The organism is Vibrio clamense (assembly GCF_050337905.1).
Lineage (GTDB): Bacteria > Pseudomonadota > Gammaproteobacteria > Enterobacterales > Vibrionaceae > Vibrio > Vibrio cortegadensis.
On sequence record NZ_JAKJTJ010000018.1, the window covers coordinates 230,686 to 288,356 of the forward strand.

The 57,671-nt window shown below is 41.7% G+C and carries 46 protein-coding genes and 2 pseudogenes (2 of these 48 only partly in view); 26 read left to right on the forward strand and 22 right to left on the reverse strand.

Annotated elements, in window-relative coordinates; genetic code table 11:
- Both L4C39_RS01695 and L4C39_RS01700 read left to right on the forward strand, forming a co-directional pair.
- On the forward strand, positions 1 to 1,052 hold the 3' portion of the coding sequence (locus L4C39_RS01695; RefSeq protein ID WP_429744049.1) for an acetoacetate--CoA ligase. It extends 937 nt beyond the left edge of the window; only the last 1,052 of its 1,989 coding nucleotides appear in the window; its start codon lies off the left edge, out of view; its stop codon occupies positions 1,050 to 1,052.
- 124 nt (positions 1,053 to 1,176) lie between these two features.
- Positions 1,177 to 2,094 (forward strand): LysR family transcriptional regulator, encoded by a 918-nt coding sequence (locus L4C39_RS01700; RefSeq protein ID WP_136995257.1) that lies wholly within the window; start codon positions 1,177 to 1,179, stop codon positions 2,092 to 2,094.
- A 120-nt stretch (positions 2,095 to 2,214) separates the two neighbouring features.
- On the opposite strand, the gene tnaA is transcribed toward L4C39_RS01700, so the two are convergent.
- The 8 genes from tnaA to L4C39_RS01740 all read right to left on the reverse strand — a co-directional run bounded on the left by tnaA (position 2,215) and on the right by L4C39_RS01740 (position 11,791).
- Positions 2,215 to 3,684 (reverse strand): tryptophanase, encoded by a 1,470-nt coding sequence (gene tnaA / locus L4C39_RS01705; RefSeq protein ID WP_429744051.1) that lies wholly within the window; start codon positions 3,682 to 3,684, stop codon positions 2,215 to 2,217.
- Between the two features lie 719 nt (positions 3,685 to 4,403).
- Entirely contained in the window at positions 4,404 to 5,297 is an 894-nt protein-coding gene (locus L4C39_RS01710; RefSeq protein WP_429744053.1) for a YjjW family glycine radical enzyme activase, read from the reverse strand.
- Between the two features lie 23 nt (positions 5,298 to 5,320).
- On the reverse strand, positions 5,321 to 6,865 hold the full coding sequence (locus L4C39_RS01715; protein ID WP_429744055.1) for a YjjI family glycine radical enzyme: 1,545 nt from the start codon (positions 6,863 to 6,865) through the stop codon (positions 5,321 to 5,323).
- Positions 6,866 to 7,009: 144 nt separating this feature from the next.
- A complete protein-coding gene (locus tag L4C39_RS01720) occupies positions 7,010 to 8,386 on the reverse strand; it encodes a sensor histidine kinase (protein ID WP_113799810.1) in 1,377 nt (458 codons plus the stop codon).
- Positions 8,387 to 8,446: 60 nt separating this feature from the next.
- Positions 8,447 to 9,355: a response regulator transcription factor gene (locus L4C39_RS01725; protein WP_429744057.1), complete on the reverse strand. Its 909-nt coding sequence runs from the start codon at positions 9,353 to 9,355 to the stop codon at positions 8,447 to 8,449.
- A gap of 76 nt (positions 9,356 to 9,431) precedes the next feature.
- Positions 9,432 to 10,118 carry a spondin domain-containing protein gene (locus L4C39_RS01730; protein WP_017054626.1) on the reverse strand — a complete coding sequence of 229 codons (687 nt, stop codon included), beginning with the start codon at positions 10,116 to 10,118 and terminating at the stop codon, positions 9,432 to 9,434.
- A 10-nt stretch (positions 10,119 to 10,128) separates the two neighbouring features.
- Positions 10,129 to 10,794 carry a spondin domain-containing protein gene (locus L4C39_RS01735; protein ID WP_429744305.1) on the reverse strand — a complete coding sequence of 222 codons (666 nt, stop codon included), beginning with the start codon at positions 10,792 to 10,794 and terminating at the stop codon, positions 10,129 to 10,131.
- A 403-nt stretch (positions 10,795 to 11,197) separates the two neighbouring features.
- Positions 11,198 to 11,791, reverse strand: a complete 594-nt coding sequence (locus tag L4C39_RS01740; RefSeq protein WP_017054624.1) for a class I SAM-dependent DNA methyltransferase — start codon at positions 11,789 to 11,791, stop codon at positions 11,198 to 11,200.
- A 164-nt stretch (positions 11,792 to 11,955) separates the two neighbouring features.
- Between L4C39_RS01740 and L4C39_RS01745 the strand changes: the two genes are divergently transcribed.
- The gene (locus L4C39_RS01745) at positions 11,956 to 12,834 is read left to right on the forward strand and encodes a LysR family transcriptional regulator (RefSeq protein ID WP_017054623.1); all 879 of its coding nucleotides are present in this window, start codon (positions 11,956 to 11,958) and stop codon (positions 12,832 to 12,834) included.
- Positions 12,835 to 13,018: 184 nt separating this feature from the next.
- Positions 13,019 to 13,921 carry a cation diffusion facilitator family transporter gene (locus tag L4C39_RS01750; RefSeq protein ID WP_017054622.1) on the forward strand — a complete coding sequence of 301 codons (903 nt, stop codon included), beginning with the start codon at positions 13,019 to 13,021 and terminating at the stop codon, positions 13,919 to 13,921.
- A gap of 136 nt (positions 13,922 to 14,057) precedes the next feature.
- Here L4C39_RS01750 and yddG read toward each other — a convergent pair whose 3' ends face one another.
- Positions 14,058 to 14,960, reverse strand: a complete 903-nt coding sequence (gene yddG, locus L4C39_RS01755; RefSeq protein ID WP_371711440.1) for an aromatic amino acid DMT transporter YddG — start codon at positions 14,958 to 14,960, stop codon at positions 14,058 to 14,060.
- A gap of 200 nt (positions 14,961 to 15,160) precedes the next feature.
- On the opposite strand from yddG, the gene L4C39_RS01760 reads away from it, so the two are divergent.
- Positions 15,161 to 17,335, forward strand: a complete 2,175-nt coding sequence (locus L4C39_RS01760; RefSeq protein ID WP_371711441.1) for a diguanylate cyclase domain-containing protein — start codon at positions 15,161 to 15,163, stop codon at positions 17,333 to 17,335.
- 16 nt (positions 17,336 to 17,351) lie between these two features.
- Here the strand turns inward: L4C39_RS01760 and yjjG are convergent, their stop codons facing one another.
- The gene (yjjG, locus tag L4C39_RS01765; RefSeq protein WP_429744061.1) at positions 17,352 to 18,026 is read right to left on the reverse strand and encodes a pyrimidine 5'-nucleotidase; all 675 of its coding nucleotides are present in this window, start codon (positions 18,024 to 18,026) and stop codon (positions 17,352 to 17,354) included.
- A gap of 212 nt (positions 18,027 to 18,238) precedes the next feature.
- On the opposite strand from yjjG, the gene L4C39_RS01770 reads away from it, so the two are divergent.
- The 4 genes from L4C39_RS01770 to L4C39_RS01785 all read left to right on the forward strand — a co-directional run bounded on the left by L4C39_RS01770 (position 18,239) and on the right by L4C39_RS01785 (position 23,166).
- Positions 18,239 to 18,391, forward strand: coding sequence for a hypothetical protein (locus L4C39_RS01770; RefSeq protein WP_261889585.1), 153 nt, complete (start codon positions 18,239 to 18,241; stop codon positions 18,389 to 18,391).
- A gap of 332 nt (positions 18,392 to 18,723) precedes the next feature.
- Complete coding sequence (yiaY, locus tag L4C39_RS01775) at positions 18,724 to 19,872, forward strand: L-threonine dehydrogenase (protein ID WP_017054617.1); 1,149 nt, start codon at positions 18,724 to 18,726, stop codon at positions 19,870 to 19,872.
- 218 nt (positions 19,873 to 20,090) lie between these two features.
- Positions 20,091 to 21,338 carry an iron-containing alcohol dehydrogenase gene (locus L4C39_RS01780; RefSeq protein ID WP_429744064.1) on the forward strand — a complete coding sequence of 416 codons (1,248 nt, stop codon included), beginning with the start codon at positions 20,091 to 20,093 and terminating at the stop codon, positions 21,336 to 21,338.
- A gap of 133 nt (positions 21,339 to 21,471) precedes the next feature.
- Complete coding sequence (locus tag L4C39_RS01785; protein ID WP_429744066.1) at positions 21,472 to 23,166, forward strand: RluA family pseudouridine synthase; 1,695 nt, start codon at positions 21,472 to 21,474, stop codon at positions 23,164 to 23,166.
- A 53-nt stretch (positions 23,167 to 23,219) separates the two neighbouring features.
- Here L4C39_RS01785 and L4C39_RS01790 read toward each other — a convergent pair whose 3' ends face one another.
- Both L4C39_RS01790 and exaC read right to left on the reverse strand, forming a co-directional pair.
- Entirely contained in the window at positions 23,220 to 24,296 is a 1,077-nt protein-coding gene (locus L4C39_RS01790) for a threonine aldolase family protein (RefSeq protein WP_429744068.1), read from the reverse strand.
- Positions 24,297 to 24,511: 215 nt separating this feature from the next.
- Positions 24,512 to 26,032, reverse strand: coding sequence for an acetaldehyde dehydrogenase ExaC (gene exaC / locus L4C39_RS01795; protein WP_017054613.1), 1,521 nt, complete (start codon positions 26,030 to 26,032; stop codon positions 24,512 to 24,514).
- 278 nt (positions 26,033 to 26,310) lie between these two features.
- On the opposite strand from exaC, the pseudogene L4C39_RS01800 reads away from it, so the two are divergent.
- The 5 genes and pseudogenes from L4C39_RS01800 to L4C39_RS01820 form a co-directional block, all read left to right on the forward strand.
- Positions 26,311 to 27,918: pseudogene (locus tag L4C39_RS01800) on the forward strand (sigma-54-dependent Fis family transcriptional regulator); the annotation flags it as partial.
- 48 nt (positions 27,919 to 27,966) lie between these two features.
- Positions 27,967 to 28,110: pseudogene (locus L4C39_RS01805) on the forward strand (helix-turn-helix domain-containing protein); the annotation flags it as partial.
- A gap of 161 nt (positions 28,111 to 28,271) precedes the next feature.
- Positions 28,272 to 28,886 (forward strand): NAD(P)H-dependent oxidoreductase, encoded by a 615-nt coding sequence (locus L4C39_RS01810; protein WP_113799828.1) that lies wholly within the window; start codon positions 28,272 to 28,274, stop codon positions 28,884 to 28,886.
- A 3-nt stretch (positions 28,887 to 28,889) separates the two neighbouring features.
- A complete protein-coding gene (locus tag L4C39_RS01815) occupies positions 28,890 to 30,809 on the forward strand; it encodes a monovalent cation:proton antiporter-2 (CPA2) family protein (protein ID WP_429744070.1) in 1,920 nt (639 codons plus the stop codon).
- A gap of 164 nt (positions 30,810 to 30,973) precedes the next feature.
- Positions 30,974 to 32,314: an MATE family efflux transporter gene (locus L4C39_RS01820; protein ID WP_429744072.1), complete on the forward strand. Its 1,341-nt coding sequence runs from the start codon at positions 30,974 to 30,976 to the stop codon at positions 32,312 to 32,314.
- A 61-nt stretch (positions 32,315 to 32,375) separates the two neighbouring features.
- Here the strand turns inward: L4C39_RS01820 and L4C39_RS01825 are convergent, their stop codons facing one another.
- The 3 genes from L4C39_RS01825 to L4C39_RS01835 form a co-directional block, all read right to left on the reverse strand.
- Positions 32,376 to 33,920 carry a methyl-accepting chemotaxis protein gene (locus L4C39_RS01825; protein WP_429744074.1) on the reverse strand — a complete coding sequence of 515 codons (1,545 nt, stop codon included), beginning with the start codon at positions 33,918 to 33,920 and terminating at the stop codon, positions 32,376 to 32,378.
- A gap of 191 nt (positions 33,921 to 34,111) precedes the next feature.
- Positions 34,112 to 35,089 (reverse strand): Gfo/Idh/MocA family protein, encoded by a 978-nt coding sequence (locus L4C39_RS01830; protein ID WP_429744076.1) that lies wholly within the window; start codon positions 35,087 to 35,089, stop codon positions 34,112 to 34,114.
- Positions 35,090 to 35,238: 149 nt separating this feature from the next.
- Positions 35,239 to 36,870 (reverse strand): methyl-accepting chemotaxis protein, encoded by a 1,632-nt coding sequence (locus tag L4C39_RS01835; protein ID WP_113799838.1) that lies wholly within the window; start codon positions 36,868 to 36,870, stop codon positions 35,239 to 35,241.
- A gap of 999 nt (positions 36,871 to 37,869) precedes the next feature.
- On the opposite strand from L4C39_RS01835, the gene L4C39_RS01840 reads away from it, so the two are divergent.
- On the forward strand, positions 37,870 to 38,490 hold the full coding sequence (locus tag L4C39_RS01840) for a 3'-5' exonuclease (protein ID WP_136995950.1): 621 nt from the start codon (positions 37,870 to 37,872) through the stop codon (positions 38,488 to 38,490).
- Between the two features lie 90 nt (positions 38,491 to 38,580).
- Here the strand turns inward: L4C39_RS01840 and L4C39_RS01845 are convergent, their stop codons facing one another.
- Positions 38,581 to 39,384, reverse strand: a complete 804-nt coding sequence (locus L4C39_RS01845; protein WP_017054598.1) for a phospholipase A — start codon at positions 39,382 to 39,384, stop codon at positions 38,581 to 38,583.
- 117 nt (positions 39,385 to 39,501) lie between these two features.
- Positions 39,502 to 42,150, reverse strand: a complete 2,649-nt coding sequence (locus L4C39_RS01850) for a hybrid sensor histidine kinase/response regulator (RefSeq protein WP_429744078.1) — start codon at positions 42,148 to 42,150, stop codon at positions 39,502 to 39,504.
- Positions 42,151 to 42,262: 112 nt separating this feature from the next.
- Between L4C39_RS01850 and L4C39_RS01855 the strand changes: the two genes are divergently transcribed.
- The 4 genes from L4C39_RS01855 (at position 42,263) to L4C39_RS01870 (ending at position 45,981) form a co-directional block, all read left to right on the forward strand.
- Positions 42,263 to 42,703 carry a hypothetical protein gene (locus tag L4C39_RS01855; RefSeq protein WP_017054596.1) on the forward strand — a complete coding sequence of 147 codons (441 nt, stop codon included), beginning with the start codon at positions 42,263 to 42,265 and terminating at the stop codon, positions 42,701 to 42,703.
- Between the two features lie 2 nt (positions 42,704 to 42,705).
- Positions 42,706 to 43,749: a sulfate ABC transporter permease gene (locus L4C39_RS01860; RefSeq protein ID WP_371711454.1), complete on the forward strand. Its 1,044-nt coding sequence runs from the start codon at positions 42,706 to 42,708 to the stop codon at positions 43,747 to 43,749.
- 332 nt (positions 43,750 to 44,081) lie between these two features.
- A complete protein-coding gene (locus tag L4C39_RS01865) occupies positions 44,082 to 45,521 on the forward strand; it encodes a glyceraldehyde-3-phosphate dehydrogenase (RefSeq protein ID WP_171755798.1) in 1,440 nt (479 codons plus the stop codon).
- A gap of 244 nt (positions 45,522 to 45,765) precedes the next feature.
- Positions 45,766 to 45,981, forward strand: coding sequence for an FxsA family protein (locus L4C39_RS01870; protein WP_017054593.1), 216 nt, complete (start codon positions 45,766 to 45,768; stop codon positions 45,979 to 45,981).
- On the opposite strand, the gene L4C39_RS01875 is transcribed toward L4C39_RS01870, so the two are convergent.
- The 3 genes from L4C39_RS01875 to L4C39_RS01885 form a co-directional block, all read right to left on the reverse strand.
- Positions 45,978 to 46,592, reverse strand: a complete 615-nt coding sequence (locus tag L4C39_RS01875) for a LysE family translocator (protein WP_017054592.1) — start codon at positions 46,590 to 46,592, stop codon at positions 45,978 to 45,980. The two genes, L4C39_RS01870 and L4C39_RS01875, sit on opposite strands and share 4 nt — an antisense overlap.
- A gap of 73 nt (positions 46,593 to 46,665) precedes the next feature.
- Positions 46,666 to 47,595: a LysR family transcriptional regulator gene (locus L4C39_RS01880; protein WP_429744082.1), complete on the reverse strand. Its 930-nt coding sequence runs from the start codon at positions 47,593 to 47,595 to the stop codon at positions 46,666 to 46,668.
- A gap of 44 nt (positions 47,596 to 47,639) precedes the next feature.
- Positions 47,640 to 48,098, reverse strand: coding sequence for an Lrp/AsnC family transcriptional regulator (locus L4C39_RS01885; RefSeq protein WP_429744084.1), 459 nt, complete (start codon positions 48,096 to 48,098; stop codon positions 47,640 to 47,642).
- 301 nt (positions 48,099 to 48,399) lie between these two features.
- Here L4C39_RS01885 and yjeH point away from each other — a divergent pair, with 301 nt between their 5' ends.
- On the forward strand, positions 48,400 to 49,680 hold the full coding sequence (yjeH, locus tag L4C39_RS01890) for an L-methionine/branched-chain amino acid transporter (RefSeq protein WP_429744086.1): 1,281 nt from the start codon (positions 48,400 to 48,402) through the stop codon (positions 49,678 to 49,680).
- A gap of 48 nt (positions 49,681 to 49,728) precedes the next feature.
- Here the strand turns inward: yjeH and L4C39_RS01895 are convergent, their stop codons facing one another.
- Positions 49,729 to 50,739 carry an AraC family transcriptional regulator gene (locus L4C39_RS01895; RefSeq protein WP_017054588.1) on the reverse strand — a complete coding sequence of 337 codons (1,011 nt, stop codon included), beginning with the start codon at positions 50,737 to 50,739 and terminating at the stop codon, positions 49,729 to 49,731.
- 124 nt (positions 50,740 to 50,863) lie between these two features.
- On the opposite strand from L4C39_RS01895, the gene L4C39_RS01900 reads away from it, so the two are divergent.
- The 5 genes from L4C39_RS01900 to L4C39_RS01920 all read left to right on the forward strand — a co-directional run bounded on the left by L4C39_RS01900 (position 50,864) and on the right by L4C39_RS01920 (position 55,670).
- The gene (locus L4C39_RS01900) at positions 50,864 to 51,238 is read left to right on the forward strand and encodes a hypothetical protein (RefSeq protein ID WP_017054587.1); all 375 of its coding nucleotides are present in this window, start codon (positions 50,864 to 50,866) and stop codon (positions 51,236 to 51,238) included.
- Positions 51,232 to 52,455 carry an HlyD family secretion protein gene (locus tag L4C39_RS01905; protein ID WP_429744089.1) on the forward strand — a complete coding sequence of 408 codons (1,224 nt, stop codon included), beginning with the start codon at positions 51,232 to 51,234 and terminating at the stop codon, positions 52,453 to 52,455. The genes L4C39_RS01900 and L4C39_RS01905 overlap by 7 nt, the downstream gene beginning before the upstream one ends.
- A gap of 207 nt (positions 52,456 to 52,662) precedes the next feature.
- Positions 52,663 to 53,565: an AraC family transcriptional regulator gene (locus L4C39_RS01910; RefSeq protein ID WP_017054585.1), complete on the forward strand. Its 903-nt coding sequence runs from the start codon at positions 52,663 to 52,665 to the stop codon at positions 53,563 to 53,565.
- A gap of 622 nt (positions 53,566 to 54,187) precedes the next feature.
- Positions 54,188 to 54,400, forward strand: coding sequence for a transcription antiterminator/RNA stability regulator CspE (gene cspE, locus L4C39_RS01915; RefSeq protein WP_017054584.1), 213 nt, complete (start codon positions 54,188 to 54,190; stop codon positions 54,398 to 54,400).
- A 937-nt stretch (positions 54,401 to 55,337) separates the two neighbouring features.
- Positions 55,338 to 55,670 carry a PBPRA1643 family SWIM/SEC-C metal-binding motif protein gene (locus tag L4C39_RS01920; protein ID WP_017054583.1) on the forward strand — a complete coding sequence of 111 codons (333 nt, stop codon included), beginning with the start codon at positions 55,338 to 55,340 and terminating at the stop codon, positions 55,668 to 55,670.
- A gap of 121 nt (positions 55,671 to 55,791) precedes the next feature.
- Here L4C39_RS01920 and L4C39_RS01925 read toward each other — a convergent pair whose 3' ends face one another.
- Positions 55,792 to 56,112 carry a YkgJ family cysteine cluster protein gene (locus L4C39_RS01925; protein ID WP_017054582.1) on the reverse strand — a complete coding sequence of 107 codons (321 nt, stop codon included), beginning with the start codon at positions 56,110 to 56,112 and terminating at the stop codon, positions 55,792 to 55,794.
- 292 nt (positions 56,113 to 56,404) lie between these two features.
- Here L4C39_RS01925 and L4C39_RS01930 point away from each other — a divergent pair, with 292 nt between their 5' ends.
- On the forward strand, positions 56,405 to 57,671 hold the 5' portion of the coding sequence (locus L4C39_RS01930) for a sensor domain-containing diguanylate cyclase (protein WP_429744093.1). The gene runs 287 nt beyond the window's last position; 1,267 of the gene's 1,554 nt are visible here — the first part of the coding sequence; the start codon lies at positions 56,405 to 56,407; the stop codon falls past the right edge of the window.

The following is a 57,671-nucleotide window of genomic DNA, read 5'->3' on the forward strand; positions in this document are numbered from 1 at the left end:
ACTGCGATATTAAGCCTAGTGACCGCGTTTTTTATTACACAACTTGCGGCTGGATGATGTGGAACTGGCATGTTTCGACATTAGCAAGTGGAGCAACCTTAGTGATTTATGACGGCAGTCCAATGTACCCAACAGCAGATACGTTATGGGAACTGGCGGAGCACGCTGAAGTCAGTCTTTTTGGTACTTCAGCGAAGTATCTGGAAGCGTTACAAAAACAGAATATCAGCCCCCAATCGACTTATAATTTACACGCATTACGAACTCTCTGCTCAACAGGATCCGCCTTGTATCCTGAACAATTTGATTTCGTTTATTCTCATATCAAACAGGATATTCATTTAGCCTCCATTTCGGGAGGAACGGATATTTGTGGCTGCTTTGTATTAGGTAACCCAATATCTCCTGTTTATCGTGGAGAATGCCAAAATTCAGCGCTTGGCATGGACGTAAGGGTATTTTCAGATAGAGGCTTAGGCATTGAACAACAACGCGGTGAATTAGTGTGTTTGAACAGTTTTCCAAATCAGCCGATTGGCTTTTGGGGAGATGACGGTGAGCGCTACCACCAAGCGTATTGGGATAAATTTCCAAATATCTGGCACCATGGTGACGATGTAGTGCAAACCTCAACGCATGGCATGATTTTCTATGGACGCAGTGACACTACCTTAAATCCAGGAGGCGTGAGAATTGGCAGTGCTGAAATATATCAACAGGTCAATCAGCTTGATGCGCTAGAGGATTCCATTGCCATTGGAGAACAGTTTCAAGGCGATGAGCGAATCGTACTTTTTGTAAAACTGTGTGATGGATTCAGTCTGAATGATGATTTAAAACAGTTAATCGCTCAAACATTAAGAACCAAATGCTCCCCGCGCCATGTTCCTGCTATCGTTCACTCGATCAGCGACATTCCTAAAACCAAATCTGGGAAGCTGGTGGAATCAGCAGTTAAAAATATTGTGCATGGCATTCAGGTTAAAAATCTCAGCGCCATCGCCAACCCTGACGTTCTCGATGAAATTGCGGAACTGTATCCATTCACTTAACTCTTTCGCTGTATCGCTATAGCCGTATCGCTATAAATAACGTCATTATCTTGAGATTCATTTTATGATGCTCAATGATGACGTTATACTCCCCGAGTTCCCCCCTCTCCTATGAGAAAAATTGATGGATTACGTACACCTATCTCGGATTAGCTTGAAACACTTAACGGCATTACACATTATGCTCAATAGCCATAGTGTGACTCTCACTGCTGAACAACTATGTGTCAGCCCATCAAGCGTCAGTAAAACACTTTCTCAACTCCGATCACTGCTCAATGACGAGCTTTTCTATCGTGATGGGACTCAATTGATCCCAACACCGTTTGCTTTAAAAATTGGTCCAACCGTACATTCTATCTTAGCGAGCATGAACGGTTTGCTTCACCAAGAGCAGTTCAACCCCGCGACGTATAATGGTTCGTTTTGTCTCTCCATGCGTGAGAGTGCTTTCGAAATTTTCGCTCCGACGCTTGCTCAAATTGCAGCCAAAGATGCACCTCTTGCGCGTTTCAATATCCATTCGAAAGAACACTTGGGGTTTGATGCATTACTCAGTGGGCAGGTTGATTTTATTATTCTTCCGCATGACATTAGCCAACCTCCAACCAATGATAAAGATCTGGTGTGGGAACGAATATTAGATGATGAGATGGTTTGCATCATGCACCCAAGCCACCCGCTGAGTGATCAAACGCTCACGATTGAGTCCTATCTTGCGAATAAACATATTGGGATTTTGGATAAGGAACTCTCGATTCCCTACTTTGAGCAAAACCTTACACAGCAGCATCACTCAAGAGAGATTGCGATATCTGTGGCTGATTTTGGCTCAGCCGCCGTACTGTGCCACCACACTGATTTCCTATTTACCAGTTCAAAGTGTTGGGCTGAAAAGGCATTACAAGCCCGAGGTCTAGTGCAAAAATCATTGCCGTTTGATTACGGAAAAGTAGCTTATAGCTTGGTCTGGAATAAGCCCAACATGAACGATCAAGCCATGACTTGGCTGCGCACGCAATTACGTCAGTTTGCGGTGTGAGTATAAAAAAGCGCGACCTTGATGGCCGCGCTTTAACTGTATTTAAGCTATATTTGAACTAAATTTAGCTGTATTTAAACTGCATTTATCTACATTTAACTTACGTTTACAACGATGACATTATGCCTCAGCTAACTCGTTTTCTTCTTTGTTTACCGTAGGTTCAACCGGAACTTCAACTTCTTGTAGTCGAGCAGTGAAGTGGCGCAGAACCGCAGGCTCATAAATGAAATCTAACCCTTTTACATTCTTCGCATTCGCTTTCACTTTCTCAAACGCTTCAATAACAAAGTCCATGTGAGTTTGAGTGTATGTCGCACGAGGAATGGTCAAACGTAACAATTCAGCAGGACACGGATGCTGCTTACCTGTCGCAGGATCACGACCCAATAGCAACGACCCAATCTCAACGGCGCGAATACCAGCCACTTTGTATAACTCACACGCAAGGGCATGGGCAGGGAATTGCTCAGCAGGAATATGAGGTAGAAGTTTACCCGCATCCACAAATGCAGCGTGACCACCAGCTTGCTGACACACAATGCCTAGCGCTTCTAACCCATCGACCAAATATTGCACCTGACCAATGCGGTACTCTAACCAATCTTGGCGCATACCGTCATAAAGACCAACCGCAAGACGCTCCATAGCTCCGCCTTCAAGTCCACCGTATGTTGGGAAACCTTCTTGAACCACACATAGAGTTCGACATTCAGTGTACACATCCATCAATGATTCATCTTTAAAGCAAAGCAAACCACCCATTTGAACCATGGCGTCTTTCTTCGCTGACATCGCAAGACCATCAGCATATTTGTATGATTCACGAGTGATCTGTTCGATCGTCCAATCTTGATACCCCTCTTCACGCTGCTGGATGAAGAACGCATTTTCTGCGTATCGAGCGGAGTCCATGATCACGGGAATATCGTATTTTTGCGCAATCTCGTAGACCGCTTTAAGGTTTGCAATTGAAACAGGCTGACCACCCGCTGAGTTACAAGTGATAGTACTTACAATGTATGGAACATTCGCTGCACCTGCTTCGATGATCGCCTCTTCTAGTTTGATCAGGTCGAAGTTTCCTTTAAAGTCTGCGCTCACTGCGGTGTCGAATGCATCGTCAAGATAGACGTTTTTCGCCATGCAGCAGTTAATTTGTGTATGTCCTTGAGTGGTATCGAAGAAGTAGTTAGACAGAGCCACCATTTTACTGCGATCTAAGCCCTTTTCCATCTCGCGTTTTTTAATCAACACTGGAATATAGATTTGCTCAGCACCACGACCTTGATGAGTTGGAATGGTCATTTCGTAGCCGAAAATATCTTTCACAGCATTCGACAGAGCGTAGTAACTACGGCTGCCACTGTACGCTTCATCACCCATCAACATTGCCGCTTGCATACGCTGAGTGATGGATCCTGTACCGCTATCGGTTAACAGATCAATAAACACATCATCGCTATCAAGTAAAAACGGATTCATTCCTGCTTTAATAATAGCTTGCTCACGGTATTCACGAGTCGTACGTTTTACAGGCTCAACAACACGGATACGAAATGGTTCTGGTAAGTGCTTAAAGTTTTCCATAATAATGCCTTTTCATTCACTTGATGCTGACACACCAAATTAGTTCATCTATTAATTTCTCTATATATAGAGAATTGCGTTCCGACTATTACACGAGCATATTTTGTCTAATTTAAATGAATGACTCGTTTAATAATTCAAGAGAAAATGAGTAGAAACACAATATTTAAAGAGGGTTTCGTTTTACCGAAACGAATAACCAACATCACCACAGATCAATTCAATATAGATCAATCATACGAAAATAGTTTCAAGAAAGTGGTACAAATTGATGAGGTTATACTGCGCACATTGCGCTATATGGCGAGAGGCGCCAATGAACACACTCTATTCAGAAGAAAGGTGGAATGAAAGCTGATGATCCAGAGTATACCAAGCTAACATGGTTAGCCATGAGGTAGATTGCCACTTAAGGTACATATTCACTTGATGTTCCTATGTTGAAATCCAGAATGAAACGTTATACTCACTATATTGTAAGCCATGATTTGAGTATGCACACAAATAAAATAACTGTGAACTCTATAACCAATATTTAAGCCTTAAGAATAAAACTTGCCGACACGTTCACAAATACACGACAACACTATGAAACTAATATCTATCAACTTTTTTTAATGTCTAAAAATATTCTAATAATTTTTATATGAAGAACAACCACTTGATGAGTAATAAGATAAACTTGATTTTATGAATAGCGGAACACTTAAGAATAGTGCTTACATATAGACAGATGGAAGTTGAATGTCGCGCTTAACATACTGAATCAGCTCTTGATGGAACGTCATCATATCCTCCTCTCCACACTTTTCCCACTGTAAAGCCTCACCGATTACACCATGGTGCTGAAAGGCATTAAGACGCACTTTCACGCTTTCCGGCAGGCGATTTAAATAGTGACCAACACTTTCCACTTCACTTTGCAGATCCGTCTTTCCGGGAATGTACAGCAAGCGGACTTCATAGAGTTTTTCAACTTCTGCAAGGTAAGTCATCGACTGAAACACTCGATGATTATCTCTCCCAACAAGCCATTGGTGAGTCTCATTCTGCCACGCTTTCAAATCGATCATCGCGCCATCTAAGTATGGCTCAACCTTTTGCCATCCAGATAATGAAAGCGAACCATTACTATCAATAAAACAGCTTAAATGGTGTAACTCAGCATCCAGCTTTATCGCTTTAAAGAGATCGACAATAAAGCCTATTTGCAAGGTTGCTTCTCCACCAGAAACCGTAATACCACTTAAGAACACATGGTTTCTACGGATCAAATCAATCATCTGACTCACGGAGAAATGTTGTATTTTGGGGTTGGACTTATACTGGCAAACATCAATGCATTTATCACATTGCGTGCATTTTGATGGGTCCCACTTCACTTTTAGATCAACATCTAAAGACAGCGCATCGGATGGGCAGTGAGGAACGCAATCACCGCAATGGTTACAGTGATTAATGGTATGAGGGTTATGACACGATATACAATCGAAATTACACCCCTGCAAAAAAATGACAAGCCGGTTTCCCGGCCCATCGACACAAGAGAAGGTCAGCACACGGCTGACCTTCGCTTGTTTTTCTGTAGTACTTTTTATATTAACCCTAGCCATGAGTTGTTAGTATTTTTACAGAATTATTCGAAGCTTGGCGACATTTCGAAGCTCGCCACTCTTGGTTTACGTTCTAGAATCCCCGTATTTTTCGCCGCTTCCGCCCCTAAGAATGTCGTATTGGTTCTTGAGCCTTGCTCTGAGAATTTGGCGATGTCAGAAAGCTTAACCATATAGCCCGTTACGCGGATCAAATCATTCGATTCAACGTTAGCGGTAAACTCCCGATAACCAAGCTGCAGCGCCCCTTTACAAAGGTTAAACATCGCTTCTGGGTTAGATTTCACCGTCTGATCAATCGTTAAAATATCGCTGATTCCAGAAGTATAGTACTGATGGTGTTCTGCCGTCGCGCGTACATAACTCACAGGATCCGGTTCCGTTCCATATGGAATACGAACACCCGGAGTCACGCCATCATCTAAACTGATACCGCCTTGAGCGTGCAATAAAGCTTTTCCTTCCAAACCATATTTAACCGTAGTCGACTCAACGATCTCCGCCAGTTTTTTAGAAATTCTATGACCAAGTTGATTCGCTTCTTCATCTTGACCATATTGAGCTGTAATTCCCTCTTTCTCCACTAGGATATTGACCGCTTCAGCCATGCCATAAATGCCAAACATTGGCGCGAAGCGAGATTCATCAATTAAACCTTCTGTGGTTAAGAAGCCTTGAAAGAAGTTCGACTCTTCATGTAAAAAGCGACTACGCTCATCAATCAGATCGAACATCACTTTACAGAAGGAAGGCAACACTTGGTTTAAGAAATCCACACGATCATTCGATTTTAGTGCCACTTCTTTTAAATTCATACGAACCAGTGTGTTCGACCCACCCGCCAGTGGCAGTGAGTTATAGCAGCTTACGATACCGAACTTTTTATCACCATAAACATTCGCGTGGATTGGGTAGTTCGCGATATGAGGTTTACTGCATTCACAGATGTTACTTGCCGCTTGGCGCAATAGTGAATCAGGCGTCACCGCTGGGTCGTACATGAAAGTCAGGTTCGGAGCGATCTGTTTTAGCTCTGCATCCACACGTAAGATAGTACGGCAAATGATGTTATCACTTGGGCCAATATTCACATGCATAAACGCATCTGGCAGAGTGCGATCCAGCATGACCCAAAACAGTTTCAGTTTTTGGTAAATCTGCGCTTCAGTTAAATCACCAACATAAGGCAGCAACACATCATCGAGTTGACCAAGGTAAACAGGGATAGAAGTCACCGAAGGAACATGATGGTAAAGGATCGTGAGCAAATTCAGCGCTTCATCAAAATTGCTTGCCGCTTCAAGTTCTAAATGCTCAGAGCCTTGACGTAAGAATTTTGCGTAATCAGGTAACACGTAACGAGGTTTATAAGGAGCATGCCCTTCAAACATGTCACACAGAACACCGCTATCTAACGCTTCTTTTGCTGCATCTGAAATTGGCATATACGGTAAGCTCGCTTCCGCTTCTAAAGCAAGATATTGAGACTTTTGCTTTGGCGAAAGGTGTGCATCCGTAATGATCTCTTGGAATCTCTGTTGTGTGGTGTTAAATGCTTGCTGGCTCATGCTTAAATCCTATCGACTTAAAACCCTATGTTTAATATGGGAACACTGTAAGTCAGATAGTGTATTTCCACAAATGAAACATATAGAATTATCAATTTCCAAATTGGAAATAACAACCCCTTTATTTAAGCCTTATATTGAATTCTATAAACACAAAGGCAGACGAAATGATTGTTGATACATCCCCTTCGTCTGCACTGTGCTCAAAGCGCTGTGGTGCAGCATCAAAATTGATTTAATAATTTTAACTCCGATCCCGAGTGAACCACTCTCAGAATCATCTTCTGTTTGATTAATCAATGTGATGTAAAGTGAAGCATCCTTCTTAGCCACATCAACGTTAAGTTCAATAGCTGAACCTTCCGGGCTGTGGCGGATAGCATTTTCAAATAAATTTTCAAATAACCTTGAAAGCAATAATTTATCCCCTTCAATCGTTGGGTAAGATTTATCGTCAAACACCAATGTTAAGTGCTTTTTCGTTAACTCAATCTTTGTAGCTTCTACGACGTCTTCCACCAGTGAGGCTAGATTAATTGGCTCTTGATGATAACTCGGCATGAGGCGTTCTTGCTTTGCCATATTGAGTTGAGTTTGCAACTGTTCTGACAATTTAAGAGCATTTTTATAAGCCACATCGATCATAGGATCTGGCTGTTGCTGCTGGAGCCTCCAAGTCTCTAAATAACCTAACACGCTCGATAGCGGAGTTTTCAGGTCATGGCTTATTTGCATGAGTTGAGAGTGCTGCGCCGACGATTGAAATTCTAATTGTAAGAACTGCTGCTGAATGCGCTTTGCCGCCAATTGATAATGTTGAGCAATCGGTTTTAGCTCTGGGACTTGGTTGATAAAGTTAGGGCTTAAACGGAAATCTTTGTCTGCTTGTTGTTCTAAATCTTTTGTTACGACCTCAATAGGCTTGAGCAGGCTCATTTTCACTAACCAATAAGCGACAATACTGAACCCGACAATCGTGACAAAACCGAGCATTAACGCCCAAAAAAGTGGGGTTCTGGTTTCAGAGTTAATAAGACTGGTATGCTGCTCACTGCCAATAACCACATAGAGATAACCCACCGTTGAACCGAACTCTTTGATTGGAGCCACTGAAAACACTTTGTTTCCGCTCGGATTTCGAGGGTCATCCCCCAAAATCGGGTAAGGTTCCCCCGCAATAAACGCTTTGATGGGTTCAATAGAGATTTGCTTGCTCACGAATGCATCTTTAGGCGCAGCATGGCTGGTTACGTTTCCTGACGCATCAAGAAAATAGATCTCAAAATCAGGTCCAATTAGCATGAGGGTATGGAAAATAGATTTCAGTGCGACAGGGTTATAATCCGTTCCAATCATCAAAGGATTATCGTCTCGCATATGAGCAGCCAGATCTTTATGCAAACTCTGCTTGGTACGTAGCTCCACTTTTATCTGCTGATTTTGATACATCACAGTCATCGCAACGGACGATGCAAAAAACCAAATAAAGGTAAGCAACAGTAGACGGATTTTAAAACTCATGGCTCACCTTATCTTACTGGCCGTAAGCGGCACTGTTTATCTTTGAAATAGTACAAACCGTTAGTCCATACCATTTTGGAATTTGTACCCCACACCCCAAACCGTATGAATAAATCGCTGGTTGTTTGAGTGAGTTTCTAATTTGCTACGTAAGCGGTTCACGGTGCTACAAACCGTATGTTGATAGCCTTCATATTGAGTGTTCCAAACATGATCTAAAAGTTCGTCCTTGCTATAGACCCGCCCCGGTCGCTTCGCTAAAAAGTGCAGCAGTGAAAATTCAGTCGCCGTTAACGCCACTGTACGTTCAGCCAGTTTGACATGATGCTGTTCAGGACAAATAAACAGTTGCCCAAACTGTAGTTGTGCCGACGGCGGTAGGTTTGCAGCATCCCTTTTTTCATTCAAAGAGGCGTTATTTGTTGGGTGGGGATCTATCGCAGAGTGGTCTACCAAACGGGTATCTGCTGAGGATTGATCTTCCAAAGTATTATCTATCGGAACATCACCTATGGGCATTTGGTTGGTGAGTTGTCTATCGGAAGTGGCTTCGAGTTTTTGTTGTGATCGTTGACTCATCAGCTCTTGCCTGCGAAGAATGGTTCTCACTCTGGCTTGAAATTCTAGAACACTAAATGGCTTGGTCAGGTAATCATCTGCACCAGACTCTAACCCTTCCACTTTATCCACCTCAGAATCTCGCGCCGTCAGCATTAAGATAGGAATATGGTTTCCCTGTTGCCGCAACTCATAACTCAGCAACAAACCATCACCATCGGGTAAACCTCTATCCAAGATCATCAAAGAAAAAGAGTCCGATTTCATTAATTCTTTGGCTTTAGATAACTGATTAACACGAGTAACGCTGTGCCCTTGAAAACCTAAGTGCATGTGAATCAGCCCAGCTAAATCATCATCATCTTCGACAATTAAGATGTTCACTGGCGTAATCATTTCAGAATTTAGCATTCCCTTCCCTCATTCCTGCAACCCATCAACATGACCGGAATGAAGGAGGAAATATTTCACAAAATGATAATTAAGGTTACTTAACTCGGGTAATGATCAGTTTTGCCCCCGGATTTAAGAAGCGATGTGTCGCATTCAGTGCAGATGCAGCCAACCCATCATCTTGGCTTATAACGCCTGAATGAAAGGTAACGATGTCGTTATCATCTCTTGCGCTGTTAAAGCCTTCCCCACCGCCTGCAGGGCCCGGAACAGTCGCCGCAGTTTCGGAATTCGCTTCCGTTCCCGAATCCCAAACATCCATAGACATGGTGTAACTTTGACCAACACTAAACCCTGTTGTTTTAAGATCGGTTTCCCCGACAAAAGCATCATTGGTATTCACCAACATACTCGCTAAAGAGAGATGCGACGATTGATAAGGGTTAAGCGTGATCGACACAGTGTCTGATGCTCCCGGAAGAATTAAACCCGCCCCCGCCTTAGCTTGATACACATCACTGTTGGTATTGACTCTATCAAGCAGCATGCTGTTATCACCAGACTCAGCCAACATCTCCAACGCAACAGAAGAGGCTTGCCCAATATTAAATAAGTGATAATCACTGTTATGCCCAAGAACAACCAAAGGCGACATTGGCTGATTGGCCGTTTGGTTCTCAACCGTAATGGTAAATGTTTGGATTAGGTCTTTATCGGAGTCATCAGGACACCCTGCTAATAGTCCCACCGAAGCCGCAAGTATTAATGCACGATATTTCATAGCGAGCTCCTTAGTTAACCGTAATTGTCAGAGTCGCCACAGGATTTAACCAACGATGACTGCTTGAATCTAGGTCGCTCTTACCACCCGTTGCATCGCTGTCCCCAAGGTTCCCAGGATGAATATGAACTTTACTATTAGTCACTGCTGTTTCAACTCCCGTTCCGTTTGCACCAAAAGTGATAAATGGAGGATTTGGCATACTTGCCGATAATTCATCATTCGCTTCAGTACCAGCATCATAGCCATTTAAGGAGACTTTATAAGTGCCCGGTTCTGTCGGAATTTTCCAGCTATCTAAACCAACAAAACCATCGTTCGTTGGTAGCAGCATCGCGCCTAATGAAAGATATTGATGAGAGCCAGTATCAATTGAAACAGAAGCAGAGACGCCCGGATTCAAGATCCCTGATGCTGGATTTTCTTCCACAACCCCACCAGCGTTCGTCACAGCAGATGACAACCCTGAAATATCACCACCCTCTGCCATCGCCTCTAACTCAGCACTTGCCGATTCACCTGTTTTAAATAGCGAAATAGTTGAGTCATGCGCGGCAACAAGAATTGGTGTGAAGTAAATACCTTTAGTGGCATTAGTCAGCGTAATGTCCAAATCTGCGGCTTGTGTGCTAACACTTGAAAGCATACCGACAACGGCTAAAGATGCGGTCATCATTGGGGTGAGTTTTTTAGTATTTTCCATGTTCTGTCCATCCTATGTTTCGAAATAAATTGTTTTCGACACAATGATGATGGTTGTGAGATCTAGCAGCACCCTCACATAAATCTCATAAATTTCTCACAAGCGTTATTTTATAGAAGAAAATCCATTCTCAGCACGAATAACTTTACAAATATAACCATAAAACAATTAGTTATAGAAAAATTGAATAATAGAAAGACTGAAGACTGAAGACTGAAGACTGAAGACTGAAGACTGAAGACTGAAGACTGAAGACTGAAGATAAATTGCCGCAGTCACTTTTAAAAAGCAACTGCGAAACAATTCAATTATAAGGGAAGTATTTTCTTTGGTATTTAGAGCGACGATACTCAACTCGACGATATTGAAATCAAGGTTACTGAAACGCACCTCTTCGACCGACACCCATGACCACTTTCTGTGCCCCTTTGCCTGCATCAATTTCAAACGGAACTGACACTTGTACATCATCAAAACCAGCGGCTGATAAGACATTTTCAATTTTTTGTACGCTGAGACCATAGTTAGCATTTTCATCTTCAACTAACCAATCCCAGTGAACAAACAGACCATCATCTTCCAAGAGAGTATAAATTAAGCTCACACTATCTTGGAAATTTGGGAGAAAACCACATACTGATGATGCCACAACCAAATCAAATTGACGTCTAAACGCAGGGTGCTGCGCAGCTAAACCTCGTGACAGCAGGTCCACAACAGGTTCAACATTAGGTAACTCTTTTTTGTCCAACTCTTCTACCATGGCTTCAGACCCGTCTATCGCGACAATGTCTTTGACTAGTGGAGAGAGTTTTTGGCTTAATAAGCCCGTACCACAACCAAAATCTAATACACGAACATCTTCAAGGTTTATGAGCTTTTCCAGCTCATTGAATACAGACTGCGAAAACTGCCCCGTAGCTTGATCTTTTTCCCAGTTAACTGCGTATTCATCCCATTCGTTTGCCATCATGGCCTCCATCGTAACTTCTTGTATTCGGGAACTACCGATAGAGTAAACCAAAATGATTCCAAGTTCATAGCGTTATTGCCCAATCTTTTGCACAAATCTGTCGTATGCAACATAACGATAATTAAGTATTCTAGGTGAGTCGTATTTATCTAGGTATATTCATGAATCTTTCTCAAGTTCAAGCATTCTGCACCGTTGCCGATCTTGGTTCCGTTTCGGAAGCTGCTCGCCAACTTGAATGCAATCGTACTAAGCTCAGCATGGCGATTAAAGCGTTTGAGAAAGAACTCAATATTCAACTTTTTACTCGTAGTGGCAACAATTTAACTTTATCTGAAGCCGGTAAAGCCATTTATAAAGACTGTGAAGATTTGTTGGTCACTGCGGCAAGAATCAAACAGACTTGTTCTCATGTTTCAGGTGAGTTTAATGCGGAGATTTGGATTGCACGCGATGACTCTTTGCCTGATGAAATGTGGCAAGAGCTGTCGCTGGATCTCAACAAGCGCTACCCCTCAACTTCATTTAATATTGTTTTGGCATCGAGTGGTGATCTCGCCAATTTAGTTGAGACCCAACAGGTAGACTTTGCCTTCGGTGTCGATTATGAACGAAACAATGATCCAAGGATCAGCTATCACCCATTAGGTAAAATTCGCATGATGTCGGTGTGTCGAGCCAGCCACCCTCTCAGTAAAATGCGCCGGGTCTCCGATGCTAACTTACGTAATGCGATGCAAGTCTCTATGAGCTATCTCAACGAAAAAGATAACCCTGAACTTCAACCTTTTTCTCTGCGTTACCTTGGTTTTTCGAGTTTTGATTACATGCTCAATACCATTTTGGCCGAAGATGCATGGGGGGTATTACCTGAACCACTCATTCGCCATCATCTCCGCCAGCAAGATATTGCGGTCATTAAACACACCTATGGTCTAACACAAGAGGATTACTGCATGTTAACCGCCGCAGGCATGGCAGAGCACCCAGGGATGACTTGGCTAGCTGATAAATTGAGCGATTATCTCTTCGACTTCTAACTAACGCGGTATAACCATCAGTCAGCGTCAATTTTAATGACAGCCAAAATCCCACCTAAGCATCTGTTTATTAATGGTTAATTAGTTATCTCTTTCAATCCTCTATGATATCAGCCAGATACCAATTGTATATTTAGCCTAAGATGCGAACAATGAAGGCGTGTTCCCAATTAGGATTATTTGTATGTGTGCTAGGACAAACCAAAACGAAAATCGAGTTCTTATCTTTTCAGCCCTTTTAGCATCAGGCTTTGCTATCGGTGGTTTAGTTCTTGGTCTATTGGTTGGCTCCTTAGTAATCGTATTTGACGGTGTTTATTCTCTCGTCAGTTTACTGTTAACATTATTGTCACTCGCCGCATCCAAATACATTCAAAAACCGTCTGACGCCTCTTTCCCACATGGCCGTGCCGTTATTGAGCCCATCGTTATTGCGATCAAAGGAGCGGTAATATTAACGGTCGTTGGCTTCTCTCTCTATTCAGCCATTATTGCGCTCTTTAATGGTGGACGCGAAGTCGATGCGTCGATTGCGACTCTGTTTGGCGTAATCAATGTGGTCGGTTGTGGTTATGCGTGGTGGTATATTGCTCGTAAGAGTCGTACTTTCTCGTCTGGATTGATTGAAGCGGAATCTAAACAGTGGCAAATGGACACGCTACTCAGTGTTGCGGTTACAGCAGGCTTTGTGGCAGCATGGTTAGTGACATTGTCACCTTTCTCAGCTTACTCTGTTTATGCTGATCCCATGATGATGGTGTTGATGTCGTTCTACTTTATCAAGGTACCTTTTGATATGTTGAAAGGTGCGGTCCGTGAATTGCTCAACATGGCACCAAATAGAGAGATTTGCGATAAAGTTGATGAAGAAATTAACGCCGTGAATAGCGACAGCGAAGCTAATGCAAAATTGGAGTTAGCAGGCGTCACTAAAGTGGGACAAGAATTAAGAGTGACGGTTGATGTCCACTCTTGTGCGAGTAATAGCATTGCTGCAACCGAGATTGCACGTACTCGAAAAAATTTGCATCGCCGTTTATCTACTCTTCCTTTTGAGCTTCAGCTAAACCTAAATATTGCGAGCTAATAGATTTCACTGTCTCGCAATGACTCAGCACGCCAATAAGCCAATATCTAATGAAGAGCAGTATCTAATTACGAGCAATTTCTAGTGAAAAACATAAGCCTCACCTTAGGCTTATGCTTTTATTAAATTTAATGAGTTACGCTTTTATTGACTTATCTTTTGTTACCCAATAGCACACCAGAGATCCCACCGTCACCATTACGACACCTTGCCAGAAGGTAGAGCTTAAAGAGACACCTAAAATCAGCGAAGACAAGAATGTTGAAAATATAGGGGTAAAGTAGGACATGGTTGCCAATAGCATCATATTTCCACCAATTATGGCGATATTCCAAAGCGCGTAACCACTTCCCATAACCAAACCAGCCAACAAGAGATCTACTCCGGCACCTAAGCTAAATGTCATGCCTGCCTCGTCACTCAGCCCATATTGGATCCACAAGACGATTGCCGTTGCCGAGAAAAAAAGAGTAATGGCATTTTGACCATTAGCTAAACGTTTAGTTAAGTTGCAATAGATCGCCCATATGATCGCCCCAAAAAACGCCATAGCATAAGTGGCGGGGTTCGTCGCGACGTTAGCTACGATCTTACTGATCGTCAGTCCATCGTCTCCACTAATGCTCCACGCTACGCCAAAAAAAGCCAATATAATGCTAGGGTAAACAAGCCAACTGGTTTTTTTAGGGCTAGTAAGCACAGCAAATAACACCGTGAATGCAGGCCATAAATAATTGATCACCGCCATTTCCATTGCTTGTAAACGATCATTTGCCATACCAAGCGCTAAGGTTAGGAAAATCTCATAAACAACAAACAAGCCTCCTCCAACTAAAACATAAGAGGCTGATAATCCTTTAAGTTTCGGAGGCCCCATGACCAGTAATAAAAAAATAGCACTGACGGTATATAAGCAAGCAGCACCTCCTACAGGGCCTAACTGTTCAGTGACATTACGCGATAGAGCCGTTAAACAGCTCCAAAAGAGAATGGCGGCACAGCCAAAGAGTGTAAAACGATATTTAACAAACAAAAGCATTCCCTTTAAATTATTTCGAACAAACAGTACACATAAGCGTAATACTTACTGTATGACCTTGTAAATAAGGTGGTTACTTGGATAAATGCTGAAAAGTAATCATCAACATAACGGCTTCTGCATCAAAATATTAACAATTATCGCTTTATTATATTGATCACACTGCATACAATCGTCTGGATCTAGAGAGGACTCTTAAAATGCTCGTGTCATACAACTTTAAACTTTATCTCAATAACAGCTTACAAACTATTATTGATGCACCTTCTTGTCAAAATGCAAAAGAGATATATCAACAAGTTGAGCAATACGCAAAAGCCAATAATGTTGTCATTCCGACCGCTTATGAGCTGTTCTTTTCTGGCTACATTCTTTATCGTCAGGGGCTTTTTAACCGAGCACTTAAAACGCACATTCATGCTCTCGATCTCGCACAGCAATATCGCTATGTCACATTAGAAAACTCTCTACACTTTATTATTGGTTTAGCCCTGTACCGTATCGGTGATAGCAGTAAAGCCATTGCATCACTTTCGAATGCCATCAAATGCAAAGAGCATAACCAGTCCAATCTAGCGTCTCGGGTCTACAATACATTTGGCATGCTCTTTCTAGACGCGGCTGACTACGATCAAGCATGCTCTTATTTCGCTCTTGCGTATCGAGAAATAGAGCATCAGGAATGCATTAGCTATACACCCATTGTGACGAATTTAGCTTACCTCCATGCCATTCTTGGTAACACAGAGAAAAGCGCTCAATTATTTTCACAATTTAAGCAGAACCTTGAAACCTACCCCAATCAATTAGGGCAGCTATTTTATTACAGTGCTTACGCATCCTATTTGGAGATCAAACAGGACTACTCCAGTGCTCTAATCTATTTTTTCAAAACCATAAAATGTGCAGAAGAGATAAATGACGATGTTCAAATGCTAAACGCGATTGAAGAATATTGTCTGTGCTTGCTCCATCATTTCCCGGATAGAGCACTTGAACCCTATTTATCACATGGAATTAGACTTGCGAAACAGTTAGGAAGCACCGCAACCATTCAAAGCTTTTCCAATATCATATTTAGGCAAAGTGAAATGATTGGTTCTGAACATTACAAATACCAATTGATTAAGCGGGCCTACGAGTTACAAACGCTCTCCATTGAATTGCATACGAAAAAAGACAAAAGCTACCTTTCACAGCTTTATCAATTAAACTCAGATCGAGTTAAGCTTGAGAGTGCGCAATCTATTGAGTCTAACCTTGAGCTCATTGCTTCTATTGGTGAGTACATCGCCTCACATAAATCGATGGATGATCTCATCATGAGGTTATACGACGACTTAAGTTTAGTGATGCCAATCAGCTCGCTTGCGTTAGCCACTTATCATGCCGATTTACATATCTTGGATTATTCCCATTGCGTGGTAAATGGGCGCTTATTAGACGCCTTCACCATCAATTGCAACAAGACACAAACACTAAGCACTTATTGTATAGAAACTCGACACTCGTTTACTCATGGGCAATTTAATGACCGTGTTTTTGAACAATTGACTGGAAAACAACCTGAATCTATCGCTTATGTAGATGACAAAATTGAGGATGAAGAAGGTAAGTTTCCATCCATCATTATGTTGCCTCTAATACTTGATGGTCAGATCCTTGGTGTTATGTCGGTACAGAGTCAAAAAGAGTTGGCTTATCGAGATTACCACCTCTCCTTATTCAAACATTTATGCTCATACCTGACGGTTGGATTGCAGAATAAAGCGCAGCAACGACTTCTGATACAGCAGCAAGGAGAGCTTGAAAAGCTGGTGTTGATCGACCCTCTCAGTGGTTTATTCAATCGTAAATCTCTTGTTGAGTCGATCATTGAACAAACAGAGGCGGTTAAAGGAACACAGAAACTTGGTATCTTGTTAATCGATATCGATTACTACAAGCAATACAATGATCGATACGGGCACTTACAAGGGGATAACGTACTTGTCACCTTAGCCAAGTTACTTAGTTCGCATTTCGACAAACCAAATCACAAAGTATTCCGCTATGGGGGAGATGAGTTCTTGGTGCTACTGCCTGCAGATAGCAGTGAAACTATTATTGAATTGACGACCTCACTACAAGAAAAAACAGAGCAACTTTATATTGCTCATGCAAACTCTTATTGTAGCGATCGAATAAGTTTTTCGATCGGTGGCGCTATTTTTGATGTCAATACACTGAAAAACAGCAACGCACACTTATTGATTCAAACCGCTGATGATGCGCTATACAAAGTAAAAGCACATGGACGAGCACACATGCACATCGAAGATACAACCGATATTGAAGACACAACCGACATAGAAAGCTTTGCTGTTGTGCCATAAGCGGCACAACAGTGAGTTACCCTAGCAAAATGCCTTGCAATTCAGACAAGGATCTAACCTGGTAATTAGGGTTGATATGTTCAGGTTTCATCGCTTCAGCTGTATTCAGCCAACATGTCTCAATTCCAAAGTTTAACCCACCAAGCACATCTGAATACGGGTTATCGCCGACCATCAACACTCTCTGCTTTTCTGGTCGACCGATCAGATTATGGGTATGTTCAAAAATACCAATATCAGGCTTAGCGATGCCCACTTCTTCTGAAATAACCACATGAGAGAAGTAATCACTCATCCCTGTTCGTTCCAAACGAATGGCTTGCAGTTCAGTAAAGCCGTTCGTGATGATGCCCATCTTCACTTTTCCATTTAGGGCTTCCATCAACTCTTTTGCTCCGGGCAATAGTGTACAAATATCGGCCATCGCTTCTAAGAATGCACTATTCAATGCTGCCGTTGTTGTTTCTAATTGATCGGCCCAACTCTGAAAACGAGTGTACTTGAGCTCGCTTGCTGTGATGACACCATTTTGGTAATCAACCCATAATGGCTGGTTCACTTCTTGGTAGACCGCAAAATCTTGCGCATTGAAATCAACGCCCAATCGAGAAAACATAAGCTGCATTCCTTTAAAAGCATCAAAGTGGAACAGCGTTTCATCCGCATCAAATAAAATCCAATCGTACTTCATGTCGTTTCCCTTATTTTTATTGCGCTGTAGTGTAATTGTTTTTTACTGAATGTTCTTCTCTTCAATGATTTTCACGACCTTAAAAACTGTGAGCAAAGATCAAAAACATTAAACCTAGTTGAAAAGCGCAATAAGAAATGATGCAACGCAACTTATGCAACTGACTTAGCCTCTATAACGTAAGCTAAATTCAGCTGTTATTGGAGTCCAATATGAAGCATTTTTTACCATCATCCGTAATGTTAACGCCTTTTGTTGTAAAGTATTATGATTCGGAATTAGATGACCAAGAAGATGAAGAGCAAGAAAATGACAGTGTCTGCCCCAGTGATGAAGCGCCATCGGATATGAATAACCCGACATAACTTGCTCAATAAAAAGCCATAATTTGTTTTAAATAAAGAGTCGCATATTTTATGCGGCTCTTTTTTGTGACTCCTATAACACTATGATAGCAAAGGGTAATATCACTTTCTGTTGGTTAACCGATTGCGTCTTATCAATGTCAATTTTCATTTTTGTACCACGTAAAAAAACCAACCGATTGCTTAGTGAGGGGGCTCACACTCTATTACTCTAAAGTGGTAGTACCTTTTGTAAATTGTCTCAGATCAAAAATGAAAAGTCCCCCTATGTGACAAGCTAAACCCAATTCAACAACTATACAAAATTCAATATTTACTAACGGAGTTATCCAATGGCTAGTGCATTTTTCATTCCAGCAATTAACTTAATGGGCGCAGGCTGCCTAACTGATGCAGCTGACAGCATCAAATCTCAAGGCTTCAAAAAAGGCCTAATCGTTACTGATAAAGTGCTAAACCAAATTGGTGTTGTGAAACAAGTTCAAGATCTTCTTAACGAACGTGAAGTTGCTACTGTTGTATTTGACGGAACTCAACCAAACCCAACAACTGGTAACGTAAAAGCGGGTCTTGAACTGCTTTCTGCAAATGAGTGTGATTTTGTAATCTCTCTTGGTGGCGGTTCTCCACACGATTGTGCTAAAGGCGTAGCTCTTGTTGCGGCTAACGGCGGTCAAATCGGCGATTACGAAGGCGTAGACCAATCTGCAAAACCAATGCTACCACTTATCGCAATCAACACGACTGCAGGTACGGCTTCTGAAATGACTCGCTTCTGCATCATCACTGATGAAGCTCGTCACATCAAAATGGCTATCGTAGATAAGCACACGACTCCACTTATCTCTGTAAATGACCCAATGCTAATGCTTGCTAAGCCTGCTTCTCTAACAGCAGCAACAGGTATGGACGCACTGACTCACGCAATCGAAGCTTACGTTTCTATCGCGGCAACGCCAATCACTGACGCGGTAGCGATTAAAGCGATTGAACTAATCCAAGCGCACCTACGTACAGCAGTTGCAAACGGTGACGATCTTGAAGCTCGCGACCAAATGGCTTACGCACAGTTCATGGCAGGTATGGCATTTAACAACGCTTCACTGGGCTACGTACACGCAATGGCACACCAACTAGGTGGTTTCTACGACCTTCCACACGGTGTATGTAACGCAGTACTTCTTCCTCACGTACAACGCTACAACGCACAAGTATGTCCTGAGCGCCTACGTGATGTTGCAAAAGCAATGGGTGTTGATGTTGAAGGTATGAGTGCTGAAGACGGTGCTAACGCTGCTCTTGAAGCAATCAACGTACTTTCTAAAGATGTTGGTATCCCTGCTGGTCTTAAAGACCTTGGTGCGAAACTAGAAGACATCTCTGTTCTTGCTGATAACGCACTTAAAGATGCTTGTGGTTTCACTAACCCTAAACAAGCAACGCACGAAGAAATTTCTGCAATCTTTGAAGCTGCTATGTAACGTTTAGTTACCCTTGCCCTAATCAAAGCCCTGAATTCTGTTCAGGGCTTTTTCATTTCATGCCTATATTCGCGTCCGATTTCATCTCTACTTTGCATTGCTAATGCTGCCAATTCACAATAAAACTGTGCTTGATTACAAATAATTGCGCTCAAGAACTAACCAACTCTAATTCCTTTGTTATTGTTAATTGAAATAAAGCATAGCAAGGACATCGAATGCCGACTCAAATACAGCTTTTTGGATACAAAAGTTACATGAAAGCGCTCAAAGTAGCGGCGAAAGTGATTCCTATGCCTAAGCCCACGCTATTTACGGGTGTGGGATCATCGATAGAGTTGTGTGAAGCGATATCACTCATTGGGATAAAAAAGCTACTGCTTGTCACAGACGAAAGCATTGTGCGATTAGGCTTACTCAAACCGATCCAGCAAGCCCTTCAAGACCGTGGTGTGGAAATGGCCATTTTTAGCCAAGTCCAGCCCGACCCGACCTATTTACAAGTGGAAGCAGGGCTAAGAATTTACTTGCGCTGTGAGTGTGATGGTATTCTTGCGGTTGGAGGTGGCTCGCCCATAGATACCGCCAAAGTCATCGCGGCAAAAGTTCATAACCCAAAACCGATTCATAAACTTGCCGGATTGTTTCGAGTATGGAAAACCCCTGCCCCTCTATTTGCAATCCCAACAACCGCTGGAACTGGATCTGAAGTGACGATTGCCGCCGTGGTGTCAGATCCGGACTCTCATCAGAAAACGCCTTTAATTGATCCCAAACTTGTTCCCATGATGGCCGCTCTCGATCCTAGCATCATGGCAGGTCTTCCCCGCCCAATCACGGCGGCGACCGGGATGGATGCGCTCACTCATGCGATTGAATCTTACCTATCTATGAACGCAACAAATGAGACCAACGGTTATGCGCTAGCAGCGGTCAAACTCGTCATGACAAATCTGCCCCTAGCCTATGAAAATGGTGAAAACTTAGTGGCCAGACAAAACATGGCTATAGCGTCTTACTACGCTGGCCTTGCCTTTACGAAAGCGAGCTTGGGTTACGTACATGCTATATCCCATAATCTCGGTGCGTTATACGGTGTGCCTCACGGGCTTGCAAACGCTATTGTTCTACCCTACGTTTTAGACTTTTCCCAACATGCGACACAGCCTCAATTGGCTGAACTATTTCGCGCCACCAGCAACTCAAATGAAGAGATGTCAGAATCAGAACAAGCGCAAGCTTTCATTCAACTTGTCCGACAATTGCAGCTACAATTAAAAATCCCAGCAACGCTAGATATGTTGGTTGAAAATGATATATCACATTTGGCGAAACTTGCTCTCAAAGAAGCTCACCATAACTACCCTGTCCCTGTTTATATGGGCAAAAAGCAGTGCGAACAACTTTTAAGATCCATGATGACTCCAGTCACTGTTATGGATGAAGCCCTGCCAGAGCCAAAATAGTAATTTGGCAATATCGTGGCCTAACAATATCGTGACCTATCTAAAGTGAAGAGTTAAACTTGGCGCCTCACATTGCAGGTGCCTTGTTTCACCATTGCCAATTATCACTACTCGCTCAAAAAGATAGAAAACCATGCACAGCTCAACAGACTGCTTTACCCCTTTCAATCAATCCATTGAAACCTATACTTTTCCTGAGCGTTTTACGTTTCCATTTTACTATCAACCACATCCCTTGTGCATTCTGGCTGCTGAACAACTTCAACAGCATTTGCTCTCTCAAACAGAATGGCAACATAATTTCGGTGTAGCCGAGGATGCGCAAGATCCAGCAGCACCCGCAATAGGAAAAATGTTCGGTGTGTTGGTTGTCGAGAATCCTCAAGGCGAGATCGGCTTCCTTTCTGCTTTTTCTGGAAAAATTGCAGACCGCAACTTACTGCCTCATTTTGTGCCACCTGTGTTTGATATGCTCGCTGAAGATGGCTTTTTCAGAAACGAACTGGATGAAGTAACCCAAGTAAGCAACAGGTTGAAAGAGTTACAAGCAGATCCCAAAATTGATGAATACGAACGACACCTTGCATCAGAAACAGCCAATTCATTAGCGGAAATTGAAGCTCATCGCAACTTGATGATTGAGGGTAGAAAATCGAGAAAGGAGCGACGAGCTCAAGGTGAAACGAATTTAACCGATGACGACTTTACCGCTCTCAGTATTCAACTGAGCAGAGAGAGTGTCGCAGAAAAAAATCAGCTCAAAGCCCTTAAATCACACTGGCAAGAGAGAATTGATCTCGCGCAGCAGCAATTACTGAGCGTCACGGATCCGATCGTGGATCTAAAACAGACCCGTAAGCAACTTTCCAATGCTTTACAAAACAAGCTGTTCGATCAATATCGATTCTTAAAGATCGATGGCGAAGAAAAAAGCTTAGGGGCGATTTTCAAGCAGATGCCAAACCACGTTCCACCCGCAGGTGCTGGCGAATGTGCGGCACCAAAACTGCTGCAATTTGCTTTTAAACATAAGATGAAGCCTATCGCAATGGCCGAGTTTTGGTGGGGCAGCGCACCTAAGTCTGAAATACGTCAACATAAAAAATTCTACGCAGCATGTATGGGGAAATGCCACCCCATATTAGGTCACATGCTTGAGGGAATGGAGATTGATGATAATCCCCTACTGAATAACCCTGCCGAAGGAAAAACTGTCGAGATTATTTATCAAGATGACGACATCGCAGTTGTAAACAAGCCCGCCGAATTCCTTTCTGTTCCAGGGAAAACCATCGAAGATTCTGTTTATCTACGCATGAAACAACAATTTCCCGATGCAACAGGGCCGCTCATTGTGCACCGTTTAGACATGTCGACATCTGGATTAATGGTGATTGTTCTTTCAAAACGAGCAAACAAAAGCTTACAAAAACAGTTTATCAGCCGTAGTGTAAAAAAACGCTATGTCGCACTTATTGATGGTGAATTAGAGCAAGATGAAGGCGTGATTACACTACCAATGCGCGGTGATCTCTACGACCGACCAAGGCAGTTAGTATGTTTTGAACATGGAAAACTCGCCGAGACCAAGTGGCAAGTGGTGGGACGTCAATCTGGAAAAACCAAAGTTCATTTGTATCCAAAAACAGGTAGAACCCATCAACTTCGCGTCCATTGTGCCCATCATTTAGGTTTAAACATGCCGATTGTTGGGGACGATTTGTATGGCTTAAAAGCAGATCGTCTTCATCTGCATGCTGAAACTCTAGAGCTTGAACACCCGATCACAAAAGAAATTATGCAATTTCAAGCTGAAGCTGACTTTTAAAATGGAAAGGGGGAGAGACAGTCACTCCCCTACTTATTTCAGCCATGCGTTACTTACGCCATTTCATGTACTAGCCAATCTAAAATACTTTTCAACTCTCTATCAGACATTGCTAATAGGCGATCCCCCACATACCACTCTATCATTGACTGATCTGGCAATGCCGTAATTTGCGGGTAACCGAGCCAAATACCTTTCTCTTCAGCGAGTCGGTTACGCAGAACCAGAGCATTCTCATAGCTAACGGGCAGATAGAAATGCAGCATATTTGCCTGCGGTTGTGATGGGTTTAAAGTGAATAAAGGATATTCAGAGAATAACTGATAGATCTGTTGCGTGCGTTCATATAGAGCAGGCATCTGTGTAAGTCTTTCGTCAAACTGCATCGCCGCAGAGGCAATATAGGGACTGCGATGATAAACATTTCCCCCTTGCCTTTTCATCCACATCGACGCTTTTTCAATAAACGCTTTATCTCCTAATAACAGCGAGCCCCCCAAACCATTAATGCCCTTATACAACGAGACATAAGCGGTATTAAAGCCTTGAGCAATTTCTTGGTAGCTCTTCTGGTAGTACGCCGCACACTCCCACAAACGAGCGCCATCCATGTGTAAATGTACTCCTTGCTGCAAACAGTGATCTTTGACGGCTTGTAACTCATCCCACTTAGGTAACTGACCACCAATTTCACGCATCGGCAACTCGTATAAAACAGCTGCGATATCATCAGGCCAATGAGTAAGATCACTCACTCCCCATGTTCTAAATGGATCGCCAATGGGAAGAATATTAAACCGATTTTGAAGTTGATAACCTTGCCGTTCATGGCAATAGATATGGCTTGAAGGATGCATCGCGACTAAATTATTGTTCTTCTCTTGGCAAACAAGTTGAAGAGCGGTTGGTTGAGTCATTGTGCCTGTCACAACAAAAACCGCAGATTCAAAACCAAGTAAATCCGCGACTTTTTGTTCAAAACCTTGTATTAATTCCCCTTCCCCATAAATGTCATGTTCAACATTATTCGCTTCACACCACTGAGCCATTTTCTGAAATAGTAATGCAGGCGAAAGCTCCTCATTTCCTGAAACCACCACATTGCACTGAGCACGTAAATCCTTCGCCATTTCTCTGTCCATATTTATTCAATTCAACAGCAGCAGATTACCATGATCAGATGGAATCAAACATAAAACGTCTTTCAAAAACAGAGGTTAGCCAATGCCATTATTCATCGTTCCAAACAACAAAGCCCTCATCACCATTAACCGATAATGAGGGCTTATTGAATCGAACAATAAATGACTATCTAAACATGAGTATAAGGAGCAAATCGTTCACTCTAGAAGAAACCCAGTGGATTAACATCATAGCTAATCAACAAGTTCTTGGTATTTTGATAGTGATCTAGCATCATTTTATGAGTTTCACGTCCAATACCTGACTTTTTGTAACCACCAAATGCAGCATGTGCTGGATAGGCATGATAGCAATTTACCCAAATACGGCCTGCTTCTATGTTCCTTCCCATTCGATAAGCTAAGTTCGCATCACGAGTCCATACACCCGCACCAAGGCCATATTCGGTATCATTAGCTATTTCCAACGCTTCTGCTTCATCTTTGAAGGTCGTAATTGCAATCACTGGCCCAAATATCTCTTCTTGGAAAACTCGCATTTTATTGTGGCCTGCAAGCATAGTCGGCTGGATATAGTAACCTTTGTTTAGTCCTTCTTCTTGCTGGGCGATCTCACCGCCTATCAAGACTTCCGCACCTTCTTGCTTACCAATTTCTAGGTAGCTCAAGATCTTATCAAACTGCTCTTGTGATGCTTGTGCTCCAACCTGACAGTCAGTGTCCAGTGGGTTTCCTTGCTTGATCGTTTGAGCTCGCGCCACCACTTTGGCAATGAATTTGTCATAAACAGATTCATGGATCAGCACACGAGATGGACACGTACATACCTCCCCTTGATTGAAAAAGGCGAGTAGCATCCCTTCGATACATTTATCTAGATAGGCATCTTCGTGATCAAAAATATCTGGGAAGTAGATATTTGGCGATTTGCCTCCTAACTCAACAGTGGATGGAATCAGACTCTCTGCTGCACATTTCAAAATATGGTGCCCAACATCGGTTGAGCCTGTAAATGCAAGCTTGGCAACACGGTTACTGGTTGCAAGAGCCTGACCCGCTTCGGCACCGTAACCATTCACAATGTTTACCACACCAGCAGGAAGAAGATCGCCTATTTTTTCCATCAGAACAAGAATGGAGGTGGGTGTTTGTTCTGCTGGTTTCAAAACCACACAACAGCCTGCCGCAAGAGCCGGAGCTAATTTCCAAGCCGCCATCAGCATTGGGAAATTCCATGGAATTATCTGCCCAACCACGCCGACAGGTTCAGGGAAATGATAAGTCGCGGTGTTTGAATCTAATTCAGCCGCAGAACCTTCTTGTGCTCGAATGCACCCAGCAAAATAGCGGAAATGATCAACCACCAATGGTAAATCCGCCGCAAGCGTTTCACGAACCGGTTTGCCATTTTCCCAAGTTTCTGCCACTGCTAGCTCTTCAAGGTGTTGCTCAACGCGGTCAGCAATTTTCAGTAAAATATTTGAACGTTCAGTAACACTCGTTGCTCCCCAAGAAGCCCTAACCGCATGCGCAGCATCCAGTGCCAAATTAATATCCGCTTCTCCTGAGCGCGCCACTTGGCAATAGACTTCACCATTAACGGGCGATTTATTTCCAAAGTATTCACCGCCAACAGGTTTGACCCACTCACCGCCAATGTAGTTGTCATAATGAGACTTAAAGCCAACAACAGCATTTTCAGTTCCAGGTTGAGCATAAATCATAGTGAGATCCCTCTTTTTATGTGTTCACAATGTGTCAGTTTGATTAATTTGTCTTTCGATTTAGTGTTTTAAACGGACTTCAATTTTGCGCTTGTTCATTTTCTATAACGCAATTCACAGACCAAGTTTGCGCCTCTTGTTGTTAATGAATTGTAAAGCTATGATTACCAAACGATAACAAACGACAGTTATAATGGTTGAACACCAGTTCTAAAGCGCAGCTCACTGTTCAAGTGTCCCAAAATGGCACACCCTCACTGTCTCAACTTGGAACAGTCATGGATCTAAATTCAACTCAGCAGATAGATTGGCTAACCTCCTCTTGGAATAGGAGTTCTGAAGCGGGATTAAAACAGCGCCGTCTACCAGAAGATATTCGACTCGCGAAATCTCAAGTTTCCGAACGTAGAGAGATCGTATCGGCACTGATTAGCGCCGTTAAAGAGCATGCTTTACCGCTGTTTAATCAAATATTTGCTCGAACAGACAGCCGTTTGATCCTCACTGATATTGAGGGCGTGATTATTGGATCGTGGGGGCAAGATCGTTTTAAAGAGAAACTGACCTCTATTGCGCTGGAGACAGGCGTCTGTTGGCGTGAAAATCTCAAAGGGACCAATGCGATTGGAACGGCAATTGTCGAAGCAAAACCCGTCTCGATTATTGGCGATCAACATTTCATTCATCAGCACCGCTTTATTAGCTGTTCAGCCAGTCCTGTTTTCGATTTCCAAGGGAACATGCTAGGCATCTTAGACATCACAAGTGAACAGCAAATCCATAATGCATCCACTCAACTGTTGGTTCAAAATATGGTTCAGCTCGTTGAAAATAATTTGTTGTGCAAAGTGCCGAACGGCTCAGTACGCATGGATCTTGCTCTTGACCAATCGTTACTAACCAGTGGATGGCAAGGGATTGTGATTGCTAATGAAGATGGAAAAATTGTCGCACATAATAGCGTTGCATCACAGCTACTCAACAATCACGTGATCTTAGGACAGCCTTTAGATTCTGTTGTTCAAACCTATCAAGAGAATCAACCACTCACACATCAGCAAGAAAAGTCTGATCTGGTGTATGCGGTTCATTCGCTTAAATCCGCCCCCAAAAGCGTCAAATTGGCCACTTACTCCCCTTCTTGCCCACTTCATGATGGTGATGACAATATTGAACACGCGTGGCAGCAAGCGAATAAAGTCATCAATAAAAATATTAGTTTGCTCATCCTAGGGGAAACAGGTGTGGGTAAAGGTGAATTTGTAAAACATCTCCACCAGCAAAGTGATAGAAAACTGTCTCCACTCATCACGGTCAACTGCGGCGCACTTCCAAAGGAACTCATTGAATCTGAATTATTTGGTTATGCCCCCGGAGCTTTCACTGGAGCTAGCCCAAAAGGTTATCAGGGAAAAATCCGCCAAGCCGATAAAGGTATTCTATTTCTCGATGAAATTGCTGACATGCCATTAGAAGCACAGTGCCGCTTATTACATGTATTACAAGAAAAAGAGGTGGTTCCCATTGGCTCAAACCACTCAACAAAAGTAGACATTCAAATTATTGCAGCAACTCATAAGAACCTTGAAAAACTGGTGTCTACAGGAGAATTTCGACAAGATCTCTTTTATCGACTCAATGGGCTGATGTTCACTCTTCCAGCACTTCGCGAACGACAAGATAAATCTGGACTCATTGATAAAATCCATGCCAAGTACAGCTCCGCAGAGCAAACCATTTGTCCTCATTTGATGCAACTTTTGCAGAACCACTCATGGCCCGGAAATATCAGGGAACTCGATAACCTAATTAAAGTGTCTGCTCTCCTTTCTGAAGGTAACACTCTCGTTTTAGATGACCTTCCGAGTCACCTAAAGCAACTATTAATGACGGCATCAGCGCCACACCAATCCTCATCAGAAATAAAAGCAGACGATCTAAAAACGACAGTTGAAGAAAAACTCGTACAAACCTTTCAAGCAAATCAAGGCAATATTAGTAAAACATCTCGAATGCTGGGCATTAGCCGTAATACACTTTATCGAAAGCTAAAAAATCTTGGTTATTCAAATAAATAGAACTCTAGATTTGGTGATGTCCCTGTTCTTAATTTCGAATCATGCCCCTTAGCGGTATATATTAAAAATCATATAATTTACACTGTTCATACTTTCTAGAGTTAGACACGACTCATTGCTTACTAATGAGTAAAGAAACCTGACGGGAATGACAAGTAATTATGACAAACAAAAAAGTATTGATTCTATTCGCACACCCTTCCCAACACCGTTCTGAGGTCAACACTCCAATATTCAATGCCGCCAAAAATATTGAAGGGGTCACCACCGTCGATCTCTATCATGAATACCCGACTTTCAATATCAATATTGATAAAGAACAGCGTCGATTACTTGAACATGATGTGATCATTTTTCAATTCCCACTCTATTGGTATTCAACTCCTGCTATTTTAAAAGAGTGGCAAGACTTAGTATTAGAGTATGGCTTTGCTTATGGAGCCGAGGGAAAAGCATTGAAAGGAAAAACCCTATTCTGCTCCCTGACCGCAGGTGGTAAAGCCGATGCTTATCAAACCGACGGCTACAACCATTTTACGATTCGTGAATTGCTTTACCCAATTGAGCAGATGAGCGCGATGACCAGTATGACTTATTTGGCTCCCTTAGCGCTATTCGGGGCGCGTACCGCAGCAGAAGAGAGTCGACTTGATCAACATATTAATCAGTGGACTCAGTTGCTCACCGCTTTAGTTAACGACAAAGTTGATATGGAAAAAGCAAGCCAAGTCGAAAAATTAAATCATCACCTTAACGACATCATTCATAAGGACTAACCGATGACAGGCTATTTTCTACAAGCGTTCATTTACTTAGTTGCTGCGGTCATTGCCGTTCCTATTGCTAAGCGTTTAGGGCTAGGCTCTGTATTAGGCTATCTCATTGCTGGTGTCGTTATCGGCCCTATTATTGGCTTAGTGGGTGAAGAGACAACCACCATTCAACATTTTGCGGAATTTGGAGTGGTCATGATGCTATTTTTGGTGGGCTTAGAGCTTGAACCAAAAATGCTATGGGCGATGCGCAACCGCTTAATGGGATTGGGTGGGCTTCAAGTTGGCGGTACCACCGTTGTCGTGATGGGGATTGCACTCTACTTTGGTCAACCTTGGACTATCGCACTCACCATAGGTTTAGTTTTCGCTCTCTCATCCACCGCGATTGTATTACAAACCTTTAATGAGAAAGGATTAAGTAAAACGGAAGGCGGCCAAAATGCTTTCTCTGTATTGCTTTTCCAAGATATTGCCGTCATTCCAATGCTGGCTTTCATTCCATTACTCGCACTGCCAGAATTAATTGAACAAGCTCAAAGCGTCGCCGCCAATGCCGCTGAACATCACGAAGAGCTAAGTCTTGTTGCAGGGCTTCCGGGTTGGGCATATGGGCTTGTGATTACGGTTTCTATTGCTAGCGTCGTTGTTGGCGGACACTTTTTAAGTCGTCCACTTTTCCGCTTTGTTGCGAGCTCAGGGCTACGAGAAATCTTTACCGCAACGGCACTGATGCTCGTCATTGGCATCGCGGCTTTAATGAGCTTGGTTGGGCTATCCCCTGCTTTAGGTACTTTCCTAGCGGGCGTTGTGCTGGCAAACAGTGAGTTTAGACATGAATTAGAATCCAATATTGACCCATTTAAAGGACTGCTTTTAGGCTTGTTCTTTATTACAGTTGGCGCTGGCATTGACTTTGGGATCCTACTTGACGAATTTGGACTCATCATCGGCCTCACCGTCGGAGTGATGGCATTGAAAGCTTTGGTTCTCTACCTGCTTGCTTTCACTTTCAGAATTAAGAATAGCGATCGCTGGTTGTTCACCCTCAGCCTTGCTCAAGCCGGGGAGTTTGGCTTCGTTCTGTTGAGTTTCACAGTACAAAATCATGTCCTACCTGTGGATATTGCTCAGACGCTATCTCTTGTAGTCGCGCTGTCGATGTTTTTAACTCCAGGGTTATTTATTCTTTTCGATAAGGCTATTTTGCCACGTTTTCAACAGCAATCGAATCAACGAGAAGCCGATAGTATTGAAGAGAAAGGCACTGTGATCATCGCTGGCATTGGTCGATTTGGTCAAATAATCAATCGAATGTTAGTTTCAAATGGGGTAAAAACGGTTGTTCTTGATCACCAAGCGGATCAAGTTGATCTCATGCGCCAAATTAAAACCAAAGCGTATTTTGGTGATGCGACTCGTCCCGATCTACTGCATACTGCTGGCATTGAAGAGGCTGCAATGATTGTGGTTGCCATTGATAATCAAGAGAGCAACCTTGAGTTGGTGAAATATGTTAAGCACACCTATCCAAAAGTAAAAATACTGGCACGGGCATTTGACCGTGGTCACGGTTACTTATTACGCCAAGCAGGAGCGGATTATATTGAATCTGAAACCTATCACTCAGCACTCGAAATTGGTGCAGAAGCAATGCGCTCACTCGGCCATCACCCCTTCTTTGTAGAGCAACAAAAATCGACATATAAAAATACGGAAGAAAAACAGTCCGATATTTTATATCAAGCGTGGGCGGATGATTCTGAAGGTGATCGCTTTGATAACAACTACCGTAAATTATTTATGGAGCTTGAAGGCAATATCAAACATGCGATGACCAAAGATCGCTCAGACAAACATACACGCAATGAGCGAGGTTGGACGCCACCACCAAAAGGTTACGCCGACGACCTTTCTGAAGACTAGCGCTATTAGCGCACAAATAGATAAACACTAATAAGCGGGGTTTAAACGTTAATTTCGAATTACTTTTAAAACCCTCTGATACCAAGTCATCCAATTTTCATTCAAGATATCGTTACAAGCATCTTCTATCTAATTTTAGATTCAACCAAAAATATAAGAGTATTATGAGTTCCATCGCAACGAATAAATCAGATTCATCCCTTGCATACCAACTATTTAAAATGACTTGGCCAATGATGTTTGGGGTTCTATCTTTAATGAGTTTTCAGCTCGTGGATAGTGCATTCATTGGGCAACTCGGGGTTTTGCCTCTTGCTGCTCAAGGTTTCACTCTCCCAGTGCAAATGGTTATTATCGGGATTCAAGTAGGCTTAGGGATTGCCACGACAGCGGTCATTTCCAAAGCAATTGGGGCGCAGCAAACTCGTTATGCTAAGCAACTTGGTGGTTTGATCCTAATGATTGGCGGAATCGGTGTTACGCTGATCTCTGGGATATTGTGGTTGATTAGAGAGCCTCTTTTGAGCTTGCTCAGCGCACCGGATTCCGTTTACCCAATCATTGATAGCTATTGGCCGGTATGGTTAGCCAGTGCGTGGGTCGGGGCTTTCCTATACTTCTTTTATAGTATTTGCAGAGCGAACGGAAACACAATGCTTCCTGGGACTATGATGATGGTTACGAGTGCAATCAATCTGGCGCTTGATCCCCTTTTCATTTTTACCTTCGACCTTGGTATCAATGGTGCCGCTTTGGCAACTGTGGCTGCTTTTGGTATTGGTCTATTGATCGTTGCCCCTCAAGTCACTCGCAAACATTGGGTGAGTTTTGATTGGAGTGATCTCAACATTGCTTCTAGCATTCGCTCGATTACGAATATTATGGGGCCAGCAATGACAAGCCAATTGTTACCCCCTCTCTCTTCAATGCTCGCCACAAAGCTCCTTGCGAGTTACGGCACCGCCGCCGTTGCTGCTTGGGCGCTTGGATCTCGATATGAATTTTTTGCGATCGTCTCTGTATTAGCGTTAACCATGTCAATGCCTCCGATGATCGGGCGTTTACTTGGAGCCAATAAAATTGCCGAAATTCGTCAGCTTGTCAGTATTGCTTGTCGCTTTGTTATTGGATTTCAATTTGTTATTGCGCTAATCACCTTTTTCATCTCAAGCCAACTTGCCGGGCTAATGACCAGCGATGCAAGTGTTGAAGCAATCCTAAATTCTCACCTGATGATTGTTCCCCTCAGTTTAGGTCCATTGGGGATCTGCATGTTGATGGTGTCGGTCTCTAACGCCCTTGCGAAGTCATACACTGCCCTTACAATTTCAGCATTGCGCTTATTCGCCTTCTTCTTACCTTGTTTATGGTTAGGGGCTCTCGTGGCTGATATACAAGGGTTATTTGTAGGCGCATTAGTGGGGAACATTCTTGCAGGCATAACCGCTTGGTTGATGTATCAAAAGATCATAACCAAAATAGAGAAAGCAGCGGTAAGTCACTAGATTTAGAAACAGTAAACGAAAAAGGAGCGAACTCGCTCCTTTTTTTATTCCTTGATAAGAATCATGATTGGAATTGTTTAATCAAGCGTTGCAGTGCTTCTATGTCGTCCACTAAGCGGCTTGTACGGGCTATGGAACTCTCAGATGTTGCGGATGTTTCATCTGCCAGTTCTTTAATATTAGCCACATTGTGATTGATCTCATTGGTCACTGTTGCTTGTTCTTCAACCGCAGCAGCAATTTGATGGCTACTATCAGAGACTTTGAATAACTTCTCGGATATTTGATTCAACACTTCGCCTGTATCATCTGCACGCATTTTGCATTGTTCAGACAACACTTCACCACGCTCCATTGCGCTTACGGCTTCCGTTGCAGTCTGTTGAAGCTGAGTAATCATCTCTTGAATCTCATTGGTTGAATCGCCCGTTTTCGATGCTAGATTTCGAACTTCATCAGCAACAACGGCAAATCCACGCCCTGCTTCACCTGCTCTGGCCGCTTCAATTGCAGCATTCAAAGCCAGTAAATTAGTTTGATCAGAAATACTGCTGATCACTTCAAGAATACTTTCAATTTTCTGACTATTTAATGAAAGTTGATGTATGACCTTTCTTGAATTATCCAACTCGCTTGCAAGTTCATTCACCGAATTAATCGTCGCGGATATACACTCTAAACCTTTGGCTGACTCTTCATTGGCTTCTTCAGTAAGCCTTGAAGCAGCAGCTGCGCTACTTGCCACTTCATGGATTGAATGCGTTAACTCTTCAACGGCGGTGGCTACCTGCTCCGTTTCTTGGCATTGCTGATTTAAACTTTGCCCCATTGACTGAATCGTTCCAAACTCATCTTCAGCAGAGATCAAAATCTTTCCAGCAGTGTCCGTCGCACGCCCCGAAACCGCTCGCAACTCAGATTTTTTCATCAATAAAGCAAGCTCGATTTCAGAGTAATCATCAAAGCAACCAGTGTAAGGTTTTTCCATTAACGGATTGGAATATGAGTCTTGAGCTATTTTTCTAAGCACTTTAAAACGCTTATTCTGAAGCGTTGTAACGCCCCCAAGAGCACACGTTAATACAAGTCCAATAGCACCGAATAGTATTTGTTGTTGCGAAGCAATCAACCCAACAAATAACGCCAAAAATGCAGCAAAGAAGACATACTGAATAAAATGATAAGAAATGCGCTTACCAATATTCATCTTCCCTTTGTTCATATTGGCATAAAGTTGACCGGCACGTTCAGTTTGAGCTTCTGTTGGTCTCGATCTTACTGATTGATACTCAACAGTTTCGCCATCTTCACCTTTAATCGGAGTAACAAAAGCGGATACCCAATAATGCTTATCACCTTGGCATTGATTTTTTACCAATCCCATCCAGCTCTTTCCTGCTTTCAAGTATTGCCACATTTGTGCAAAGGCTTGCTTGGGCATATCACTATGGCGCACTACATTGTGAGGCTTACCGATCAACTCATCCATTTCATACTCAGCTACGTGACAAAAATCATGGTTAGCATAAGTAATTAAACTTGAAGGATCGGTAGTAGAGATTAAATTTGCATCTTTTGCATATTCTTTATTGAAGTCATTTCTCATATGTGACTTATTCCTACTAAATAATCCTTTATTGATGATTTTGTACATATAACATGTAAAAAAATCACCAATAATGATTACTATCAATATAAGCCATAAATTTATAAATATTCTCAATATTAAGATTTATTGCATCTATTTATTTTTAAATACCCACTTAAATCAAACAAATTACTCTCAATGCATCGACTCTATTTGTCAGCAGGAAACACAACGCCCGTTTGAGATCTAATTTCAGTCAGTACTTTTGCCACAAGTAAAGAACGATCTCTCGCTTGAGTATTTACAGTATTGGCCCTGACCTGCTCAGCAAAGATATTTGCTTCATAGAACATGCGATTTTCTTGTTGCTCTACGCTTAAATCCGTTTTCAAACCACCGCGCTCAATCTTGATTACATCATTGCAAATTGAGATCATATTAACGTGTAAGCAAGCTTGCTCACCTTGGATCTCACTTGGAAGAAACGAATCACTGATTTTTGAATGGAGTATGGTTGCATCGAACCCATCATAACCAAGAATTACACTTCCATTTCCATCCACGCCTGAATCCAGTAAGTGTGCAGTGGCTTGAATCGATCTCGGCTCACCAAACAACTCTAATGTAGCACCTAAGCAGTAATAACCAATGTCCATGATTGAACCATTAGAGAAGTCAGGATTAAACGTATTTGGATTTTCACCGTTCAGATATTTTGGATAGCGCGATGAATACTGGCAATAACTGATGAGCGCTTTGCGGATTGGGCCAATCTGTTGGAGGTTTTGCTTAAGAACCTGAAAGTTAGGTATAAACGGGGTCATGAATGCTTCAAAAAGAACCACATTGTTCTCTTCTGCTGTTTTGTACATCTCTTGCGCGAGTGCATAATTAGAGGCTAATGGTTTTTCACAAATTACGTGCTTCTTTCCTTTTAACATTTGAATCGATTGCGGGCCGTGAAAGGAGTTCGGACTTGCAATATATACCGCATCAAAAGCATCAGAGATGGCGAATTCATCTAATTGATCAAAACAATGGTTCACATCATATTTGGCGGCAAAGTTTTCTGCTTGGACGAGGGAGCGAGAGTAAACGGCTGTAAGTTCGAACTCTCCCGTTTGCAACGCGCCTTGGATAAATTGCTCTGTTATCCAGTTAGTTCCAATTACTGCAAGCCTAATCATAATCTATATCTTCTCAATAGGTGTTTGCCGTAATTATGCCTTGTATTGCTCTTTTCGTCAGTGGTTTATAGCATATACAAAAAAGCTCATGGCGACTTGGCACATGAGCTTTAGAATTACTTATCGAATCTTTGCTTTGAAGCGATCAGTTACGATAGCTTAAAGAACGACAGTTGTTGTTTTTGTTGCTCAGCAAGACGAGATAACTCATTACTTGCGCTTGCACTCTGGCTAATTCCTGCAACATTCTGATTCACAAGTTCAGACATGTTCACCACATTACGGTTAATATCTTGAGTCACTTGCGACTGCTCTTCTGCTGCTGTTGCCACTTGAGTGTTCATGTCGTTAATATCAGTCACAGACTCTGTGATACCGACTAATGCATCATTCGCTTGACCCGTTAACGCTTTATTGCGCTCTAGCATATCTAAGCTCGTGAGCATGCTCTCATTTGCTAGACCTGATTGATTTTGTAACTCTTCGATGATCGTTTGGATTTCTTGTGTAGAATCTTGCGTACGTGCCGCAAGTAAACGAACTTCGTCTGCTACAACAGCAAAACCACGGCCAGATTCACCAGCACGAGCGGCTTCAATGGCGGCATTCAGTGCTAATAAATTTGTCTGTTCAGATACACCACGAATCACTTCGATAACATCATTGATCTGCTCTGACTGCTCTTTTAATTTGCCTACAACTACTGCCGCATCACTTAATGCTGTGCCCATTTGTTCGCTAGCGTCAGCACTTTGAGCAAATACATCCAAACCAGCTTTCGCAAGCTCATCCGCTTGACGGGCCGTTGAATCTGCAGCCGTTGCGTTATCACTGACATTATCAGCCGTGCTCGACAGTTCATTAACCGCCGAAGCCACTTGTTCGATTTCACTTAGCTCTTGGTTTGCATTCGATTCTGCTTGGGTCATTACGGCCGCAAGCTCTGTTGATGCAGAAGCAACGTCTTCACTAATACGAGTCAAAGCCTCAACAGTGCTATGAAGTTGAGCGGCTGTCGTATTCACATCTCGGCTTAATTGAGCGATTTCATTGTCACCATCGCTATCAGCACACACTGTCAGGTTGCCCTGGGCTAATTCACGAATAACAACTTGTAGTTTTTGAATCGGCGATACAATCAAACCAGATAACCACCAAGCAACAACAAGAGAACCCGCGAATACAGAAAGCACCATCAAAATCGCGTTGATTTCAACTTGCTCATTGTTCTCTTCACTTTCGCGCATCGCTTGGCCTGCCGCAGTATTGACTTGTTGCGACAGTTTATTGATTGACTCAACCATAGTTTGGCCAACATTGCGGTAACCAGCAATGAAATCATCATTACTTTGGTTCAAAGACAACCCTTGATCACGGCGGTTGAAGTAAGTTACCGCTCTCTCTGAGTACGAAACATAATCTGAAATGGCTTTACGAACAACACTGACTTCACGACTAAAGGTTTGTCGGTCATCAATTTTATCAAGTTCTATATTGATTGCCTGCATGCCACTTTTTAGCTCAGTTAAAAAGTTTTGGCGGCGAGATGAATCATAGATCGAATATACAGCACTGATTCTAAGGGGATAAACTCTATCATCGATTTTTGCCAATTCATCCTTGTAGAAAACAATAGAATCAACATTTTCACTAATGATCTGTTGCTCTGCATCTAAATTGGATTTAGTGACCCATAAGGAAATAAATAGTGATAGGGCTGTAAATAATACTGGAAGCAGTATTTGGAACCGGATAGATGTGTTTTTTAGCGATAGCTGCATTAGTACCTCGATCTGTTGATTTATCGTCCTTGCGCAGAAATTCCTTTAAATTCTGGGCGCAAATATAGATCTAAATCACACTTTTGTCTAGGTATAATTCCACTAGTTTCATACAGTTATTAATGATTTTATACAGCCAAATTATTGGCTATGACAGTATCTCGACATTTTCTTTCACCCAAAGAAAAACCCACTAAGCTTTCACTTAGTGGGTTTCCTATTCTTACTCGCAGCAATCCAGCTACTAAAAGTGCTCCATGCATCGAATCCTTGATAGTGTGCTGTAATCCTTCAGCGCAATCCATTTCATCGCCATCCTAGCGGTGTCCTTGGCTATCCAGCCTGTTAACTATCCTAGTTAACGCTCTTCACTTATCCTTAAGTGGTGTCCTTTATCCATCATCCTGATGGTATTTTCCTCAATCCTAGAGGTGGTCCATTAACTTTCCATAGTGCAACCATCCAAGTCGCATAGCTTCCAGCTAATGTCCTTTGCTTTCCATGCCAATAATTCGTCCTGAATTATCGAATCTTCGTCCTGAAGATGACCTATCCTTGGGTCTTTCCTGTTCCGTGTCTGCATCCTGCTGACAACATTAAGATTACGCCAACTTGAGTTTTCGACAATGATAAAATGCAGATATTTATCCAAGCATCATATTTAAATATCAACAAATAACTTATAAAACAACATCTTAAAACCAAAACAAGCTATCGTCGGCGTAATATAGTGACTTATACTTACGAGCTTGTAAGAGATCTCTTACAAACGATAGGGTGCAACTCTTATATTAGTAAATTCTCAACTACAAAATAGAGAGATCATGATCACATTAATTTCTTATCCGAACGATTGTCCTGGCAATTCACTCTCAAAACCCATTCTTGTCACCTGCTTTACAATCCTCATGCCTACCTATAAGTAATCTAAGCAAAAACAACAATTCTGGGATTAAGTAAGTTACAATTTGCATTCACTAATGATCTGGGCTTTTTTTTGTGACCATCAATACCTCTGCTAATTCCGTCATCGTACTCGATTTTGAAACAACAGGACTCTCCCCCAACCAAGGTGACCGAGCCATTGAAATTGGCGCGGTACATATACAAAATGGGGAAATTGTTGATACTTTTCAGCAACTCATGAACCCAGGGTTCCGAGTGAGTGGATTTATTGAGGGTTATACCGGCATTACAAATAGGATGCTCCAATCCGCAGCGCCCTGCGATGAAGTCATGGATCAATTTTGTGATTTTATTGGAGATCACAATTTGGTGGCGCACAACGCCTCATTTGATCAACGATTTTTAGATGCTGAATTGAATTTGATCAATCGACAATATAGTGGGAAATTCGCCTGTTCAATGCTAATTGCACGACGACTCGTACAAGAATCTCCAACTCATAAATTGGGCGATTTAGTGCGATTTCTACAATTAGAGAATGATGGCGTATTTCACAGAGCATTAGCCGATTCAGAAATGACCGTTAACTTATGGCTCTACATGATCAACAAACTTATGGATCAGCACAACATCACTGACCCAAGCTTCCAGTTCATGCAGAAGATATCGAAGACAAGTAAATCTAACATCGGAAAGTTGTTAGCTAAGAAGTAAAAACATAATTAGAACGTATGAAATGTGCTGTGAGTGCTAAGTTCATAGAAGCTAAGTTTGTAAAGCTAAAGCTTCACAGCACACAAAACATTAGAAAACGTTCAGATTAGACTCAACAATCAATCCTAAGCCAACTCTAGTTTGCCTGTGGTTGTAATCAATCATCGACTCGCCATATCCTTCCCACACTTGGAAATACAAGCCAGCAAATTTTGACAGAGGATAAGTGTACCCAACCTCAACATGGCCTTTATCGGTGCTAAAGTTATAGGCTGTTTTTAATTTAAAGTAGCCCGCTTTACCATGGTATTTCATCCACACTTCATAAGGTGGAATAAAATCCTCGATGTCTTTATTGTCTTTAAGGTTCGTCGCGTACCACCCCTGAAGGCCGAAATCTAATTTGGTATTTACACGTTCAATCGCAATGTATCCCATATCCCATGAGCGACTGGTAAGCGCTTCTTTACCATTTGATTGGTGCCTATAACCATATTCAATATTGTTGAAAATACCGTACTTACCTTGATGCATCATGAACATCTGAGGTTTGTAGTTGGTTTCACGAAAAGGCGAACTGGCATCGGTATTACCAAGTTGCCAAAGCGATAGTTGAGTATATGAGGCCATTAATGTCCCATATTTCATTTGCACTAACGGAATGGCGAGCGAAAACTGATATTTAATCTCAGCTTTACTCATTTTATCCGCTTTGTTGTCATATGCTTCATCATAAACTTCTTGGTTAATGTCACTGGTGTAAGTTTGCATGAAATAGGTGTCATCGTAGATCGACAAGCTTTTATTAGATTTTGCATTTACGCTTACCGGTAGCGCTGCGCACAGAGCGATTATGACTATCGCTAATTCGTGCGTTCGGACAAATTGGATCATTTTTAACACCATAACTTAAGGGGCAGCTGCCTTTATTTGTAAATATTATCAACCTTTGCAGTGGATCTCTAGAGATCATACAAAGAAGATAAGTAAATACTCAACAAGCAATAGGTGTCACACGAGTTCGAGATCATTGAATAACTCAAACAGTTGGTGAGATTTGTAAGGTTTCGGTAAATACGCATCCATCCCTGCTTCAAAGCAATGCTGGATATCTTCGTCTAGCACGCTTGCCGTTAGCGCGATGATTGGCAACTTAGTGCTCCCCTGCTCTACTTCCCACTGACGAATGAGTTTTGTTGCTGTCAATCCATCCATTACAGGCATCATACAATCCATCAAAATCGCATCAAACTCTCCACCTTGAGTGATGGCATCGACGGCTTCTTGTCCATTACTGGTAATAAAATAGTCATACCCCCCCTTTTCTAGAAAGAAACTCGCAATTTTTTGATTCATTAAATTATCTTCAACAATCAAGACTCTCCGGTTCAACCCTCTTGTTTTTCCAACAGGAACCGTCTCTGCATTGATGTCCGAATGATTGATTTTTGGTCCCCTATTCTCGACCAATGTATGCAGATGATTTCTAAAACGATTACCTAAAAATGGAAGCGTTATTTGTCCATGAGCACCTAAACCTGCCACAGGTTGTTTAAATAGATGATGCTGACAAACCAAAATCATGTTGCTAGGGTAACATTGCTGTAATTGTTGCAAGCACTTACTCAATGAGTGGTGAACAACATCGCAGTACAGCACCAAATCAACGTCATGTTTCACATCTAACGCTTCTTCAGTGCTATGAACTTCAATGATATTAATCCCCAACAAATTGCATTCTGTTTTTATCTGAGACGTATATGTGAAGTGGTTATTGACTAATAAAGCACGTTTCAACTTGAGAGGTTCATTCCTGGCCTCACCTTTCAACGCCCCAACTGCAATTGAAAATTCAAAACAACTACCGACATTCTTGGTTGATCGTGCATGAATCGATCCCCCCATCAAGTTGACTAACTGCCGACAAATAGCAAGGCCTAATCCTGTCCCCCCAAACTGCCTAGTGATGCTGCCATCAGCTTGGGTAAACGGTTCGAAAATAGACTCCAATTTTTCGGCCTCAATGCCCATTCCGGTATCCGCTACAGAAAAATATAATTCCGCGCTTTCTGCACTGATTTCCTTATACTTCACTTCTGTTTTTATATGGCCGTTACGAGTGAATTTAATTGAATTAGACAGTAGGTTCATTAAAACCTGTCTGACACGGTGATCATCTGTGAATACCTGATCAGGAATCGCGGGATCAATGGAAATGAGTAGCTCTATATTTTGGCTGTTCGCTTTCGACAAGATTAAATTAACCGAGTCGTAGACTGCTTCCTTAATATCAGAGCCATGAGGATTTAATACCAAATTTCCGGACTCTATCTTGGATAAATCGAGGATGTCATTAAGCAGTACCAAAAGGGAGTGAGACGAAGAGTCTATATCATTAAGAACTTCCTTCTGATTAGAATTTAGCTGACTGTCAGATAAGATCTCTGTCATCCCGATAATGCCATTCAGAGGTGTTCTTATTTCATGCGACATATTGGCTAAAAACGCACTTTTCGCCTTATTCGCTAAAATAGCCGACTCTTTAGCCGCCAATATCTGCAACTCATGCTCTTGCTGGAAAAGTATGATCTGATTAACTCTAAGAGCAAACTTAGTAAACTCATCATTTCCATCAATTTTTATTTGTTGAATTTCGCCCTTTCTCTCCTCAAGTGCCGACATCGTAGTTAATATTTTCGCTAACTTTCGATTAACTCGTAAAGAAGTACTGGCTCCTAATATGCAAAGCATCACTATCACAAGCCCAACAAGTAAAGAGAGTATTATCACTAAGCGCTGTTCGTACTCTATACGACTGGCTAGGTTCGACGATAACTGAGATGAAAATTGATTGATAGCTAACGACAGTGACTCATAACGTTTTTCTAAAAGAGCAGCATGCAGTGTAAAGTCCGAGCCTTTTGTATCATTCGCTAACACTTTATTCCGAAAAGCTTGCCCACTCTGAAAGTCGGTTTGGGAAAATAACAGAAGCAATTTTTCGACCTGCTCCTTACTTGCTCCGGAAGATATAAACTGTTCAAGATACTGCTGCTGCCTTTCGATGGCTTGATATACAAGAGGTGAGTTATCGAGTAGATGATCAGGATTAATCGCTAAATCACTAATTAACCATGCCTCTTTCTGAAGCCAGTAAGATAGCCAGGACAGATCATCTAAAGCGCGATCTGAAATGTAAGTAAATTCAGATAATGGAATGAACGATGACTGACTGACTTGCTCCAAAAGATCGCGAGTTAAATCAAAGATCCAATAGCCTGTATCCGTAACTTCAGTAACCTCTAAAATAGCGAGTTCATCGATAGCGTCTTTTAACTCATCAACATTGGATTTGTGCTCTTCAAGGATTTGATTATTAGCTGAACTTGTAAAATAAAACTGCACTTTCTCCAATTCAATATTAATCGGCTGTGACAATTCATTATTGCGAGAGTGGGTATTTAAGGCTTTACGTACTAAATTAGATACATTATCTACCGATTTCATCGCTTCTATTTTTTCAGATAAAATAGAGTACCGTTTCAATTTTTCTTTATTACTGAGAATCTTATCTACGGCAAACGCACTGATTATCAACGCTGAAATTGATGTAATAATAGTCAAACGAGCTTTTATTGATAATTTGGTTAATATTAGCATTATTCTCGTCCTTGAAAGTAACACACCCTAGCCTACAGTTAATAATAGACATAAAAACGATTCTTAATCATGAATTTTATATAATAATAGCGTTAAGGTTAGTTAATCACCGATGAAAACGTCTTGGCTGTCACTGATTTTTGTTACTTTAATCATTGCTGTTGCATCCCCTGCAACAGCTTATCAGTACGTGATTTTTTCTTTAAATTCAGAGATAAAGCCACTATCCAAAAGCCAAACAAAAATGCTCTACCGCGGAAAAACAAATCATATCCAAGGTATTAATGTTCATTTAGTTGATTTACCAACATCTTCTAAACACAAAGAACAATTTTATCGCGCGTTATTAGGTAAAAACCCGAACCAAATGCAAATAATATGGGCTAGACAATCTTTTTCTGGCCGTGCAAAAGCACCATTTCAATTAAGAAAAAGTGATACTCGTTCCATTCTTTCTTGGCTAGAAAAGAATTCGACAGGTATTGCCTATTTACCGATAAAAGAAGTACCTCGCAACGTCAATATACTTTATATAACTAAAAAAGTGGATTAATCATGAAAATAACCACACTTATATTAATGGCTTTATTCACACCCATTGCATTTTCACAAGTGCAATTAAATGATTCATTACAACTTAGTGGATTTGGTAGTTTTAGCTTAGCGAGAACAAATCAAGACACTCCTATTTTCACTAAGAGAATGATTAATAACGATTGGTGTTTTGACTGCGATACGATATTAGGAGCCCAACTTGATTTGGATTTCTCGCCTCAATTACGAAGTTCCATTCAAGTAGTTAAAAGGCCCCAAGATGATTTTTCTGAGCCCGAACTGGAATGGGCGTTTATTTCTTATCAGTTTAATGATTTCAATATCAAATTGGGTCGCTTAAGACTCCCACTATTTATGATGTCGGAATACTACTATGTTTCCCATGCCTATCCTTGGATCCGACCTCCTCAAGATGTCTATGAAAGTATTTTAGGTATCACACACTATGATGGTCTTTCATTTGGCTGGGATCACTGGATGACGGATGACATGCAGCTGCATTTGTCTCCTTTTGTAACCGTCCCTCATGAACAGCACTACAACGCCTATGGCTTACAATTGTCGATTAAATCTCACTACACTTTCGGATTGTCTGCTGATATCTACTACGACGATAACGCTATACGACTCGCTTACCTAAAAAGCTCATACACACAAACACTTAGCCAAGGTGAAAGAACCGATGAAGAGATCGATATGATCTCTTTAGGTTGGAACCAATACTTCCATGGTTTCAATCTACTCATTGAGACCGTTTTTACCAAAGAGCTGCACTCTAATTGGTACATCAGCGTGGATAAAACCTGGAATAACTGGACGCCATATTGTCAATACAGCCAACAAAGACGGATAGCCAGTAGCGAATCTCTGTTATGTGGTGTCAAATATTCGCTGCTAGCTAATTTGAGCATAAACATGGAATTTCAGCATATCTACGGACAAAAAAATGCTCTCAATGGACACTTTACTCAAATCCAAAAACCAGAGGACGGGATAGAGAATGAAGTTCAACTCTATACTTTAGGATTATCGTTTACTTTTTGAGTTGATAACCAGACCAGCATCTCATCAATAGCTAAGGTAAAGAACACAATTACATTACAAAAGGTGTGATAAAACCATATCGTCGAGAATTAAGTCTCGCTATATTTAAATGTCAATTCCCTATTAAGCAGAATAAACAAGCTTTAAAAGCCTAGAAATCAAAGGTTTATCACTATAAATCGCTTCATTATTTTTACTAGCAGATTAAGGCTTTTGCAATTACAATTCCGCCACATAAAAACAACAACATAAAAACACCCCCAATAACCCCTGAATGTTTAGATCCCCCTACAATCTAAATGATTCGAGAACGTGAAAGGTCCTGAGTAAAAATGAGTCCTGAGAAACATCTTCTAGACTGGCAAACTAGCCAAACGATTGCCGAAACCGTATCTCCCACTCTTGGTCAACTGTATAGAACAAAAGGTGTAGAGGTTATCCTTTTTGGGAAACCACTGGTCAATGCTACTACCATAGAATTTATCAAAGCCCACCGTGTTGCGCGACGCTACACAGGCACAACGCTTTCACCTGAACAAACTCTCCCATTTATTCAACATTTATCATCCATGGATCTTTCCCCATGTAGAGTCGATGTAGGCCAACTTGCTCACCAATATTGGACGAATCATGACGATACGGATGCTCTAGCAGATTTTCTTCAAACCGCACTGATTGATGCATTAAATGGACGAAAATTAGAAGCACCTCGTGACGTTGTTTTATATGGGTTTGGTCGAATCGGCCGTTTGCTGACTCGCTTACTTGTTGAAAAAAGCGGCCCTGGTTACCCTTTGCGATTACGTGCAATTGTCGTTCGTGGCGGGAAAAAAGGTGATCTGGAAAAACGTGCGAGTTTGCTCCGCCGAGATTCCGTTCACGGTCCATTTAACGGCAGCATTATTGTCGATGAAGAACGTAAAGCCATTATTGCGAATGGCAACTACATCCAAGTTATTTATGCCAACAAGCCTGAAGATATTGATTACACCACTTATGGTATCAATAATGCCCTTGTTGTGGATAACACCGGTGTATGGCGTGACAGCGAAGGCTTAAGCCAACACGTGGCGTGCAATGGCGCAGAAAAGGTACTTCTCACCGCACCAGGGAAAGGCGATATCAAAAATGTCGTATTCGGTGTAAATGAGAAGGATATTCAAACTGAAGATACTATTATTTCAGCTGCAAGTTGCACCACAAATGCGATAACTCCCGTTCTTAAAGCCGTTAATGATAAATATGGCATCACTTCGGGCCATATTGAAACCGTTCACTCTTTCACTAACGACCAAAATTTGATCGACAATTTCCACTCTGGCGATCGTCGTGGGCGCTCTGCATCATTGAACATGGTTTTGACATCAACTGGGGCAGCTAAAGCGGTAGCAAAAGCGCTACCTGAATTAGCAGGAAAGCTAACGGGTAATGCGATTCGAGTACCAACACCAAATGTTTCGATGGCGGTGGCAAATCTCAACTTGAAATCTATGGCAGAAAAAGATGAGTTAAACGCTTACCTACGTGAAATGGCTCTCTCTTCTCCATTGTCAGCTCAAATCGACTACACAGATTCTACGGAAATAGTGTCTAGCGATTTGGTAGGATCTCGTCATGCTGGCGTTGTCGATGGTGTAGCAACAATTGCTCAAGATAATCGCTGCGTACTTTATATTTGGTACGATAATGAATTTGGTTATAGCTGCCAAGTTGTTCATTGTATGGAACAGATGATGGGCGTGCGATACAAAACCTATCCGATCGTTAAATAAGCGACTCATTAAATGAGCTGAGTGAAAAATCAGCTCATTTAAGATACAGCGCAAAGAATTAAACTCCACGCTTAAAACAATGAGATACACTCCCCCGCATTTGCCGCTCTACGTGAGCGGCTTTTTTGGTATTCCAAATAGAACTAGTCGTAGCATTGATATCGTCTTCATCAAAATCTACATTCGTTCATCTTTTATTCATATTAGGTACGCTAGATTAGAGTCAGAAATAAGAGAGGTTAATATGAAAAGAATATTGGTTACTGCATTTGCGCTATTCGCTGGTTTCATGGCATTAATTACTAGCTTGCTACTTGCAATCCCACTAACCATCGCAGCGTTAGTGACAGGAAAACGAATTCAAAACCAAATGCGCGCTCAGGGTTTCAATGCGACACCAGAGAACGCACATGTCATTGAAGGTGAATTTGAAGAGATGTCTTCAAAATCTGGAAGCTAAACCATCCACACCACTCGTGCGGCAAGAAGAATAAGCACCGCACCTGAAAGGCGATCAATCAGTTGAGCTCTAGAGCGTAGCTTATCTAGCAATCTAGGGCTCGATAACATGAAGGTTAAAAAGGTATACCACAAACCATCAACTAAAAATGGAGTCGCAACAATAATCGCTTTACTCGCGGGTTCATCCCCAACTGCGACAAATTGACTGAATAACGCAATAAAAAATAGAGCGATTTTTGGGCTCAAAAGTGAAATCAAGAACCCTTCACGAGCGGATTGCCACACGCTGACTGTTTTCCCTGATTCAAGTTTTTCAGCCACTCCCCCCTTTGATCTCAACGCATTAAAACCTAAATAAGCCAGATATAACGCGCCTGCATAGCTAATGGTTTTAAAGATAATTGGCGACTGCTGCAATACTACCGCCAAACCAATTAAGGTCACAAACGCATAGATACCAATGCCAAATGCATGTGCCCACGCGGTCGCTAACCCATTCTTACGCCCACCAGCTAAACTGTGCTTCGCAACCATTGCCAAGCTCGGACCTGGGGACATGGCCCCTAAAATACAAATTGTGAAAAGTGATAACCAAACTGTGAATGTCATAATGTTCTCCTAGATATTGAATTCACAGTAACAAGTCTCTGCTATTAATTGAAATCAAACATAATCATATCGCTCATGATTTTAAAACATACCCTATCGAGTATTCTGATTTATCCAGCACTGATTTAATCATCTCTCGACCCCACTGGTGCGCAGGATCTTGGTCGTATTTTGGGTGCCAAAGTAACCAATATTTGTGAGTCGGTGTTTCTACTGGCAATGGTAGATATGAAAGTTCAATGTGCTGCGACAGGTTATGCGCAATATGAAATGGAATCACCATCAAGTAGTCGCTTCGGCAGAGCGAATTAAAGGCTGCAGAGAAAAAAGGGACAGTAAGGGCAATGTTTCGTACGCGTCCAATGTCCTTTAATGCTTTATCAATATAGCTATCTTTATCCCCTCCGCCAGAAACTCGAATATGGGAATACGCTAGCATCTCTTCAACGCTCAGAGCGGTATTACGATCAAGCGGATGCCCTTTTCTCATCACACACACCGAGCGATCTTCTCCTATTTGTACGCTTGATACGCCTGCGGGTTTCTCTGGCAGCATAGTTGAAGCTAATTGAATGGGCCCTTCGGCAAGTTGACTCAAATACTCTGGTAGCCACAACTGATAATGTAAATTCACTTTCGGAGCTTGAGTTGCAAACAGTTGAGCAATTTCTGGAAGAATATATTGGGCGACATAATCACTTGATGCCATCACAAATTGATCATCCCACTCTAATGGCTCGAAGGGTTTATCATCGATAAGCGTTTCAAATTCACTAAATAAGTCCACCAGCTTAAGTGACAACTGTTCGGCTCTTGGTGTGGGGATAAGTTGATTCCCATCTCGAACCAACAAAGGGTCGTCAAACCACTCTCTTAATTGGCTCAGTTGACGGCTGACGGCGGATTGAGTGATATGCAAACGTTCAGCAGTTCGACTGACGTGCCTCTCTTCTAACAACACATAAAGTGAGCGCAACAGGTTAAGGTTCATTTTATTCAGCATATACAACCTATTAATTGAGCCGCTCGGTAAGAGAAATAGACCATCTATTTTTTGTCTTTCATCTGCTTATTGAAAAATTCATTCAATACAGCGTGTGTCATTAGGTGACGAAGTTCAGGGTAAGTATGTAAGTGATCACGAATCTCATTGATCCGAGCCATACTACACGCTTCCACGTACAACATCATATCGGTTTCACCGCTAATGGCATGACACCACTGAACTTCGGGTATTGCTTCAATTTTCTTTGCATAAGATTCGCAGCAGTGTGTAGAACTTGATGTATCAAACTTTAATGCTAAATATGCTCCAAGACTTGATTGTTCAGACTTTGCTTCTGCAAGCTTCACCTCATAACCGAGAATGACACCATCATCTTCTAGCTTTTTCATTCTCGCGGTAACAGCAGAGCGCGATAGATTAATGTCACGAGCTAATTCACTCACTGAACACCGACCATTAATTTTCAATATGTCGATGATCTGCTGATCAAACTTATCCAAGACTCACTTCCTTATGCTTATGAATGTTATGTGTATTCCAGTCCATTTATTATTTATCCACTTATTACGCAGACTTATTTCTAATTTGACACAAAAAATAACATCCGAAAAGTAGGCAATATGACTTTAAGCGCAAAAGATAAAAGTCAAAATGACGGTGATATGAGACGTTTTGGTAGCTGTGTCCATTGCCAATCCAAGGTATGCTGCATTTAATCTGAATTAACATCTTATCTATACAGCGAATTGATCGTTCACATGCAGCGCATTTCCCGTTAGATCATTTTTCAAGGAACGATTAATGAGCCAACTAAAACAAGAGATCACCTTATTTTCCGGGATCGGACAACTTTCGACGACTCTACTCGGTACAGGGCTATTCATGATCCCCGCCATTGCGGCAGGTATCGCAGGGGAGGCATCTTTGTGGGCATGGATAATACTCTTCATCGCTATTTGCCCTATTGCTCTCACTTTTGCCCAACTCGGTAAACGTTATCCTAACGCTGGCGGTACGGCCTATTTTGTTAGACAAGCGTTTGGCGTGAAGTTAGAGCGCAGCGTTGCGTGGCTATTTGTCAGTGTAATTCCTGTCGGGCTTCCTGCGGCCATTGAACTGGCTGGCGGGTTCGCCCAACAACTGCTCCCCTCTCCGCTCAACAATGCCATGTTGGCGCAAGTGTTAACGATAGCGCTACTCATTATTGTCAGCTTGATCGGCAGTAAATCTTCAGGCCAGCTACAAACCGTTATCGCTTTAAGTATATTTACCTTAGTTGGCGCTTTCTTCTGGGTCGGAGATATCGGCACACAAGACTTAACGATGCCCGCATTAACCTCTGATTCACTCTGGTCCATTGGGGCGGCCTTAGGGGTTATGTTCTGGTGTTTTGTTGGGATAGAAGCGTTTGCTCATATGGGAGAAGAATTTAAAAACCCTCAACGTGACTTTCCGATTGCGATCATTGTCGGCTGCTTTGTTGCAGGGGCGACTTACTGGGCTTGCTCAGTCGTGATACTAAAATTCAATGCTTATGGCAGTGCCGCTTTTGATAGTACTTCGATCCCTTGGCTGAGTGAGCACCTGTTTGGTTCTGGGATAAAAACCGTCATCAGCCTACTCGGGTTCTTTGCCTGCTTTGCCAGTATTAACCTTTACACGCAGAGTTTATCCCGAATGATTTGGGCACAAGCTAGGCAGCATCAACCAGATGGGAAACTGGCGAAAGTATCTCGCCGAGGCGTTCCTGCTAATGCCACTTATCTGGTTGGCGGTATCCTATTGATTTCATGTATCGCTGGGGAAATATCTGGTATGGATTTGGAGTTTTTCCTAAAGCTTGCCAACGGGATATTTGTATTTGTCTACCTGCTCGCGATGCTAGCCGCTTTCCAGTTACTAACTGGGTTTGCAAAATGGCTTGCGGCTATCTCTCTTCTACTTTGCACCTTGGTTTTTGTCTGCTTAGGGTGGTCAATGCTGTATGCCATTACTATCTTTGCTCTGCTCTCTATTCCATGGAAGCGCATTTTCATCAATCGCTCTATTTCTTGGGATAAGAACCTTAGAAAACAAAAATAAGGCTTCACTGCGAGATAAACGATTCGCTATTGCCTACATTGCTTTTAATTAAAAAGCATCACTAAAACGGTCTAAATACTGCTTTGGAGTTAGGCCGCGATGCTTTTTGAACATTCGATTAAAACTCGCAACATGCAAATACCCTAATCGCTCCGCTATCTCTTCAATGGCAATGTTGTGTCTTAACAACTCGACTGCAATGTTACTCAATACATACCCCATGATGGTGGAAAAATTTAACCCAAGTCGATGCAAACGCCTTTGAAATTGTTGCTCAGATAAACCAAGTAACCCAGACACTCTTTCAAGCGTTGGCAAACCAAAATGACGGCTGTAGTTGATGGTTTCATAAATCACTTTCAGTTCATCTTCTGCGTCTGGCATATTCAAATATTCATCTAAGTCACTAAAACTCATCGCCAAACGCTTTTTATCGCCAGAAAGAACCTGCCTTGTTGCTAAGCGTAAGTTTGAGTTAAACCACACTTCTGTTTTCGAGTGATTCCACTCGATTTCGCAACCAAAGTATTGACGATATAGCGAATCGTTATCTCTTTTTCCAGACAGCATGACGCGAACAGGGGAAAAATCCTCACCTAGATAGCGACGAAGCACCTTAGTCATGAAAACGGCAACCCGAACGCTATCGTGTACTTTTGCTTCAGATTCAATAGAAGGGTTATGGTAAGTCCACTTTAGGATCGGCCCAACTTGAGCGCCAGCAAGAAAGACACCAGATTGCAAACAGTGAATCCCAGTATTAATCCGGCGAATCGTTGAAGATAAGTCGTGACCCGAAAAAAACCAATATCCTATCGAGCCTATTTTGTCCAAGTTAACCCTTTTCGCAGCCTCAAACATCGCATCAGGATTGCCCGTTACGGAGTTAAGGCTCTTGAGCCAGCGATTCACTTCCGAGATAGGGATCAAATTCATCGGATTTTTGAATACCGATGGGGGGAAAACTAAATCTGCCGAGTTAATGTCATACTCATCAAGCATTTCTTGGTAAATATAGATGACACTTAACCCTCTAACAAAATGCCCATGTTTTTTCATCCTCGCTCCCAGAGACAACATAACACATCAATAATAACGCCTATATAATATAATCTGTTATTTACTGAAAGATAATTGAGGCTTAAGTCACAATAAATCCATCGAAACAATACAGGATCAATCAATGAGTTTACTTAGCGTACCCTTTGTCGGTACTGGCGCTGATACAGCCTTACATGTTGTCGCTGGTGTCGTACTGTTGGCCACTATTGCTGCTGCTGGATTTGGTTTCTGGCGTTTGCACGAATTACCAATTAATAAAGCGCACAGTAAAGATCACCATCAACTTGGATTGATAACGGCGCTCACATGGATTGGTTTTGTTTGGCACTGGGTGTGGGTTTTAGCCGTAATTCTGGCATTCGTAGATATGGAAAAAGCGATCCTAAACTTACGCGACATCTGGAAAAGTGAACCGAGTAAAGTAACTTTAGCTCCAGAAACTGAACCAACGATAAACCAACAACAAGAGAAAGCAATGGAGAATCAATCATGTTAGAAGGTTTAGCGGTATGGGCTCTTTTCATCTATTTGCTGAGATTAATCGGCATGCCATGGAACAAAGCGACTAAGTCATTCTCTTATTTGGGTGGTACATCTTGGCTTCTTTTCGTCTGGGTTGGATTGATCAATTATACCCCAATGGATCTCTCTGGTGGCTCTGTGGTGCAATCGCCTCACATCCAGCTACGTCCAGACTCCATCAAGATAAATGGAAAAGTAAAACACATTTACATACAACCGAATCAGAGAGTCACTAAAGGCCAACTTATCTACGAAATTGATAGTGAACAGTATGAGATAGCCCTACGCCAAGCGGAAGTAAAAAAAGCCGTAGCACAAGTGGCGCTAACCGCAGCTCAAGAAGATATTGCTATTGCCACTGCTGACTACCATTCTAGGCAACAAGACCTAGCGACATCGGAAAGCCAACTTGAGTCAGCAAAAGTGGATTTTACACTTCAACAAAAAATGTTGACGCGCTATCAAGAGCAAAACCGTGTCGTGAACAATACCATCACTGCCAGTGACATTGATAAGCAGATCAGCACGGTTGATATGGCAAAACAAAATGTGGTTACAATTCAATCACAGATTAAGAAAAAACAAGTGGATGCCGATAAAGCAAACTTAAATATCACTAAGTCAACGCTTGCCGTCGACAGCAGAAAAGCAGACATATTAAGTGCGGAGCAAACGGTCGCAAAAGCACAATGGGATCTAGATAGTACTAAGGTATACGCACCAGCAGATGGTTTTGTGACTAATTTCATTCTACGTGAAGGGCAACTAATCTCCCGAATTCCACGCTTACAAATGTACACCGATGAAAAATACGTCTTAATGCGAGTCAATCACCAAGCAATACGCAATGTGAAGGCTGGGCAAGTCGCTGAATTTTCATCATCAGTGTATCCAGGCAAAGTTTTTTCAGCAGAAGTTGAAGGGATTGTTGAGGCCACGGGAGAATCACAAAGTAATCTACTAGGCTTGGAACCTTCAGTCAGAACAACAACAGGGAAAAACTTAAACAATAAACACCACTTTGTTCGCCTTAAACTAGATGAGCCTGAAGGCTATGATATTCCGGTTGGCTCTGTTGGTTTAGCCTGGATAAGTGGAGATAAACCTGTGGCGTTTATGGGCTTCTTAGATGTTATTCGTGGCATCATCATAAGAATGAAGTCACAGCTGTACTTCTTCTATTCCATCTAATGAATAGGCACACCATTAGCGTTTAATAATCCAAGACAAAACCGATTAAGCACTTTAACTTAGTCGGTTTTTCCATTTTCTGGCGGAGCGAGCAATGTAGATAGCTCACTATTTTTATGTGAACTAAAAGGCAAAACGAAAGTAAGTATCGCATCCTCTATATTGGTTTGTTTAAGATGGTACGAAACATTCACTCAGCGACCACTTATGAAAAAAGACTATCATCGCAGACTGGTTCCTGTTATTCGGTACCTTGAACAGAACTTTAATCAGCCCCTAAATTTAGAAAAAGTCGCCGATCTTGCCTATCTTTCGCCCTATCACTTTCATCGAATATTTAAAGCTGTGGTAGGTGAAACTCTAAATGAATATTTACGCCGACTACGAATCGAGAGTGCTGCTAATGATCTGTTTTACAAGAAAAGCCCAGTGATAGAAGTCGCACTTGAGTATGGCTTTTCTAGTTCACAGAGCCTTGCGAAAGTTTTCCGCCAATATTTCAACCTCACACCGAGTCAAATCAGAGATTGTTCTAACATTGATTCGTTTTCAGCATTATTACAAAGTAGCAAGATCGGACACACACTGCGCAAGATTGGACACGATTCAGAAAATGACGCTCGCTATACTGAATCTAAATTAACCCAATGGAGCAGCACCATGGATATTCAACACTTCGATTCAAGTACGCTAGCATATATACGAGTAACAGGGCCTTACGGTGAAAACTACGAGCCCGCGGTTGGAACACTCTATAACTGGGCAGGGCCAAACGGACTGGCAAGTAACACATCAATCTTCATTTACCATGACAACCCTGAAATCACACCCACCGAGAAATGTAGAACAGATATCTGCCTGATGGTTCCTGAAGACACAAAACCAGGCTCAGGAATAGAGACAAAGAACTTTACTGGTGGGAAGTATGGCGTGATCCGTAAAACCATCACTAGCAAAGACCAATATGGATCCGCTTGGGATGAACTCATGTCTCAGGTGGTTGAGCAAGGACTAGATTGCGATGATCGCCCTTGCTTCGAGTTGTATCACAGCTACGACATCAACACGGGAGTCGCTGACGTTAGCTTTTGCACCGCGCTAGCTGACTAATACTTTTTGGTTATTAGTCTCAGGCTGTTTATATCCTTATCATTAGCAATGTTATATTTATTTGCAAAATACAATTGCAAAATGCAAAGACGATCTCCAATTTGAACTCAATTGGTCACAAATTGGGCATAAACGTGCATATAAAAGTTGGCACACTAAGTGCATTAATATAAATGACCCTTCTTAAGCCGAGGGTCACCTAGCCAACTGACGTTGTTAGTGAATAATTTTTGTTCACATTATATATAAGCCAATTGCCCTTTTGCGATTGGCTATTTTTTTGTCTCAAAATCAATACCCCCGCTGACAAACCCTTTCAGGTGACAACTGCAACCCCATCGACATGTTCTGTTAGATATCACGCGCTTATCAATTTATCGAAACCGGGTTCGCCTTGGTATCCAATATCATTTAATGAGAAAAACCACTGTACTTTCATAATGTGTATGGTAATATCTTACCCGCTCTGTGTTCAGAGTTATTTAGAGTTCAAGTAAATGTGAAACCCTCAGATGCAACCTACCAGTTATTGTCTTTTGATTTCCCTATTTGTAAGCAAGATAAATAATTCTACCGCTCAGCACTTTATATATACATACAATTAAATTTTAAGGGACACATTATGTCTAATACAAATACTGGTACAGTAAAATGGTTTAACGAAGAGAAAGGTTTCGGCTTCATTTCTCAAGACAACGGCGACGCTGACGTATTTGTACACTTCCGTGCAATCGCATCAGAAGGTTTCAAAACACTGAAAGAAGGCCAAAAGGTTTCTTTCAATGTTGAAAACGGTCAAAAAGGCCTACAAGCTGCGAACGTAATCGCACTTTAATTCTTTATCGAATTAAACTGAATTATATGAATAGACGCTAGCTTCTAGCGTCTATTTTCTTTCTAGCGATTTTCACTTCACTTTCTACCGCGTCAATCTCCGACTTATAAACACTTCTTTTATACTCCATTTATAATTTTCTGTTTTTATAATACCTTGATTTACAAAGTTTATTGATTCATTTGGCCCGAAGTATTTTCAGTCAATTGATATCGACTATTACTAACTGATTTTTCAGTTGCTAATTTACAAATTCATCCACATTAAACAAAAGGCACATATGTCAAAAAATACAGGCCCAAAGCGTATTTGGTATCATCGCTCTCAGCCGAAAACGTTTCGTAAATAAATTAATCGATACATTGTTTGTTCTTATTACTGACATAAACTCATGTTATAACCATAAGAATCAAACTGTTACCAAAAAACTGTCAACACATTAAAACATAGGAATACTCTATTTGAATATACTGTTTACCATTTACACGAATAACACCTCTTGGAATGCAACCATTCACCAGCTAAATAGCGACGTGCTTTATCGTCATGTTATGCACAGTGGAAACCTCTCAAACTCATCCATACATTTCACTTATGACGAACTTGAGAAAAGCGGAAAAATATTAGATCAAAATGAACACAATATCGGACAATTCTCATTGCAGTAATGATAAGAGGCCTCGATAGTATGTGCTTAGCAGACAGCATTAGTCTGTAAAACAGCGATAAATGTAAAAATGGACAGAGTCGGTTTTATCCTCTCAACTGACTCTCAATAACGAAAGCATCTGAAATCCTCACAAACCGCCTTATCTTATCCGTAAAATAAAACCTCATTTGAAATTTTTTTACCTAGACTCTCGCTTATCCTTTAACCCTCATCAATTATGCGTATAATCCCCGCCTTACCAATTAACAATCCTAAGTGGGAATAACCATGTCTAAAATGTTCTTCAAAGGCCGAATCGAAACAAGACAGAATCACGTCCAATCTGGCTACAATGTAGACCGTAAGATCAAAGCGGGAACAGAAGAATCACCAATTTCAGTATTGGTTAACTCAGAAGCTCGTAAATTGGAAATGGAAGCGCTAGCGGCAGAACATGCACTATTCGTCACGATTACCGTTGATGCAGAAAAAGAAGAGAACACAATTGAGTTTGATACGGTCATTAATAAGCCGAAAACAACAGTGTTTGAAAAAACACCTAACCGTAACGACCCATGCGTTTGTGGAAGCGGTAAAAAATATAAGAAGTGCTGTGCTTAAATAGCCTTTCGTAGATTAATACAGGGTTAAATACTTCAATGACGTTTAACCCTGTCAATTTTTCAGTTTAGCTAAGCTCTGAGTCCACTCACCAATTTGCCTCACATACCTTATTAAATCTCTATAAAAAGATATTTCGTTCTTCGAGACATTCGTATGAACCCACTTGTACCTCACGACAAACCCATGGGCGATTCTCATAAATCGTACACATTTTAGTATATCGGTCGAGAGCAGAGCACCAACCATCATCAAGCCGAGCCATCACCTCCCCACCCCATTGATCGTGAGTTATATGTTCCTCTGGAACGCCGGTGTCTGAAATAATAATCACTTCTAAACGGCAGCAACAAGCTTGGCAGTTTGCACAAGAAACTTCTAACGCTTCGTTATCCGTGCCACTAACGTTAGCGACTTCAATATTGGTTACTTCAATCGTCATAAATAAATACACTTAACTCAATTGCAAGCATAGTAGCCTAATTTGACAAGTTTCTCTCAAATCTTTTCAAAACGACACTGACTATATTACAACAAGATCAGAGCTAGACATTAACTCAAGAGAATTGAAGCAACATCACATAATGTGTTGTGCTAGGTAATATCTAACGGACATCTCAAATTGATCATCGATTGTACGGTTTCTACTGAGTGCTGTTACTTTATATCATATACTATACGCCATTAGATGCTGTATGTCACAGCGTCGTAAGAGGTGAGAATACAGTTACAAAATGGTCAAGTTTATTAGAGAAAGAAATGACATTTTACGCAGTAAAAATAGACGTTTTTCTGCTTATATTGCCCTTATATTCTTATTCATATTATTTGTTGCAACAGCGATCAGCCTAGTCACTCACAAAAATATCGACCAAGCTCGCGCTGAAAAGCAAACCTCCGAAATTCTGCGTATGCAGGATCACCTTTTATTAAAAGTGAGATCAATAGGCACCGACCTTACCTACTTCGCACATAGCGATCTTGCTCAGTCGGTATTGATGTCTAATGAACCTAAAAGCTCTTCATACCTAGCATCATTAATGCTGAAAATCACTACGATAAAAAAACAGTACGACCAAATTAGAATTATCGATAGTCAAGGCCAAGAAGTGATCCGAATCGATCAACAGGCGACTAACACATTCTTTCAAGTCCCGAGTGAAGGGTTGCAAGACAAATCAGAACGTTACTATTTCCAAAAAACACGTCAACTGAAGCCAAATCAGATATTCATTTCAAAGTTTGACCTCAATAAAGAACATGGAAAAGTTGAATCCCCAATTAAACCTATGATCAGGTTTTCAACACCTATTTACTCTTCTACTGGATCTTTTCTTGGCATTGGCATCATCAACTACAGAGGTAGCGACCTTCTCCACTCTCTTGACGATCTAAATATTCATAACAGTGACTATATCTATCTTGTTAACGACAATGGATACTTGCTGAAAGGCTATGACAAAGAGAAAGAGTGGTCTTTTATGTACCCTGAGAAAAAGCAGTATAAGTTCTCAGATGAGTTTTCTACGGTTTGGGCTTCAATGACGACGTCACCTGAAGGGATGGTGACAACACCTCAAGGTGAGTTCTACTTTCTAAAAACCGCCTTAAACCCCTTTAATGAGCTTTCTAGTGTCAATAGTGAGAGTCTCTTCCTTGTGATGCATGTACCTAAGAGTGTTCTCACTAATGAGTTTTCAACCCTGATGGAAAACATCCTCATTGCGATCCTTTTAGTTACTCCAATCGTGGCCTTTTTGTCATACCAACTTGCAAGCTCACAGGAAGAACAGAAATGGCTTGTAGAAAAATTAACCATTGAAGCTCGCCATGACGGTTTGACCGGGCTCTATAATCGCCACGCTATTGTAGAATTCCTCGAAGAACAAATAGATAAAACCCCAAGCTCCATGCCTCTTTTATCGGTTGGCTTTATTGATGCGAATAATCTTAAGAAGATAAATGACAATTATGGCCATGAGGCAGGAGATAATTTAATTA

Excerpts from the sequence above, each read along its gene's own strand:
- L4C39_RS01700 (WP_136995257.1), top strand. The coding sequence starts at position 1,177 with ATGGATTACGTACACCTATCTCGGATTAGCTTGAAACACTTAACGGCA.
- tnaA (WP_429744051.1), bottom strand. The coding sequence starts at position 3,684 with ATGGAAAACTTTAAGCACTTACCAGAACCATTTCGTATCCGTGTTGTT.
- L4C39_RS01710 (WP_429744053.1), bottom strand. The coding sequence starts at position 5,297 with ATGGCTAGGGTTAATATAAAAAGTACTACAGAAAAACAAGCGAAGGTC.
- L4C39_RS01715 (WP_429744055.1), bottom strand. The coding sequence starts at position 6,865 with ATGAGCCAGCAAGCATTTAACACCACACAACAGAGATTCCAAGAGATC.
- L4C39_RS01720 (WP_113799810.1), bottom strand. The coding sequence starts at position 8,386 with ATGAGTTTTAAAATCCGTCTACTGTTGCTTACCTTTATTTGGTTTTTT.
- L4C39_RS01725 (WP_429744057.1), bottom strand. The coding sequence starts at position 9,355 with ATGCTAAATTCTGAAATGATTACGCCAGTGAACATCTTAATTGTCGAA.
- L4C39_RS01730 (WP_017054626.1), bottom strand. The coding sequence starts at position 10,118 with ATGAAATATCGTGCATTAATACTTGCGGCTTCGGTGGGACTATTAGCA.
- L4C39_RS01735 (WP_429744305.1), bottom strand. The coding sequence starts at position 10,794 with ATGATGACCGCATCTTTAGCCGTTGTCGGTATGCTTTCAAGTGTTAGC.
- L4C39_RS01740 (WP_017054624.1), bottom strand. The coding sequence starts at position 11,791 with ATGGCAAACGAATGGGATGAATACGCAGTTAACTGGGAAAAAGATCAA.
- L4C39_RS01745 (WP_017054623.1), top strand. The coding sequence starts at position 11,956 with ATGAATCTTTCTCAAGTTCAAGCATTCTGCACCGTTGCCGATCTTGGT.
- L4C39_RS01750 (WP_017054622.1), top strand. The coding sequence starts at position 13,019 with ATGTGTGCTAGGACAAACCAAAACGAAAATCGAGTTCTTATCTTTTCA.
- yddG (WP_371711440.1), bottom strand. The coding sequence starts at position 14,960 with ATGCTTTTGTTTGTTAAATATCGTTTTACACTCTTTGGCTGTGCCGCC.
- L4C39_RS01760 (WP_371711441.1), top strand. The coding sequence starts at position 15,161 with ATGCTCGTGTCATACAACTTTAAACTTTATCTCAATAACAGCTTACAA.
- yjjG (WP_429744061.1), bottom strand. The coding sequence starts at position 18,026 with ATGAAGTACGATTGGATTTTATTTGATGCGGATGAAACGCTGTTCCAC.
- L4C39_RS01770 (WP_261889585.1), top strand. The coding sequence starts at position 18,239 with ATGAAGCATTTTTTACCATCATCCGTAATGTTAACGCCTTTTGTTGTA.
- yiaY (WP_017054617.1), top strand. The coding sequence starts at position 18,724 with ATGGCTAGTGCATTTTTCATTCCAGCAATTAACTTAATGGGCGCAGGC.
- L4C39_RS01780 (WP_429744064.1), top strand. The coding sequence starts at position 20,091 with ATGCCGACTCAAATACAGCTTTTTGGATACAAAAGTTACATGAAAGCG.
- L4C39_RS01785 (WP_429744066.1), top strand. The coding sequence starts at position 21,472 with ATGCACAGCTCAACAGACTGCTTTACCCCTTTCAATCAATCCATTGAA.
- L4C39_RS01790 (WP_429744068.1), bottom strand. The coding sequence starts at position 24,296 with ATGGCGAAGGATTTACGTGCTCAGTGCAATGTGGTGGTTTCAGGAAAT.
- exaC (WP_017054613.1), bottom strand. The coding sequence starts at position 26,032 with ATGATTTATGCTCAACCTGGAACTGAAAATGCTGTTGTTGGCTTTAAG.
- L4C39_RS01810 (WP_113799828.1), top strand. The coding sequence starts at position 28,272 with ATGACAAACAAAAAAGTATTGATTCTATTCGCACACCCTTCCCAACAC.
- L4C39_RS01815 (WP_429744070.1), top strand. The coding sequence starts at position 28,890 with ATGACAGGCTATTTTCTACAAGCGTTCATTTACTTAGTTGCTGCGGTC.
- L4C39_RS01820 (WP_429744072.1), top strand. The coding sequence starts at position 30,974 with ATGAGTTCCATCGCAACGAATAAATCAGATTCATCCCTTGCATACCAA.
- L4C39_RS01825 (WP_429744074.1), bottom strand. The coding sequence starts at position 33,920 with ATGAGAAATGACTTCAATAAAGAATATGCAAAAGATGCAAATTTAATC.
- L4C39_RS01830 (WP_429744076.1), bottom strand. The coding sequence starts at position 35,089 with ATGATTAGGCTTGCAGTAATTGGAACTAACTGGATAACAGAGCAATTT.
- L4C39_RS01835 (WP_113799838.1), bottom strand. The coding sequence starts at position 36,870 with ATGCAGCTATCGCTAAAAAACACATCTATCCGGTTCCAAATACTGCTT.
- L4C39_RS01845 (WP_017054598.1), bottom strand. The coding sequence starts at position 39,384 with ATGATCCAATTTGTCCGAACGCACGAATTAGCGATAGTCATAATCGCT.
- L4C39_RS01850 (WP_429744078.1), bottom strand. The coding sequence starts at position 42,150 with ATGCTAATATTAACCAAATTATCAATAAAAGCTCGTTTGACTATTATT.
- L4C39_RS01855 (WP_017054596.1), top strand. The coding sequence starts at position 42,263 with ATGAAAACGTCTTGGCTGTCACTGATTTTTGTTACTTTAATCATTGCT.
- L4C39_RS01860 (WP_371711454.1), top strand. The coding sequence starts at position 42,706 with ATGAAAATAACCACACTTATATTAATGGCTTTATTCACACCCATTGCA.
- L4C39_RS01865 (WP_171755798.1), top strand. The coding sequence starts at position 44,082 with ATGAGTCCTGAGAAACATCTTCTAGACTGGCAAACTAGCCAAACGATT.
- L4C39_RS01870 (WP_017054593.1), top strand. The coding sequence starts at position 45,766 with ATGAAAAGAATATTGGTTACTGCATTTGCGCTATTCGCTGGTTTCATG.
- L4C39_RS01875 (WP_017054592.1), bottom strand. The coding sequence starts at position 46,592 with ATGACATTCACAGTTTGGTTATCACTTTTCACAATTTGTATTTTAGGG.
- L4C39_RS01880 (WP_429744082.1), bottom strand. The coding sequence starts at position 47,595 with ATGCTGAATAAAATGAACCTTAACCTGTTGCGCTCACTTTATGTGTTG.
- yjeH (WP_429744086.1), top strand. The coding sequence starts at position 48,400 with ATGAGCCAACTAAAACAAGAGATCACCTTATTTTCCGGGATCGGACAA.
- L4C39_RS01895 (WP_017054588.1), bottom strand. The coding sequence starts at position 50,739 with ATGAAAAAACATGGGCATTTTGTTAGAGGGTTAAGTGTCATCTATATT.
- L4C39_RS01900 (WP_017054587.1), top strand. The coding sequence starts at position 50,864 with ATGAGTTTACTTAGCGTACCCTTTGTCGGTACTGGCGCTGATACAGCC.
- L4C39_RS01905 (WP_429744089.1), top strand. The coding sequence starts at position 51,232 with ATGTTAGAAGGTTTAGCGGTATGGGCTCTTTTCATCTATTTGCTGAGA.
- L4C39_RS01910 (WP_017054585.1), top strand. The coding sequence starts at position 52,663 with ATGAAAAAAGACTATCATCGCAGACTGGTTCCTGTTATTCGGTACCTT.
- cspE (WP_017054584.1), top strand. The coding sequence starts at position 54,188 with ATGTCTAATACAAATACTGGTACAGTAAAATGGTTTAACGAAGAGAAA.
- L4C39_RS01920 (WP_017054583.1), top strand. The coding sequence starts at position 55,338 with ATGTCTAAAATGTTCTTCAAAGGCCGAATCGAAACAAGACAGAATCAC.
- L4C39_RS01925 (WP_017054582.1), bottom strand. The coding sequence starts at position 56,112 with ATGACGATTGAAGTAACCAATATTGAAGTCGCTAACGTTAGTGGCACG.